This is a genomic window from uncultured Stenotrophomonas sp. (assembly GCF_963519925.1).
In the GTDB taxonomy this organism is placed as follows: Bacteria; Pseudomonadota; Gammaproteobacteria; order Xanthomonadales; family Xanthomonadaceae; genus Stenotrophomonas; species Stenotrophomonas maltophilia_AE.
Window position 1 is genome coordinate 57672 of the sequence record NZ_CAUQPH010000002.1, and the last position, 52241, is coordinate 109912.

Here is a 52241-nt window from a genome sequence, read left to right on the forward strand (position 1 = left end):
GTAGCGGTATCCACGAATTCAGGGGAGAAGACCGAGGCCAAACGTGCCTCACCGGCTGGAGATAGAGCACCGTCTCCAGGGCGTGCGGGAATGATCAGCACAGAAGCTGTCGTCAGCACGGCAGATTGACCGTACGAAACTCGGTTAGAGGTGGGAATCGGAAGAGGCATTTAGTCCACCTTTTTGAAGGCGGCACGATGCCGTTCGGCGGCTGCACCAGCAGCCACGCGTCGGCCGGGCGCGCCAAGCGCCCAGCAACAAAGTTTGATCATGGAGAGACCTGTTAAAGGTGATCGCAGAAGTACGAGCAGACGCGCTGCGCCTGTGTCGCGATCAAGCCCTGGGAGGTCTAATCAGCCTTTCGGGCGTGTGGGAAGTCACAGGCTGTTCGTAGAACGTATGCCCGTCTTCATTTAGTGCAGCGTCGGCACTGGTGAATCCGTTGGACGCGACGAAGGTGCTGCTGTGGTGGCAGTGCCCATGACCACACGCAGGGTGTGACTTGTCGGAATGGCCGTCGCCTGCCCCTGCTACGTCCTGATGGGCCTGCTCTTCAGAAGAGCAAATCGACGCATCCACGAAAGGCACGACCACCAGCACTGCAAGTAGCAGTGCCAGAGCGTAGCGCTTAGCGTGGATGACGAAGGAAGTCACGTGCGGCTCTGACCAATACGGTTGAGGTCGAGAAGATACCGTGGACGGCGCTCATCAGCAAGCCGGCACTTGTTCATCAACCGCGCGGTCGTGTATGAGTCGCATCCTGCGGCTTGCTCGGAAGAATGAACGGGTTGAGGACTAACCACATGCGATGCGGGCGGGACGACAAATTAACGCTTTGCCTTGACTTCTGTACGGACTAACTGGCTGAGCAGTGCGGGATCGAGTCGCGGGAGCGGAGTTCCGTTCACAAAAAAGGACGGAGTTCCGCCAATCTTTGCAGCCTTCGCGTCGGCGAGATCGACCGCAATCACTTTTTCCACTACGCCCGTAGCGATGTATGCGCGGGCTTTAGCCACGTCCAAGCCAGCTTTTCGCGCAAATTCCCAAGCAATCGCTGAGTCTTCCCGCCCGTGTGAAGCCCAGGCGGGCTGGGCATCCATTAGCGCTTCGAGAACGGCCGCAAACCGGTTCTGCTGGCGCGCAGCCTCAAGAATGTTTATGCCGAGGACAGATGTCTTCCCGTGGAAGGGCGTATAGCGAAGCACCAGCCGAGCATCCGCATTTTCTCTCAGGATCCTTTTGACCTCTGGATGCATGGCCCGGCAGGCCTCACAAGCTGGATCGAAGAACTCGATGATGGTGACGGGCGCATTGACCGGGCCTATGACAGGCGAATGAGGCCGTACTACCACACCGGCTTGAGGCGATTGGTCATTGGCCGGGCCCTCGGCACTCCGAGCGAATGAAGTGGGGGAAAATGCGGCGAGAGATAGTATCAACACCGCTATGATCGTGCGTGCTGCTTTCATTGAAATAGCTCCAGTGTGCCTTGTGGTGTTTGAAAGGACCGATGCGGCTCGGGTAGCTTGGTGTGACGCAGTACCAACTAACGCTGCTCGGCTCCCAAGCGCCATGCGGGCCACGCCTCAACGATCACGCTTACAGCAGATCGAAGAAAGAGCAGGGCGATGATTGATCCTGCGGCGATGTCCGGCCACCCGCTGCCGATGAGGGCCACCCCGCCCGCGGCTACGAGAACGCCCACGTTGGCAGCCACGTCATTACGTGAGCATTCGAACGTGCTCTTCATGTTGATGTTTAGGGCGCGGAATCGCCAAAGGAAAGCCAAGCAGGATAGGTTCGCCACAAGTGCAATTGATCCGAAGATGAGCATGATGCCGCTGGCCGGTGGAACCGCGGTGATCATCTTGTTCACGACCTCGACGACAATGAAAACGAAGAATCCAAGGATCAAGAAGCCCTTTACCAAGGCCGCGCCTGCCTCCCACCGACTACCACGCCCCACGGCCCAGAGACTGAGCGCGTACACGGCTGCATCGCCAAGCATGTCCACCGCATCGGCTTGGAGCGCACTTGAGTTGGCGACTATGCCGGCGCCAAACTCGACGAAAAACATCACCAAGTTGATAGCCATCACCCATAGCAGCACGCGGCGCTGAGCGCCCTGTTGTGCCATCCGCTCGAGTTCTTGGCGCTTGTTACCGCAGCAGTGGTCCATCGTGAGTCCTATAAAAGGCTTCTGGGGTTGAAATCAGCTCATCCTGCCTTTATCAACCCTGTAGCAACTAGAGGGTCAAGCTATGTCCACCGTCTTCACGATCGGCCAACTCTCACTCCGTACCGGAACCAAGGCTGAGACGATTCGCTACTACGAGAAAATTGGCCTCCTTGCGTCTCCGGCCCGTTCACAAGCCAACTACCGCCACTACACTGAAGTTGATCGGCGCAGGCTTGCCTTCGTTCGCCGTGCCAGAGAGCTTGGACTCCCCATCGCCCAGATCCGGGATCTCATTGAATTAGAGACCCATGGCGACCAGGAGTGCGGGGCTGTGGATGAGTTGGTCCGGAGTCAGATTCGCAGTATTGAGGAGAAGGTAAGAGACCTCCAGGCACTGAACAAAGAGCTAACTCGCATACTCTCCCACTGTCCAGGTGGTCTGGTTTCCGAGTGTCGAGTCCTCGGCGCTTTGCAGGCGCCAGTCGGGCCGGCTAAACATGGCGGGATTCAGCCCCCGAAACGGTGAAGGTCCCTGAGAGCGCTGACCTTTGCCGAGCACGTAGAGATCTTCCTGCTACCGGCAAGGATAGTCAAAGACGCTTCAAGAAACCCGGAACCAACACCGGGTCTGCACTCAAAACTAACCGCTAGAGGTCCGCAGTATGGAGCAGGCCTGACGCCGATAGACCAAGCGCATCGGCGAGCCTAATAACGGTAGAGAGCCTGCAGTCCTTCTTTCCCTGCTCAATATGCCCAAGTTGCGTACGGTGCATACCTAGTCGGGCTGCGAAATCTTCCTGAGAGACGCCCAGCGCCGTCCGTCTCGCCTTCACGGCGGCGCCAAGGGCCAACTGGTGCTTGGAAGTTTTCACCCCCTAAGCTTTGGTTTCGTAGTACTTTTGGTCTACAGTACTTACGGTAGCATATTTGACAATGGCCGCCCCCTCCCCACCTCCCATTCGGGGGCCTGCGCCGCTTACGGACCTTGGCAGGTAGGTATGAGCTTCTTCTTGGTAGATGCTGAATCAGAGTTCACCTTAGAACTGTCATTGAGCCAACAGTCGGAGCAGGATCTGCGGCGCCAACTCGCAAAGCTTCAGGAGGGCGGAGACGCCGGAACCCTCTCCAGACGCCTTGCCGCCGAGCTATCTAGACTGGTCCCAGAGATGCTTGACTGGGATGTCAAAAGGCCCACAAAAGCGCAGATCGCCTATGCCCGTTCAATCTGCTACCAACGAAAGATTGAACTTCCTGAGCAGGCTATGGAGTCCCGTCAGGCCATGCATCTCTTCATAGCCTCGCGCGGCCGGTGGCCTTGAATCCATTGCCGCACCTCTCTCTGCACCCGCCTTCTGGTTGGCCGAAGCGACGCGCAAGAGCGCAGAATGTCGATGGCACATTACTACTATGACAAGTCGAACTAGTCTCACCCATCCACTGGCTATTGCCGAGTTACCGGTGGGAACGAAGGATGGGGCAATTGGCGTGACATTTGCTCCCGGAAAGCATCAAGAGAGCGCAATGACTGGCGCTTGGGCTAGGGATTTAGACATGGACTTGGAGGCGATTCGTGCTTGGGGCGCAAGATTTTTGATCACGCTTATCGAGCCGTGGGAGTTCGAGGACCTCAGGATCTCCTCCCTACCTGATCATGCTGCTAAGCATGGCTTGGCTTGGCATGGACTGCCTATCACGGATGGTAGCGCGCCAGACGACCGCTTCCTGGCACGTTGGAAGGAGCTCGGACCATATCTGAGTCGCGCCCTGCTCGACGGAGGAAGAGTAGTCGTGCATTGCAAGGGAGGGTTGGGTCGTGCAGGACTAGTTGCCTCGCTGCTTCTATTGAGCACTAAGACGAACAGTGATGCTGAAAGCGCGATCCTCGCGGTACGAAGGGTTCGTCCCGGAGCTGTAGAGACACTCGAGCAAGAATGCTTCATCCACAAGTGGGCTGAAGAGCACAGAGTATAGCCGGCGCGAAATGGCTCGGACTCCGCCATTGACTCTCTGACTGATCGAAAGACGTCCTTTCGAGATTATCGGATAGGAAAGAACCGGCGGAGGACCATCGCCGATTGATGAGCCTTGCCAGACCACCCCGTAGCACTTTCGGGCGGCGAGTGTATTTGGTCCTCCTCAGATCCCGGAGCTCGATCAAGGAATTCTTGATTCCGCATGCGTACCAGCAGGGTCACGGTGCAGAACGAATCTCGACATCCGCCAAACAGCGACATCAGAATAAGGAGAAACGCCCATGAGTCTCCGAGAAAGGAAGCTTCTGGTACTAGACCTTGATGAAACGCTCGTCTTCTCAACTGAGCGCCCCTTGGATCGTCCAGCGGATCTGAGTGTCGTCGGGTATCACGTCTACAAGCGGCCCCATCTCGACACATTTCTGGACTTCGCCTTCTCAAGGTTTAGGGTCGGCGTTTGGACATCGTCTGGACGTCTCTACGCTGAGCCTCTTGTCGCACAGTTGATGCCAAAGCGTCCCCTAGAATTTGTATGGTCATCCGAGAGGTGCAGCTTAGTTAGGGATTGGGAGGAAGGCGGCTACTCAACACAGAAGCGGATAGCGAAGCTGAAGAAGCATGGGTTCACACTGGACCAGATCATCGGAATAGATGACACCGCTAGCAAGTACGCTCGGAACTATGGGAATTTAGTTCTGGCACGGGAATTCCTCGGCGACGTGTCAGATGATGAGTTGCTGCATCTGATCCATTATCTAAAAGTGCTTGAGGAGGTGCCGAATATCCGTGCAGTCGATAAACGAGGATGGCGCGATCTGCTATCGCAGCGAGGAAACGAGCATCCCGGCTTTTTGAAAGCGTAGAGTGAGAAACTATCAGTGTCAGCTAAGCGTGCTTTCATTGAGCCAAATCACCGTGTCAGTTCTTGAATGGCCACGACGGCTCGATTCCCAGTTGGTGCTATTCACTCAAACCGGATGGCGGGAGGGTGGATAAGGGCTGGCCGCCGTGAGTCCTAGCTTCGTCCTAGGGTGCGGATGGTATGGGCCACAGTAGGCGTCGTACCTGATTCTTTTCCTAGACTTTGACGCGCCAACCGAGTGTCTGCGGTCAACGAATTCGACCAGACTCTCGTCGCCCGGCCAGACAAGCGCAAAGCGGGTTGAGGGACACCAATGGGCGGTCAAACGCCACGACTGAAGAACCGGACGGTTGCAGGGTCCGGCATGGAAGGTGCTACTGGGATCATTTTTGCAGATAACGGGGTTGATAACCCTAGCAATGAACCCCTGCCCCTGTGGCTGGGCAGGCGACCGCAGCGGTCGCTGCCGCTGCAGCGCTGAAGCCATCCAGCGCTATCGCGGGCGCGTGTCCGGCCCGCTGCTGGATCGCATCGACCTGCATGTGCAGGTGCCCCGCCTGGAGCCTGCCGAACTGCGCAGCGGTGCGCCGTTGGGCGAAGACAGCCTTGCGGTCCGCGCACGCGTGGTCGCCGCACGCGAGGTGCAGTTGGCGCGCAGTGGAAAACCCAACGCGCAGCTGTTGCCCACCGAACTCGATGTGCATTGCCACCTGGATCCGGATGACCAGCAATTGCTGGAGACCGCGGTGGAGCAGCTGCAGCTTTCGGCGAGATCCATGCACCGGATCCTGCGCGTGGCCCGCACGGTTGCCGACCTCGCCGCACAGGAGCGGATTACGACAGCGCACCTGGCCGAGGCGATTGGCTACCGGCAGGTGGATCGTGGGGGTGCGGGCTGAATGATGAACGTCATCCGGCAGGCGAAATGCCATAACCCAGCCGGTTGGGTTATTCTGGGCTTGGGTCATGCCTAGCGTCGCCCGGCTCAACGGACTGAGGGTGGTCATCTACCCAAACGACCATGGTCCGGCGCACGTACACGTGATCGGAGGCGGCTCGGAAGCCATCTTCCTGCTGCGATGTCCGTCGGGCCCACCCGAGCTCAGAAGCAACGATGGCTTCAGCGGTGCCGCGCTTCGCAATCTTCGTTTGCAGCTGTCCGAAATACTTCCCTGCCTGTGCAGCCACTGGAGAAGCATCCATGACCATCTCCGACATTGACATTGAACAGGCGAATGCGCGCATGCGTCGCCTTCAGCAGAGCGGTTCGGTCGAATCCGTCACCTACCGGCGCGCGACCAAGCGCGTGGTCATCGAACTGGTCACGGGCATCCAGCTTTCCATTCCTGTCGATCGCATCGAAGGACTGGCAGACGCACCGGCAGCGGCACTTGCCGAAATGGAGATCAGCCCTAGCAGGCTGGGCATACATTGGCCGCAACTGGACGTTGATCTCTACGTACCCGGGGTACTGCAGGGCAATCTCGGCAGCAGGAAGTGGATGGCGACGCAGCTGGGCAAGGCCGGTGGCGCGTCGACGAGCGAGGCCAAGCGCGCCGCCGCACGCGAAAACGGCCGGCTGGGCGGCCGGCCTCCTGGTCCCGCACCCGCCAGGGCGAGAGGCAACAAACGATCCACGCAGGCAGCGGTCGCGCGGAGAAGTGGACGCTGACCTGGTCAAGGTCAACGTTTCGCGCAGGCATGAAACCGGGGTGGCCATTTGATCGGCCACCCCGACATGCTGCTACTGGAAGTCCAGCGACAGCTCCACGAACATCGACCGCCCGAAGGCGTTGTACACGCCCTGGTCGTAATACGGCCAGTTGCCGTTGCTGCTATCCACCGGGGGGCGCTCGTTGGTGAGGTTGTTGGCGGTCAGCAGCACGCTGGCCACCTTGTTGATCCGGTAGTTGACCGTAGCGTTCCAGGTCGTCCACGGGCCGATGTTGCGTTCCTCGCCGATGGCGTTCCAGGTCGGTGCGTTGCGGATGCCATAGACGTTGGTGCTGAACGCGCCGATGTTCCAGTTCGCCCCGAAGGTTGAGCGGTAGTGCAGCTCATTGGAGTTGGCGCAGCAGAGCATGTCGTAGACCGGGTCGCCTTCCTGCTGTTGCAGCTCGTGCTTCAGCGAGCGGTAGTAGCCGGCGTTCACCCCGAATTCGCCCGCGCGCCCGGCGCTCCATTTGTAATCCGCCGACGCCTGGATACCGGTCTGGCGCTGCTTGGCCAGGTTGATCGGATAGGAGAACACCTTGGACACGCCGTTGGGGTTCAGCGGATCGTTCGCCGGCAGGCGCTGCACCTGGGCCAGGATCTGCCGGCAGGTGGGCGAGTTGATGTCGAAGGCCACGTCGCCATTCTCCGAAGCCCCCAGCCGGCAGTTGGCCTCGGTGGTGAGGATGCTGTCGGTGCCAAGGATGTTGACCTCGTTCTCGATCTTCACCGAGTTGTAGTCCACCGAAAGGTTCAGGGCGTTGTCCAGCGCCGACCAGACGAAGCCGTACGTGAAGGTTTCGGCGGTGATGTCCTTCAGGTCGCGGTTGCCGGTGCTCGAAGAGAGCACGGACAGCGACGCCTGCGGGCACTCGTCGAAGTTCTCGGAGGTATACCCTGCCTGCCGGCACAGGAAGGTGTCCACATTGGTGGTATAGCCGCTGCTCTCGCGCGAATACAGGTAGAACATGTCGGGTGAGCGGAACGCGGTCGCATAGCTGCCACGCAGCAGGAGCGAGTCGATCGGGCGGTACTCCAGCCCCAGCTTCCAGGTCGCCTTGCCGTTGCCGCCACCGCCCTGCAGGGAATACTTGTCATAGCGACCGGACAGGTTGGCACTGAAGGTGTCGAAGATCGGCACCTGCAGTTCCGCGCCTATGGCGTACAGATCGCGCTGTCCCTCGGCCGAGGTGCCTGCGGTCTGCCCGCGGAACAGCGTGGCGGCATTGGGATCGGCCGACTGGTTGAAGAACTTCTCGCGGGTGCCCTGCAGGATCATCGCAACGCCGACGTCGCCGGCAGGCAGGCCGAACAGCGAGGTATTGGTGACCAGCGCGGTGATGCCGGTGCGCGAGGCGTTGGATTCGGCGCGGTTGGTGCCGCTGAACTGGTCGTACTGACCGCGTGTCAGCGGCTCGTAAAGCGCGTCCAGGTTGGGCGCGTAGGCGTCATAGCCGTTCACCCTGCCCAGCAGCGGACCGAGGTAGTAGTCGTCGATGCCGCCCACGGCCAGGAAGTCGGTGGACTTGCGGGTGACGTCGGTGCTCGAACGGTTCACGTACACGTCGTAGTCGAATCCGGTATCGCCCAGACCACCGCGCGCGCCGGCGGTAATGTTCAGCGAGCGGGTGTAGACGCGCTGGTCCTTCGCGTCCATGCCTACCTCCTCAGGCGCATAAATGCGCTGCCATTGCTCGTAGTTGCCGGTCGTCTGGTTGTAGAAGGTCTTGTTCCAGAACGGGCTGCCGCCGGAGTAGGTCGGGCGGCCGAAGCTGAAAAGAATGTCCGAGTACAGCTCGGTGGTTTCGCTGAGGTGGTAGCGCAGGAAGGTGGTGGCGTTGACGTCCTCGCTCCGGTTGTAGAGCGTGGCCGTGCCAACGTTGTCGGGGCTGCCACAGTAGTAGCCGGTGCCCGCCGCGGTGCGGTGCGCGTAGGTGGTGCTGCCACCGAACAGGTAGGACAGCGGCGCGCACGTGGCCTGGCCGGGGTCGATGTAGCCATTGGGCGACATCTGCATGCGCAGGAAGGTGCGCGAGGGATCCTGTGGCCCAGTCGGGCTGTCGTTGACGCTGTCGATGTAGCTTCGGTCCGAGGCGTAGATCGGCTTCTGCTTGGTGTACTCCAGCCCGTAGCTGAGGTCCAGGTTGCCGAAACTGTGGCCGTTGCTGAAGATGAAACGTTGGCTTGAGCCGCCGCCGTCGCTGTAGCCGCCGGCGCGGTAACGGAAGTGCGCGCCCTCCACCTTGTCTTTCAACACGATGTTGATGACGCCGGCCACGGCCGAGGAGCCGTACACCGACGACTGACCACCGGTGAGCACGTCGATGCGCTCCACCATCCCCAGCGGAATATTGGCGATGTCCACGATGCTGGTGTTGCCGTTGTAGGCCAGCGGATAGCTGTTGAGCGGGCGTCCATTGAGCAGGGTCAACGTATAGCTGGGATCCAGCCCGAACAGGCTGACGGTTTTCGCGCCCGGGGTGTAGAAGCCGGTGCCCTGCGAGTCCTGGACGGACCCATTGGCCGCCGGCAGCGAACGCAGTGCATCGAAGACAGTAGTGAACCCCTGCGCTTCAATCTGCTCCGCCGTGATCGTGGTCACCGGCGAGGGTCCTTCGATCTGCGCGCGGGGGATCAGCGAGCCGGTGACGTTCACTGCATCGAGCTGCCGCGTGGCCGGTGCAGCGCCTTCTTCTTCGGGTGGAGCGGCCTGGGCCTGTGCGGCCAGGGGATGGATCAGTACGGACGACACCAGCAACGACAGCAACGTGCGCTTCATCTTGCAGTTCTCCAGTACAAGGTCTCCCGGTGCCAGGCAGGCGCAGGAAGGTTGGGTGTGTAGGCGGGTTCCGTGGGGGGTGGGGACCCCGCTTTTCTAGATCGATCTAAATTCGTTGTCAATAATTTGAAATGAAACTGTTTTTGCCGGCTTAGATCGAACGAAATGGCACTTGCGGCTGGCTCGGCACGTGTTGCAGGATCAGTGCGCCTGTCGGCCCGCTCGCCCGCTGCCGCCGATGTGCGCCATCCCGTTACGTTCCGGAGTGCCCTGCATGCGTCTGCGTTGCCTGATCGCCCCCGTCGTTGTCCTCCTCGCCGTGCCCGCAGCGCACGCTGCCGACATCCAGCAGACCCGCGAAGGCGTCACCCTGACCTACCAGGACCCGAGCGCTTCAACGGTTGCCGACGTGCGCGACCGCATCATCGCCACCTTCTTTTCCACCTATCCGCGCGAGCGCGCGGACTTCCATCCCGGCGCGCCTGCCCGCGTGCGCATCGTCATGGACCCGGCTTACGACGGGGTTGCCTATGTCGGGGAAAAGGAGAAATCCGCCACGATCACCATCAATCCACGCTGGCTGCAGAAGCATCCCAACGACACCGACCTGGTCACCCACGAAGCCATGCATATCGTGCAGGGCTATCCGGGTTACGCCAGCGAACAGGCGCCGTCGTGGCTGGTCGAGGGCATCGCCGACTACGCGCGCGACGTTTACGGGGTAGACAACGCCTCGGGCGGCTGGGCGCTGCCCACCCAGGTCAAGCCGGAACACAACGTGGACACCGGCTACCGCGTGACCGGTGCGTTCCTGAAGTGGAGCGAGGCCGCGCATCCGGGGCTGGTCAAGGCGCTCGATGGCGCCCTTCGACAGGGCCGCTATACGCCCTCGCTGTGGAAGCAGCACACCGGCACTGAGCTGCCCGCCCTGTGGGACGCGTACGTCGCCGCCCAAGCCGCGGCCGCGCGGAAGGCGTAGCCGCCGGCTTTCAGTCGCGGATCACGAAGCCTTCGTTGAGACCCGGCGCTCGTCTGCAGCCGCGCCGGATCCACCTGCAGGCGCCCGAGAGCCACCGCCTGGCACGCGCGCGCCGGTAGGGCGCACCCGGTACGGCCTGCCGACGCCTCATGCCGCGTAGGTCCGCGCGTGGAAGGCCTGCGTGCCCGGGGCGGCGGCATTCCATTCCCGGTCCCACGCCAGGAACATCAGCACCGGCCATAGATGGGTGTGGTATTTGCGGTTGCCGTCGAGGAAGGACTTCCACAGCCCGGCGACCACGGCCTCATCGAGGATGCCGCGGTTGCGGATGGCGACCGGGTCGAGCAGATCGTCGGCCCAGTCGCGCAGCGGCCCCTGCAACCAGCGCGCCACCGGTGCGCCGAATCCCTTCTTCGGGCGCCGCACATGATGTTCGGGCAGGTAGCGCTCGAGCGCGCGCTTCAACACGGCCTTGGTTTCGCCGGGCCGCAGTTTGTGTTCGAACGGCATGTCCCAGGCCAGTGACAGCACGTCCGCGTCCAGGAACGGGCTACGCGCCTGCACGCCGAACGCACCGAAGGCGCGGTCGCACTTGGTCATGAGCCCTTCGCTCAGCTCATGGGTCTGGTCGAGGAACAGCAGCAGCTCCGCCGGGTGTCGGCACGCCGGATGCAGGCTCGATTCCAGGAAGTGCCGGGGCGCCTCGCTGGCGGCCTTCAGTGCACGCGATGGATCGCGCCAGCGCGAAACGCGCATCAGGTAGGTTTCCGCCAGCGACCCGGATGCCGCTTCCGAAACCAGCGCCGCGACCCCGCCCAGGCGTGCCCGCTCGGGATTGCGCGCCGCATGCGCGCCCAGCGCGCGGCGCACCGCAGCCGGAACGCGTCGGACCAGCCGATGGTTGCGCATCGCCTTTACATACGAACCGTGGCCGAAGAACAGTTCATCGCCGCCGTCACCGGTGAGCAGGGTGCGGCAGGATGTGCCGGCGGCCTCGGCGGCCAGCAGGGTGGGAATGGCCGAGGAGTCGGCATAGGGTTCGCAGAAGACCCGCGGCGCGGTTTCCACCAGCCGTAGCGCGCTGGCGTCGTTCATGACCAGTCGCGTATTGCGCGTACGCAGATGGCCGGCGACCTCCGCCGCCCACGCGGATTCATCGTGGCCGGGCTCGTCGAAGCCTACCGTGATCGTCTCCACGGCGGCGGCACTCTGCTGCTGCAGCAGAGCGGTGACCAGGCTGGAATCGACCCCGCCCGACAGCAGGCAGGCCGTACCCGGGCCGCGCGCGCGGCCGATCGCGGCCTGCAGTCGGTCCAGCACCGCGTCCACCGACGCCGCCAGCGACGGCGCTGCGGAGGTGCATCTGCGCGTCTCCACGAGTGTCTTCAGGCTCCAGTGCGCCGTGAAGGGCCCGGCCGCTGCGGCGCTGCGGTGCCAGTCCCGCACCTCCGCTGCATGGAACACCCGCAGCGTGCCGGCGGGCAGTTTGTAGATGCCACGGTAGGCGGTGCGCGGGGCGGGAATATAGCCGTAGCGAAGCAGTTGCGACACCGCCTGCGGATCGACCTCGCCGCCGCCCATACACTCGTGGCTGAGGGTCTTCAGTTCAGAAGCGAAGACCAGGCCGAACGCGGTGCAGGTGTAATAGAGGTCGCACTGCCCCATGCGGTCGCGCGAAAGAGTGAGGGTCTTTTCATGTCCATCCCAGATGGCGACGCTTACCGCGTCCGCAACGTCACGCAGCACGTCGAGCGCGCCGCTATCGGCGAGCCTGCGCGCAATCACCTGCGCGGGCGCGTGGCGCCCACTGGAAGCGGCGGCACCGCCGGTGACCACCACATAGCGCTCATCCGGGCTGACGGCGATGCAGGACTGGACCTCGCATGCCGACACCGCGGCCAGCGCCAGGCCAGCGCCCGGACGAACCAGCGGTTGCCGCTGCCGGCCACGGTGCGCAAGCGAGGCCGTCAGGCGCCTTGCCGTGGCACCCAGCTCGCCGTCGCCCACCTCCCGATGGACAATCCAGTTTCCTGCAATTGCAGACACGTACGCTTCCACCCGCTCGACGCCATGACAACCGCGTTGGGGATACCGTGCGGCACTGCCTGGAAGGCGGCCGTGGCTGGCTTCCAGTACGTCAGGGTGCGCCGCTGCGCGGGGAGCGGCCATGCAAGTATTTTCAAACGTCCGCTGCCTGCGGGCAGCCGTTCAGCTGCCCAGCACGAACCGCTCGATGGCCAGGGCCACGCCGTCCTCGGCATTGGTGGTGGTCTGGTAGCGCGCGGTGGCCTTGACCACGTCGACCGCGTTACCCATCGCCACGCTGGTGCCGGCGAACTGCAGCATGGTCAGGTCGTTTTCCTGGTCGCCGATGGCCATGACCTGGCTGCGCTCGATCCCCAGGTGCGCGGCCAGCGTCTGCAGGCTGGGGCCCTTGCCGGCCCGGTGGTCGAACACCTCCAGGAAGAATGCCGCACTCTTGAGCACCGCGAAACGGTCGGTCAGGGCGTAGGGCAGGCGGGTGATGGCGGCATCGAGGACGCTGGGTTCGTCCACCATCATCAACTTGATGAACGACATCGACGGGTCCATGTCGGCCACGCTGCGGTACGACAGCGGCACGTGGGACAGGTGCGAATCGAAGACGGTGTAGTGGCTGATGTCCTGGTTCGGCGTATACAGCCGCTTTCCATCCAGTGCCTGGAAGTGCACCCCCAGCTCACGCGCAATGCGTTCGCAGAACACGAAGTCGTCGAAGCTGAGCGGGTATTCCACCACCACCTCGCCGCTGCCCACGCGCGTGACCAGACCGCCGTTGCAGGCGATGCAGTAGTCCTCGTCACCGTCGATGCCCAGCTCGGCCAGGAACGGCGCCAGGCCCGAGACCGGCCGGCCGCTGGTCAGTACGATCCGCACTCCCTGCGCGCGCGCACGGGCGATGGCCTGCTTCACCCGCGGGCTCAGGCGGTGGGCGGGGTCCAGCAAGGTGCCGTCCATGTCGATGGCGACCAGCCGGATATCGGCGGCTCCGCTGTCTGTCTCTGTCACGCTCACCCTTCGCACTGCAACCGCACTGGCATTCCCAGCAATGCCGCACAGTTTAATCCAGGCCGCCGCATGCACATAAGGAAGCCAGCCGGGTTGCCCCGGCTGGCTTCGGTTCCACACGTCATGCGTCCGGTCGGTCCGGGGCTCAGCGCCCCATCGCCACCTTCTGCTGTTCTTCCTGCACCTGGCGCTGCTGCTGGGTATCGTTGCCGCCGAGCAGCTGCGCGTTGGTCTGCTCCAGCGGCGGCGCCTGGGCCAGGTCCACGGCGGCGCGGTTACCCGGCGTGGTGCCCATCACGAAGGCCTTGCCGTCCTGCACCGCCACGCTCTGCAGCTTTTCCGGGCCGTCGATGCCCGCCTGTTTGGCCTGCAGGGTCACATTGGCCGCCACTTCATTGGAGATCGCGGCCGGCAACTGGCTGCGGATGGCGTTGTGCAGCGCCGTGTCCGGATGCGCCTTGTCGCCCAGCTGCGGGCCGGTCGGCGTGCGGGTTTCCACCGCGTGCGCCTGCTCGATCCTGCCCAGCGTCTGCCGGCCTACCAGCCCGTCTTCCTCAAGCCCCTGCTGCTTCTGGAACGCCAGCACCGCCTCGCGGGTGTTGTCGCCGAACTTGCCGTCCTCGGCAAGGCGGTTGCCGCTGGCATCGCGCACGCCGAGGCGGTTCAGCGACTGCTGCAGTTCGGCGACCTCATCGCTGCGGTCGCCCTTGCGCAGGGTGCCGGCCGGAGCGTGGTCATGGTCATGCGCGTGGCCTGCCCTGCCTGCTTCCTGCTGGATGCCCCTGTTCCAGTAACTTTCCGGGTTGATGAGGTTTCCGGACGGGTCCTTCATCTGGTAATGCACGTGCTGCGCATACTGGTTCGCGCCCTGCGGACCGCGGCCGCCCATGGTGCCGATCGGGTCGCCCGGCTCCACGTGCTGGCCAACCTTCACCCGGGTGTCCTGCATGTGCAGGATCTGGTGCGAGTTGCCGTCGGCGTCCTGGATCATCACGGTGCCGTAGCGGCCGCCCACCGATGTCACGGTGCCAGCGATCGGCGCGTGGATGGTGGGGTGCTGCAGGTTGCGGCCGCTCTGGCCGCCCACGTAGTTGAAGTCGCTGCCACCGTGCGCTTTCTCGCCACGGTGTTCACCGAAGTGACCGGTGATATGCGGCTTCACCCCGTTCTGCGGCGGCAGCATCACCTGCATGGTGTGCTCGTAGGAACGGGCCGGGGTGGCACCAGGCGCAGCAGCCACCGGCGTGGCGGCCTGCTGCTGTGCGGGCGCCTGGTCCAGCGTCTGGCCGAGGCGCTGGTTGACGAACTGTTCGTACTCATCCAGGTGCGGCGCAACCTTGCGCTGCGACAGACCCAGGCCGCCGTAGTCGCGGGTCGGGCCGTCGTGGTGGTATTTGTAGATGTAGTCTTCGCCCTGGCCACGGTCGCGCGCCAGGTTGCGGTTGTCGACGAAGTGCGCCACCAGCGCGTCGGACTGTGCGTCGACGTCGAATCGGTTGGCGTTGTTCAGTCCGTAGTGCTTGCCGGTCTTGTCGATGAACTGGCCCAGGCCCGACGCGGACGTGGTGCCGGCAGCGGCATCCGGATTGAACCCGGATTCGACGCGGGCGATGGCAAGTACATACGCGGTTTCGCGTGGGGTCAGGCCGGCGTCACGCGAGGATTCAATCAACGAATCGATGACGCGCGACTGTACTTCGGGCGATGCATCGCCCCAGCGCCGGGATTGGCCATGCAGGGGACGGCTCTCGTCGATCGGCTCGCGGTAATGGCTCCACGACTCGATCTGGTTGCTTCGGTACGCCGCACCCGGCGGCTGCACCATGCTGGTGTAGATGTCATTGGGCATGTCTGTGCTATCCATTCTATGAAAAAGGGACTTTCCTTAAGGGGTGTTGCTCCAGGTGAATCACGTACCCACCAACAGTGGGCACCTGCCACATGCTTCTCAGTTTTCGATGTCGTCCACCTCCGGATGCTGGATGCCGAGCTTGGCGATCAGCTGCGAATACTCGTCGTTGTTGGGCGACTGCGCATCCGCTTCGCCGCGCACCGGCGGGTTGCTGTGGGTGAGCTGCTTGCCGTTGGCGTCGTACAGGTAGAACCATTCGCAGAACGCGCAGCCGTACGGCAGCTCGCCGTACTGCACCACGAAGTACGAAGCGCCCTGTGCGTCTTCCACGCACGCCAGGCCAACAGCGGTGTAGCCGCTCATTTCCGCCGGGGCATCGAGGGTGCGGCGCTGGCCGTCCTTTTCGATTTCCAGGCGGGTAAGGGTGGCTTCGCCGTCCTTGGCCGGCAACGCGGTCAGGTGCAGCCGTGCACCTGGGCATTCCTTGTGCATTCCTTTCTCTTCCTGCTGTGTGGGTGAAGGGGTCTGGGCCGCGGCGGCCGCAGGCATGGCCCCCGCCTCCGGGGCGGCAGTGGAAACCGCCTGCCCGCTGGGTGCACTGCACGCGGCCAACAACAGCGCGAACACGGGTGCGACGTAGCGGCGGGCCATCAGATCGACTCGTCCGTCATGCGGACCAGCTGCCAGCACGGACGCTGGGCGAAGTAGTACGCCTGCTGGTCGCTGGTGTCCTTGGTCCGGATAAGCACTTTCATGCTGCCATCGTCCTGACGGGTCACCTGCATCTCACGGCCCACGTCTTTCAGGCCGGAGGGGTTGGGCATCACCGGCCAGGTCACCTCGCTCAGCGGGACCTTCTCGCTGACCAGGGTGGGCTCATCGCCGCGGGTGTCGTAGCGCTCACGGACCAGCGGGTCGGCGACGGACGTTTCCTGCAGGGCGATCTCGCGGCCGAACCGCGGCAGGAAGGCCTCGAAGTCTGCCTGCGGACAGGCTGCGGCGGCATCGGCTGCCGTGACGGCCGCAGCCGCTGCAGGGGCGCCGGTTGCGGCGGCAGGCGAGGTTGCGGCAGGGGCGGCGGCATCGGCCGGCGCGATCGCGGCGGTCTCGGGCTTGCATGCGGCCAGTAGAATGCCCAGCGACAGGGCGAGCAGCGTCATGGAACGATGATGGGACAACGGATCCTCCTGATTCGTGTCAGGGCGCGAACTGGACTGCGCCGGGGCGCGTAGCATAACGGCGCGCCAACCCCATGGCGTTCACATACCCATTACATACTGCGCGCGCCCCGCCATACGTGACGTAATTCACACTTTTTCCAGTGAAATCCATCACAACTGTGTGGATGTCGTTCATTCTCCCGCTTAGCGATGTCAGCCTTTTGACACGCATTTCTGATCGGAGGTCACCGGCGCGATGCGCATCAACGTTCTCCAGCTTCCCGTTTCGGATGTCGTCGCCGTCGCCGCGTGGTTTGCCGATGTCATGCAGTTGCCCGTTGAAGGCGATGCCGTGCAGATCGGCTGGACCACGCTGAAACTTCGTGCCGCAGGTGATGACCCGGTTGGCGGCGTGCACATGGCCTTCAACGTGCCGGCCAACCGCTTCGAGGCCGCAACCGCTTGGCTTCTGGCGCGCTCGCCGCTGCAGCGCAATCCCGCAGGCCAGGCGCATTTCACCTTCGGGGATCGCTGGGAATCGGAGTCGATCTATTACGACGGTCCGGACGGCCTGATCCTGGAACTCATCGGGCGGCGGCGGCTGCCGGCGTCCGCGCGTAGCGGTGCGTTCCACGGCAGCGAACTGACCTGCGTGAGCGAAGTAGGCCTGCCCACCGTCGATGTCGGCGTGCTGACCGCACGTGCCGAGGCCGCGCTCGGCGTGCAGCCCCTCACGCCCCCGACCCCGCACTTCGCCGCACTGGGTGACGATGAGGGGTTGTTGATCGTCGTGGATGCAACACGCCACTGGTTCCCGGAACAGAAGGTGCTGCCCAACGCGCGAGGCATTGACGTAACGCTGGGCGGTGTCGCGGCGGGCGCGCTCAAGGATCCCGACCAGGGCTGGAGCGTGTCGGCGGTCGCTGGCTGAACAGGCAATGCCGCCCTGTTCATCGGTGCGGTCAGTACATTTGCTGGGCCGCGACGGGTAGAAGGACCGTTGCGCAGCCTGCGGGCTCGCGGGACAGTAGGACAGCCCCTTCCAGGTTGCCCGCCGTGGAACTGCTGACCTCCGCCCCTGTCCCCGACCCCACCCGGGCGGATCCTGCCCTGGCGCCGCTGCTGGAGATCGACGCCCGCCTGGCCAGGCTTGGCGGCAGGATCCGCGTGCTCTCCGCCCTGGCCTGGCCGATCGATACCGAGAAGCGCTTCCTCGACCGCTGGCGGGCCGGTAAACCGGAGCTCCCTGCCCCGCCCACCCAGCCGCAGGACCACGCCGACACGATTGCCGCGCTGGACGACATCCTGCAGCAGCTGGACCGCGGCCACCCGGTGGGCGACTGGCTGTACCGCACCGCGTGGAGCTACCGTGTCGCCGCGCGAATGCTGGCCAGCATCGGTACGCCACGCTTTACCGAATGCTCAACGCTCCTCTACGGCCACCCCAGCACCCACTACCGCTCACAGACCAGCACCACGGCACAGTCGGCCGCACAGATGCTGTCCATCACCGACCAGCTGCTGGGTTCGCAGTACGTTCCCCGCATCGCCTACGACATTCCTGCACCCGACTTCTCGGTGATGCTGCGCGCGCGCATCGAACCTTTCTTCACCGACGACCCGGTGAGCGTGGTGCTGGACACTGAACTGGCCTCCAAGGCCGCCGCCGGCAGCAAGGTGATCCGCCTGCGCGCCGACGCGCTGTTCTCGCAGCTGGACCTGGACCAGCTGGTGGAACACGAAGCCTTCATCCATGCCGGCACCCTGCTCAACGGCAAGCACCAGCCCTGGCTGCGCTGCCTGGGCAGCGGCGCGCCGCGTACCACGCGGACCCAGGAAGGGCTGGCCACGTTCGCGGAAATCATCACCGGCGCGATGGACATCAACCGCCTGCGCCGTCTTGCGCTGCGCGTGGTGCGGCTGCAGGAGGCACTGGAGGGTGCGGACTTCATCGACATTTTCAAGGCGTTCCTGGCCGCCGGCCAGAGCGAAGAAGACAGCTATCGCAGCGCGGCCCGCATCTTCCGCGGCGGCGACGTGCGCGGGCGGATCTGCTTCACCAAGGACGGCGCGTACCTGGAAGGGCTGTTGCTGGTGACCGCCTTCATCAAGCGCGCCCTGCACGAGAACCGCGCCGAAACCCTGCGCCTGGTGTTCTGCGGGCGCGTGGACCTGGGCGACCTGGTCACGCTCGCGCCCTACCGTGCCTCCGGCCTGATCGCACCGCCGCGCTATGTACCGCCGTGGGCCCAACACCCGGAGCGGGTGCTGGCAACCTTGGCGTTCACGACCGCCACGCAGGCGATGCGGGTTGATACCTTCGACCTTGACCGGTTCTCGGCGGCGGAAGATGAGTTGATGCGCTCGGCGGAGAGTGCATGAAGAAGGCCCCGCCGAGGCGGGGCCTTTATTGTCCGTCGCTACAGCCAGCCGTCACTCTTCTTCGTCCTTCCAGCCCTGCTGCTGGTTCTGGTTGCGTTGCTGCTGTTCCTGCTGCTGTTGCTGCTGCTGGTCGCGGCCACGCCCCTCCTGCTGACCACGCTGGTCCTGTTGGGAACTCTGATTGCGCTGCTGGGCCATCTCGGATCTCCGGAAGCCGCGGGCGGGATGCCGCGGTCGAGGCCATCCTGTGCAGGGCCGGGTTAAATCCATGTGGCGATTTGCATACGAATCCGTCAAGACTTCACTGCAGTGACACGACAGCCTTGTTTTTCAGGGTTTTCGCGCGCGCTTCCATGCTTATTCCTGGATGGAATCGGCTCATGTCCACCTCCGAAGATGGCGCAGTCATCAGCATGAACATGGGTCGATGCGCGGCAACTGTGACCGCCATTCTGCGCAGTCTCAAAAACGTGATTGGTTCGCTCTACTCCTATAGAGAGACGACGGCGCCAGCCCTATGGCATTACGTTAATTACGTTGCAGTTTTCCGGCCTGGATCTGCATCATTCCGAATGCTGTAGAGGCGTACGTTGACGACCCATCGGGCGCCGCGCATGTTCGGCGCCATGAACATTTCACACGCCACCGCACGGCTGGGCGACATCGCCAGCATCCGCCAGGGCCACCCGTTCCGTGGTGCCATCGTTGCATGCGCGGACGGCCCGGTACGGGTCATCCAGTTGAAGAACGTGACCGCAGCCGGCGTGCAGGATGCGGACGATCTGCTGCGCACACGCTTGAGTCATCGCAAGACACCGGACTGGGTCAAGGACGGCGACGTGCTGCTTGCCGCGCGCGGCAGCCATCCCGCAGCAGCGCTGTTGTGCTCGCCTCCCGAAGGCACGGTGTGCAGCCCGCACCTGTACGTGATCCGGCTGAAGGATCCCGCCACCGTGATGCCTGCATTCCTGGCGTGGCAGTTGAACCAGCCGGGTGCGCAGGACTACCTGCGGGGGCAGTCAGCCGGCTCACGGCAGCAGAGTGTGCGGAAGGCCTCGGTGCTGGACCTGCCAATACAGGTTCCGCCCCTTGTTCATCAGCATCGAATCGTGACGATCGCTCGCACGGCAATGATCGAGCGAAGCCGCTGTGAGCTCCTCATGAGTGCTCGGCACGAGGAGGTTTCCCGTCACACGGAACGCCTTCTCTACAAGGATTCGGTGTGAGGAAGTCTTGGCTCACGGGAACATCGGCACCGAGGCATGACTATCGTCGCTTGGCAGGGGCAGGCGCGCGCCTTTTTTTCAGCCGAGCTTCCAGCTCCGTGACGACCTCCGGGAGAGATGTCCCGCAGATCACGGCGAGATCACGCAATTCGACTAGATCCAGCCGGCGGCTACCGCGCTCGACATCGCTGAGCTTTGGCTGGGTGATGCCAAGCTTTTCCGAAACTTCGGTCTGGGTAAGGCCGGCATTCAGACGTAGCTCACGTACCAGTTCAACAAGCACCGTGTACTCGGGCCGATAGATGGTCTTTGGCATGGCCGCACATATAGAAAGGGCGACCTTGAAAGCTATATCCGATCTTCCTATATCGGAAAATGGTATAGACTGGCGCGATCCGAGCGAGGAGTAGGCCTGTGTCTGGATCTTTGAAGTCGAATGGAGCGCCGTATAAGCGCAGGAGAAGGGGCTAATGCGCTTACCGCTCTCCGACACCCCAGCGACCCTTGCCGCCCTGATCCACGCCCGCGATGCGCTCGGCGACGTCATGCGTCCGGATGCGGATACGCACCTGACCCTGTCGCTGTTGCTGCTGAAGCTGGCCAGCGATGCGCACCAGGCCCGAACGCCCTCCTCGGCGCAGCGGCCATTCGACCGGATGCACTCGCTTCCGTTCTGCGTTCCCGCCCAGGCCCGGTTCGAAACACTGTTCCGACAGCGCCATGCGCCGGGCAACGCGCTGCGGGTGATGACCGCCTTGCGGGTGTTCACCCTGGCCAATCCACGCAAGCTGGGTGGCATCTTCCCGGCGCTGCACCTGGGCGATGCCCTGCCGGCCGACGAGATTGAACGCGACCATGTGCTGCTGCACCTGCTTGAACGCCTGGCCCTGCCTGCGCTGGACTTTCGCGCGGTGTCCCCACGTGGGAATGCCTGTATCAGCGATGCCGTGGAAGGATTGCTGGAGCGCCCTGTGGCGGGCCGTGGCTGCGCCGAACCGGCACCGGTTCCAACCGCATTGGCGTGGCTGATGGCGGCGCTCACCACGCCCACCGCCCAGGAGGCCGTATACGACCCCGCCTGCCGGCACGGCGCGCTGCTGTTGGCTGCGTCGCGCTGGATGCGGGGCACGGACGACGCAACGATCGCAGATGCGGACCTGCGTCATCCGCTGTACGGCCAGGAAGCGGACCCACGATTGTGCGCGCTCGCGCGCCTGCGCCTGCTCCTGCACGGCAGCGACAGCCCGCACCTGCGCGCGCGCGATGCGCTGGAAGATCCACTGCTTGAAGACGGCCGACTGCAACGCTTCCATGTGGCATTGGCCTGCCCACCGCTGCATCTGAAATGGAGCCCCACCCACGCCAGCGCTGACCCGCACGTGCGCTTCCTGCACGGTGTGGCGCCCCGGCAATGGGCCCATGCCGCGCTGATCCAGCACATGCTGGCCACGCTGGACCCGCACTGCGGACGCATGGCCATCGTGGTGCCGCACGGTGTGTTGTTCCGCGACGGCGAGGAGGCGCGCATCCGCCAAGCCTGGCTCGATGCGAACCTGGTGGAGGCGGTGATCGGGCTGCCGGACCGTCTGTTCGCCGGCGCGGCCGTGGCCACCGCCTTGCTGCTGCTGCGAAGGGGGCGCACCGGGCAGGACGTGCTGTTCATCGACGCGCGTACCCTTGCTGCACCGGGCCAGCGCGGTCCCCGCCTGGGCATGCAGGCAGCGAGAACGCTGCACACGCTGTGCGCGGAACGCGCCAGTGCGCCTGGCATGGCACATCTGGCAGGTCCGGACGAGATCACGACGAACCACGGCAACCTGAGTATTGCGCGTTACGTGCGTCCGGCGCCGGCACGTCCCGCCACCGACCTGGCAACGTTGCGGTCGCGGCGCGCCGTGCTGGAAGCGTCGTTCGCGGCCGTCCAGCGGGAACTCAACGCTGAGCTGGAAGCACTGGAACGCGACTTCGCGGATCTTGCCTGAAACGACGCGTGATCGCGTATCGATTGGCTCTCACTATCCTAATTTGAAGAAGGATTGAGAACGCGTTCTGTCGCGTGCGCTTCCAACGCATGATTCGGAATGATGCACACAGTGCGCGATGGCACGGATCGAACACACTGGCGTCATGAACATCATCTGCCCAAGTTACCGGTCTGCACGGCCACGCATCCTCCCGTTGCCCGAAGGGCGTTCCGCATGAGCGCGGTGGCCGGCAGGTACGGCGTACGCCACTCCGTACTGGGTTGGTTGCGTCGCCTCGGCTGGAACCATCTGGAGCCATGGGAGCTGGACCCGCTGCGCGGACTGCCGGAGAGCACGTTGCTGGAGAATCGGTTGCTGCCGTGGCTGCGGCGATTCCGCTTCGACTGGAACGGCGAACCGCTTCCGCTGTCGCCACACTGCTTCAACGACATCATTGCGGCGGTCGATACCTGCTGCCACAACATGGACTGGGAAGCCTCCAGCGGCACCGTGCATCGACTGCTCATGGACGGCGTGCCCGTCCAGCAGCGGCTGCCCGACGGCGGCAGTACCACGGTGCATGTGCCGTTGATCGACTGGGCGCATGTGCACCGCAATCACTGGGACGTGGCCGATGCGTGCCCGTACCCGGACGCGCTCGAGCCGGACATCCGTGAGCTGGTCGGCTACGTCAATGGCATTCCGTTGGTGGTACTGGCCTGCGTGGAGCGCGATCGGGAAAAGCGCTGGGGCGGCGTCGCGGCGGGCATCGCGCACCTGGGGCGCGGCAACGCGCCCATCCTGGCCCATCAGCCAGCCCTGCATGCGCAGGTGCTGCTGTGCCTGGACCGGCGGGGCGGCTGCTACGCCAGCGTCGGTACCCCGGCGCATGGCTGGGTGCGCTGGCGCGAGCACGGCTGGAACCGCGAAGCCCAGGCCGAGCTGCGCGACCGGCCTGTCCCCTTTTCCGCGGTTGCACTGGACCCGCCGTGGGCGGCGCATGCCGAGCTGCTGCACGGGGTGCTGGGTCCGGCACGCTTCCTGCAGCTGCTGCGGGGTTTCCTGCACACCGGCGCGCATGGACGGCGCTACGTGGCACGACCGGCACAGTTCTTCGCGGTGCAGCACGCGTTGCAGGCGTTGCGCATGCGCGACGCCGCCGGCAGGCGCTGCGGCGGCCAGCTATGTCTGGCCGCCGGGAGCGGCCTGCAGCGCACGCGGCACTGGCTGCTGAACGCGCTGCGGGCCGACCCGGCCTTCGACGGTCTGCGCGTGCTGCTGCCGGTCACCCGGCCCTCGCCCGTCACGCAGGAGTGCAGGCGCAGGCCCGGGCCACGCGCCGTCGACCAGCTCACGGAATTCTTCGCCGGCTATGCGGGTTCGACACAGGAGGTACCGCTGCGGGTGCTGCGGGGATGGGGTCGCAAGGCCGCGATACCCGCCCCGCACGAACCGGCAGCGGGCGACATCCTGCTGCTGGTGGACGCCGACTTCTGGGAAAGCCCGCCAGCGCTGCTGCGCCGCCTGCGCCGCTGCCTGCCGCAATCGACCTGGATCACCCTTTGCGCGCAACCGGTGCTGTTGCCGGCAACCAGCCTGGACGCGGGCGCGCTGCTTTACCAGTATCCCCCCGAGCATGCCGTGGCCGACGGCGTGGTGGTACCCGCGTGGCGCGATGGTGCCCCGATCTTCCCGGAACCGGTGCGCGGCACCGCGACACGCAGCGAAGGGGCGGGCAGCGACCCGCGACACGCCCGAGTCGCCACCGCCATCAGCCAGCACTTCCACGGCCTGATCCGGCTTGCCGAACGCGGGCTGCGCGGCACCCTGCTGGTGGATACCCCGCAGGAGGCGCAGGACTACCAGCGCGCGCTCGGCGGCGGCCTGCACACCCAGGTGTCGGGTTACGACAACCACGGCCTGCCGACGGACCAGGCCTGCGCGCGCATTCCACCGCAGGTCGAACTGGTGATCGCGCATGGCCCGCTTCCCGCCGTGCAGGACGCGCAGCTGGGCCTCTTGTATGTCGACCGGCCGTTGTCGGCACCGGAACGCCTGCGCGCGGTGGGGCTGGTAAATGCACCGCATCCGGACAAGCGCGCGGCGCTGGTGGTGGATTTCCACGCCAGTGGCATGACCGAAGCGCCGGGGCAGGAGTGGCTGCCCGGGTCCGTGCAGGTGCAGCGCGACGCGCTGCCGACCGATCATCAACGGCTGCAGGGACTGTTGCCGGGTGACGCAGAGAGCGACTTCCATGCCTGCCGCGAGCACCTTGCACCGTATTGGACACTGGGTGCGCATGGCGAGGACATCGACCTGCACCGGCGCCGGCGCGACCTGCTGCACCGTCGGGTCACCGCGTTTGGACAGCGATTGCAGATCGCGATCGCCTCGGAAGCCGCGCTCACCGGTGACCAAGCGGCCGTGTGCGCCCGTTACCGCGGCATCCTGCACCGCTATTCGGTACTGCGCGATGCGGTAAGCCAGACGGCGCTGGAAGAAGACTGCTTCAATCCGGAAGACCTGCGGGTGCGGCATTGGGCGCGCGAGCGTGCGCCTGCGGTGCACGAAGAAGCGCTGGACTACCCGCTTCTGCTGGCGGCCGAGCCGGAACGCTCCGCGACCGAACAGCAGTGCCACCAGGTGTACACGCGGCTGCGGCACTACCTTGACGCTACCGGCGACGCGCCACACCTGGTCGAGCAGAGCCGCCACGCACTGAGCCAGATCCTGCTGATGCCTGCCGGCACGCTGCGCCTGCAGGCACTGCAGGCCTTCGAAGCGACGCTCCAGGTTTCGTTGCAGGGCGGCAGCGGTGGCCATCCACCGTCGCGCGGCCTGGCGTTGCTGGACAGCCTGTTCGGCGCAACGTCCCACCCCACGCAGCACATCTCCATGGGTGCGCTGATCGACGTGGTGGTGGCCGAGGCGCATGCAGGCCCGCGCCTCCAGTTCCACCACCACCTGCGCGAGCGGCTGGAACCGCTGCTGCGCCGCGACCTGGAGGAGCCGCAGGTACAGGCCGTGCTGCACGCGGTCCTGTCGCGCGCACACGACTGGCCACCGGGGTGAACCCGGGACCGCCTGCGCTTACGGCATCACCGGCGGCACATAGGTCAGGGTCATGCCCAGCAGCCACAGCAGGCCAAGTACCAGCGGGATATGCACCAGCAGCTGGATGAAGGTGAACCCGACAATGTCGCGCGCCTTCAGGCCCAGTACGCCCAGCAGCGGCAGCATCCAGAACGGGTTGATCAGGTTGGGCAGCGCCTCGGCGGCGTTGTAGACCTGCACGGCCCAGCCGAGGTGTGCCTTGAGTTCATTGGCGGCCTGCATCACGTACGGCGCTTCGATGATCCACTTGCCGCCGCCGGACGGCACGAAGAAGCCCAGCACCGCCGAGTAGACGCCCATCACCAGCGCAAAGGTGTCGGTGGTGGCGATGTGCACGAATACCGTGGACAGGCGATGGGCCAGGGTTTCGCCACCCTCGCCCACCGCGTGGGTGAGGATCATGGCGATGCCGCCATACAGCGGGAACTGGATCAGCACGCCCGTGGTGCTGGGCACGGCCTTCGCCACCGCGTTGAGGAAACTACGCGGGCGCCAGTGCAGCTGCAGGCCCAGCGAGATGAACAGGAAGTTGTAGGTATTGAGGTTGGCGATGGCGGTCACCACCGGCTTGCTGGCGAATTCGCTGAACAACCAGCCGAACGCCAGCAGCGAGAGCAGCACGGTGAGCAGCGGGCTGTATTCCAGCCATTCGCCGGCACGCGTGCGCGGCGGCAACGGTTCCGGCTCGGCCTGGGCGGCGCCGGCGAAATCGCGGGCGGTGCGCGCGGTGGCCGGGCCCGGGGCGGTCAGCCAGGCGATCAGCAGCGAGACCAGGATGAGCGCGGCGGTCAGCGCGATGGACTGCCACAGGAAAATGGTTTCGGTGAAGGGCAGCACGCCGGTGATGTCCACCAAGCCGGGCGGCATGCTGGCCGGGTTGGCCTGCAGCTGCGCGGCCGAGGAGCTCAGCCCCATCGCCCACACTGCGCCCAGGCCGAGGTACGCCGAGGCACCGGCAGCGCGGTAATCCATGTGCAGCCCCTCGCGCCGGGCCAGTGCCCGTACCAGCAGGCCGCCGAATACCAGCGAAAAGCCCCAGCTGAGCAGCGAGGCCAGCATGCTCACCAGGCCTACGTACACCACCGCGCCGCGGCCGGTGCGTGGGACCCGGGCAAGCAGTTCGATGAAGCGCGCGACCACCGGCGCCGTAGCCACCGCGTAGCCGCCGATGACCACGAAGGCCATCTGCATGGTGAACGGGATCAGGCTCCAGAAGCCGTCGCCAAAGGCCCGGGCGGTGGCCTGCGGGGTGGCGCCGAAGCCCATCGCCGCCAGCGCAACGATCACCACGCCGAGCACCGCGAACACGTAGGCATCGGGGAACCACTTCTCGGCCCAGGCGGCCGAGCGCAGCGCCGCGCGCGCCATCCAGCCGTCCTGTGCCGGCGCTGATGTGTTGGTGGCCATGCCTTACCCTCCCAGGTTCAGTGACCTGATTTTCGCGGCGGAGGTGGCCATTGTCAGTAACCCATTGGTCGGGTCACGAGCAACGGTCGTGACCTACCGGCACGAGACGTCCAGCGCGGACGCTGGCACCTGTCTCGATGCGGTAGCGCCCGACCGTTGGTCGGGCGGCCCGTCGGCTCAGCCCAGCGCCAACGCCGCAGCAATGCCCGCAAACAGCGCAGCGCCCACCCAGTTGTTGTGCAGGAACGCCTTGAAGCACGGGTCACGCTCGCGCTTGCGGGCGATCCAGAACTCATACGCGATCAGCCCGGCCGCCACGGCCACGCCCAGCCAGTAATAGAGGCCCAGCTCGCCGCGCACCCCGACCAGGGCCATTGTGGCCAGGAACAGGGCGTACAGGATCCCCTGGATGACCAGGTCCAGGTCACCGAACAGGATGGCCGTGGAATGCGAGCCCATCTTCAGGTCGTCGTCGCGGTCGACCATGGCGTACCAGGTGTCATACGCGGTCGACCACAGGATGTTGGCGCCATACAGCAGCCAGCCGATCACCGGCACTTCGCCCTGGATGGCGGCGAACGCCATCGGAATGCCCCAGCCGAACGCCATGCCCAGATACACCTGCGGCAGATGGGTGTAGCGTTTCAGGTAGGGATAGCTGGCCGCCAGGAAGATGCCGATGAAGCTCATGCCGATGGTCAGTGCGTTCAGGGTCAGCACCAGCGCGAACGCGACCAGCATCAGGCCGGCGAACAGCAGCAGTGCCTCGCGCCCGGACACGCGCCCGCTGGCGAGCGGGCGGTCCTTGGTGCGCTTGACGTGCGGGTCCAGCCAGCGGTCGGCGTAATCGTTGATCACGCAGCCGGCCGAACGCGTCAGCCAGACCCCGGCGGTGAACACGAACAGGATCCACAGCGGTGGCAGCCCACCGGCGGCCAGCCACAGCGCCCACCAGGTGGGCCACAGCAGCAGCAGGGTGCCGATCGGGCGATCGGCGCGCATCAGTTTCCAGTACTGCCCCCACCGCGACGGCGGGGCGCTGGCGGGGGTGTCGAATCGTTCGTAAGCCATGCGCAAAGGATACCGCCAAGGCCCCTGCCCCGCGCTGGAAGCGCTGTTTCGTCAAAGGGGGCAGACCTGCGCCGCGTTTACGGATAGAATGCCCGTCCCGCACCGCCTCATGGCGCTGCGATGCCCGCCCCGGCCCGCCGGTGGCGCGGCGGTCCTACAACGCGCCCGTAGCTCAGCCGGATAGAGTAGTGGCTTCCGAAGCCATTGGTCGGGGGTTCGAATCCCTCCGGGCGCGCCATCTTCCCGTGTTCGCCATGGATGCCGCAGCCACGCAGGGCGTGGCTCTACCGCGCGTGCAGTCCCATGACGTAGAGCCACGCCCTGCGTGGCTGCGCAGTGCCGGGTAACGTGCAGCGCCATCACGTAGAGCCACGCCCTGCGTGGCTGCGCGGTGCCGGGTAACCTGCAGCCGGGCAGAGCCCGGCTCTACGGGGCGTCAGTACGTGCCGTCGAACGCGAAGATCGGTTTGCGCTGCTTCCACAGGCCGGCCGTGAAGTCCGGGAACTCCAGGGTCTGGAAGCTGTTGGCGATGGACTGCTCCGACAGCGGGGTGATCGCGCTCCAGGTGATCGCGTCGTAAATGTCGATCGGCATCGGAGCCCTGGCCTTCAGCGATTCGACGAAGGCATGGATCACGAACCAGTCCATGCCGCCATGCCCGGCGCTGGCGGCGGTGTCGGCGTGCTGCTTCCACAGCGGGTGTTCGTACTGGTCCTGGTAGGCCTGGAATGGTTCCCACTTGTGCGGCGGGCTGCGGCCTTCGATGTGGATCGACTGGTTCACGTCCATCCACAACCCCTTGGTGCCCTGCACGCGGAAGCCCATCGAGTACGGGCGCGGCAGCGAGGTGTCGTGCTGTAGCAGGATGGTTTCGCCGTTTTCGCAGGCCAGGGTGGTGGTGACGATGTCGCCGAGCTTGAAGTTCACCTTGGTGCTCGGGTGGGTGGTGCCGCCGCTCTTGGCCACGGTGTATTCGTGCAGCCCACGCGCCTTGCTGGCGAACGCGTTGATGTGGGTGAAGCGGTTGCCGCGGTTGATGCCGGTGTACATGGCGCACGGACCGATGCCGTGGCTGGGGTACAGCTCGCCGTTGCGATCCACCGAATGCTGGGTGCGCCAGCGTGCTTCGGACCAGGCCTGGGGGCCGAACTCCACGCCACTGTCATACGGTTGCGAGGGATCGCCGGAGTTGAACTTCACCCCGCGCAGGTCGTGCTGGTAGCCGGCCTGCAGGTGCACCAGTTCGCCGAACACGCCCTTGCGCACCATCTGCAGCGCGGCCATCACGTCGCGGCGGTAGCAGACATTTTCCAGCAGCATGTACGGCGTGCCGGTGGACAGTTGGGTCTTGAGCACGTCCCAGTGGTCCTGCAGGGTGATGCCGGCGACCACTTCACAGCCCACCGCGATCTTGGCCTGCATGGCGGCGATCGCCATCGGCGCGTGGTACTCCCACGGCGTGGCGATGATCACGCCATCGAGGCCGCGCTGCTCGAGCAGCCGCTTCCACGCGTTGCGGTCGCCGTCCTGGCCATAGGCGGTGGGTGCCTTTTTGCCGGCCTTGGCCACCATGTCCATGCCGCGCTTGAGCATGATCGGCTCGATGTCGCACAACGCGACCACCTCGACGTCGTCGCGGCGCACCAGCTCCTTGAGCAGCACCTGGCCGCGCATGCCGGTGCCGATCAGGCCCAGGCGCAGCGTGCGCCCGCGTGCCCAGGCCGGGTTGTCCGGCAGCAGACTGGTGGCGGCCAGGGCCGCACCGGCGGCAATGAATTCCCTACGCTTCATGGAACGTTACTCCCTTTGGAAGCGCGCCGACCGGAGCCGGCGCGATGGAACAATCAGAACTTGTAGCCGACCTGCAGACTGTAGCTGCGGCCGAAGATGCTGGCATAGTCACTGGAGTCACCCAGGAAACTGTTCGGGTCGTAGAACGGCAGGCGGTTGAACAGGTTCTTGACGGTAAAGCCCAGGCTCCAGTGGTCGTCGGGGCGCCAGCCCACGCTCAGGTTGGCGGTCCACCACGAGGGCACGCCATCGCACTGCGCCGGGTTGACCGGCAGGTAGCCGGCGGTACAGGTTCCCGGGTTGTTGTCTTCCGCGTCGATCCGGTCCCACGCCCACTTAGTGGTGCCGACGTAGTTGATGAAGAAGCTGGTGGTGACCTGCTTGTAGTTCCAGTCCGCATTGAAGGTGGCCCGCAGGCGCGGGTTGCCGTAGTAGCCGATGGTGTTGCCGTAGTACCAGCGCAGCTCATCGTCGGTATAGGTTTCCTTGCGCCGCGCGATGGTTGCCGCTACGCCCACGTTCAAGGCGCCCCACGCACCCATCGGGAAGCGGCCCCGTGCATCGATGTCGAAGCCGTCCACCAGCGTGCGGCCCTGGTTCTTGTACTGGCCCACCACGCTGGACACATTGCCAACGCTGTAGCCGGGCAGCGTGGTCGGACAGCTCACGCCACTGGCCGGGTCGGCGCACATGGCGGCGAGCGCAGCCTGGTTGGCGCGGTCCGCGTCGGTGATTGGCGAGCGCGTCATCGACTGGATGTCCTCTTCCTTGCTGTAGTCCGGTGCGGCGATCTCGTTGCGGCGGTAGATGAACCAGTAGTCGGCCGAGATGGACATCCAGCTGGCCGGCTCGTAGACGAAGCCCAGGGTGGATATCTTTGCCTTCTCTGGCTTCAGGTCCGGGTTGGGCTGGGTCATGCGCGCCACGGTGCGGCTGCAATCGCTGTTGAGCAGGGAGTTGCCCAGGTCCACGTCGCCGGCACGGCTGGACTGGCGCAGCAGGTTGGCGATGGCGTTGGTCTCGTCGCAGCGGACCTCATCGCGGTAGCCGCCCAGCTGGGCGAACACGCCACCCGTGCCGGCCTCGGCAAGGCTGGGTGCGCGGAAGCCTTCGGAGTACGTTCCGCGCAGCAGCAGCTGCGGCAGCACCTGGTACTTCAGGCCGATCTTCGGGGCCAGATTGGCGCTGAAGTTGGGGTACTTGTCCACGCGCAGCGCGGCGTCCAGTTCCAGTTTGTCAGTCAGCGGTGCCACCGCTTCGGCGAACAGCGCGTAGGTGTTGCGCTTTCCATCGAACCACGAGCCACCCTGCTGGGTGATCAGGCCGTTGGCGGCGTCCGGGTTGCCCGGGGTGTAGAAGGTTTCGCGGGTGGCGTTGAAACCGAACGCCGCACGCACGTCACCGGCGGGCATGCTGAACAGCGGACCTTCGACCTTGCCATCCAACGTGTGCAGGCGGGTCCAGGACTGGATATCGAAGGTCGGGAAGGCTTCGCGGATGAGCGCCGCGTTCGCTTCGCTAAGCTCACCGAACTTGTACGCCGGATGGTCGGAGATGATCACCCGCCCGGTGCCCGGGTCGATGGTGTACGGCCCGAAGGCGCGCTCGAAGCCCTCCAGGTTCACGTTGGTCGTCTGGTAGGTCACCGAATGGGTGCCGGCGGTGGCAAAGGCGGTCTCCCAGTTCCAGTCCTCGCCCAGGCTGCCGCGCATACCGGCCACCACGCGGTAACTCTGGTCGGTGTTGCGCTGGCCGAAGTGGTTGGCGCCCACGTCCTGCAACAGGTACTGCAGGCCCACCACGCCGCCCATCAGCGCTTTCAGCTCCGGGCTGGCCAGGTTGTACTCGTTGTTGGGACCCAGGTAGGGGTACAGGAACTGATTGACGTTGGTGCCGGTATTGCGCGAGAACCAGCTGGTGGGGTTGCCGGTGGTGGTGCCATAAGCACGGGGCGTGCCGCCGTTGGCGGTCAGGTCGATGTCGGTGTAAGTGGCTTCGGCGAAGGCCTCGGTGCTGTCGCCGATCAGGAAGTGCGCATTGACATAGGCCGTATTGCGTTCGGTCTTGGCGCCCGCGTCGATCTCGTTGTTCATCCAGGTCTGCCAGATGCAGCGCGGCCCGGCAGCCTCGGTGGTGAGGATGTTCTCGCACCCCGGTGCGGCTTCCTGCACGCGCGCGCCGGTGACCGGATCGAATGCGAAGTAACTGCCCGGGTTGAACACGCCCGGCTTACTGCCGGTGCCCAGGCGCAGGTTGGGAATGTAGTTCGGGTTGTTGACGTAGTACTGGCTGGGGCGCTTGTCGTAGAAGTCACTGAGCGGAATCGCGTCGCGGCGGTACAGGTTGACCGAGGCGTAGACGTTGTAGCGGTCTTCGTCCAGGTCACCGAAGCCGGCGGTGATGCTGCCCTGCTGCTCCCCATAGGAGTCGATGCGCGAAGAGCGGTCGGCGGTGATGTTGACCTCCGCGCCCTGGTAGTTCTGCTTGGTGATCACGTTGATCACACCGGCCACCGCGTCGGTGCCGTACACCGCCGAAGCGCCGTCGGTCAGCACTTCCATGCGCTCGATCGCAGCGGCGGGAATGGCGTCGATGTTGACGAACTGGGTCTGGAAGCCGGCCGGCGCACCGTAGTACGACAGCCGCCGCCCATTTAGCAGCACCAGCGTGCCCTGCGCGCCGAGTCCGCGCAGGTTGGCCTGCGAGGCGCCGTCGGAGCCGGTGAACAGCGAACGCGAATCCTGCTGGCCTGGCCGCGCGGCCGGCAGGTTGTCGAGCACCTGCAGCAGCGTGCGCGCCCCCATGTTCTCGATTTCCTGCTTTGTGATCACCTGCACCGGCGAGGACGTCTCCACGTCGCTGCGACGGATGTTGGAGCCGGTGACCTGCACGCGCGCCAGTTCGGTGGCGTTGGTGTCGACCTTGGCCGGGTCGGTGCTGTCGTTGTCCTGGGCGAGTGCCGGACCGCTTATGGCCAGGGCAAGGCCCAGCGCGACGCATAAGGGGTGGGCGGGGATGCGGCGATGGCGATGGCGTTCGGTCAACATCTTGGGCTCCTTGTGCAATCCGCAGCGTGGGGCTGCCTGAGGGTGGGTTTTGATGGGCAACAGTCACCCGCACCGCCGCCGGCAGGCCGCAGTCGGGTCACGATGGGGACGTCGAAAAACGATGAAGCGCTGGGTTACGGCGACACGACGCTGGCGGTATCGCCCTCCTGTCCGATCAATGCGGCGTTGGCCCAGTTGCCACACACCTGCGCCGGCTGCGCGCCCTGCGCGCCCAGGGTGCGCAGACTGAGCGAGCGCAGGCCACGGATATCCAGTTCGGGTTTGACCACGCCAGGCGCCTGCACCCGCCCGCTGTCGTACAGCAGGCGGCCGTCGCCCCAGACCTGGAACTGCATGCCGCCGGCGCTGCGGCAGGCATCGTCGATCCCCAGGTCGGCGCGCAGCAGGCGCCACTGGCCGTGCAGCTGCAGGTCGAGACGACTGTTCGGGCCCACGCCGAGGCCACGGCGGAACAGCAGGCCGTTCATGCGCATCGGTTGGCCACCCTGGAAGGCAAGGTCGGCGCGCACCTGTGCGCTCGCGGCGGCTGGCAGGTCAAGTTCGGAGAGGTAGCGCTGCTGCGCCGGGCGCTCGGCCACCGGGTGTTCCAGGATCTGGAACGTGGAGAGGGTGATCGGCCCCACATCGCGTGGCTGCAGTGCGTCCACGGCACGGGCGACGCTGCCCTGCGCGGCGGTGACCATCGGGTCGCTGCCGGCGGCGCCGTCACCTTCCGGGGTCTGCACGCTGAGCACGCGGAAGCGCAGCAGGCGGCCGGCGTGTGCGGGGAAGTCGATCTGCTGCTTGTCCTGCTTGAGCGCCAGACGCCCCCGCTTGATCGGCTCGCCCCACTCGCCGTTGCTGTCGGCCAGGTAGATCTCGTAGTCGCGGACCTGGCCGCTCTTCCAATGCTGGTCGTTGCGTGGTGCCAGCACGATGCCGTCGACCAGGCGGCGTTCGCCGAAGCCGATCACCCATTCGTGCGCGCCGGTGCGCACCGCCTGGTTGCGCACGGTGCGGAACCAGGTGGCCGGATCGTCATCGAAGGCCTTCTCCAGTTCGTAGCCGCGCTCTTCGGCCGGGCGGTTGACCACCAGCAGGCTGTCGGCGGGCAGCGCGCGGCCCAGTACCGGGGCGGCGGGGTAGGCGTCGTCGGCGGGCGCCGGTGCCTGCGGAATGTCCAGCCGGAAGGCCAGCGGCTGGCGGATGTCCACGGGGGCGGTGCGCACATGCACGGTGCCGCGGCGCTCGCCGGCGTCGAAGTACCAGCCTTCGGTTGCGCCCTTCCATGCAGCCGAATCTGCCAGCATCGGCAGGGTCCGGTTGTCCAGGGTCACCGCGGTCGGGCGCTGGCGGCTCAGCACGCGCAGTGCATATCGGCGTTGCGCCAGCTGGCCCCGGTATTGCCCGCGTACGCCGTCGATGCCCACCTGGACCGGGCCACTGCCCTGCGCGGGCGCCTGCATGCGCACCTGCTGCTGGCTGGACTCGCCCTGCTCGTAACGGCGCGTGTTGCCGTCGTCCTCGTACAGCGTGTACTGCGAACTGCCCTGCGGGTACAGGTCGAAGGTGACTTCGTCGAGCGGCTTCTCACCGTCGTACAGCATCGCCGGGTACATCGGCACGATCGCGCCGGCACGCACGAACAGCGGAATCGTCGCCAGTTCCACCGGACGATCGAGCGTACGACCCTCCGCGCCCACCTGCAGCGCGCGGCCATCCCAGTAGTCGATCCAGCGGCCCTGCGGCAGGTGGACGTCGCGGCGCCAGCCACGGCTGGCCGCCTGGCTGCGGTATACCGGCGCCACCAGCAGGTCGCGGCCCAGCAGGAACTGGTACTTCCAGGTCTCGTCCCAGGCGTGGGGGTCCTGCGGGTAGTCCCACATCAGCGCGCGCAGGATCGGTGCGCCGGTCGTGGCGGCCTCGTGCGCCAACCCGTACATGTACGGGGTCAGGCGCATCTTCAGCTTGAGGTAGTCGCGGTTGATGCTGCGGTACGGCTCGTCGAACCACCACGGGTGCTTGCGCGCACTGCCCGACCAACCGGACATGCCCATCAGCACCGGGGTGAAGCTCTTCCACTGCAGGTCACGGGTGAAGGTTTCGGCGCTGCCGCCGAAGATCGCATCAACGTCACCACTGGCGTAGGCCATGCCGGAAAGACCGGAGCCGACCAGGGTGGGAATGTGCCAGCGGATGTAATCCCAGCTGCTGCTCTGGTCGCCCGTCCAGGCCACCGCGTACCGCTGGATCCCGGCCCAGCCCATCACCGTCCACAGGAACGGGCGCGAATCGGAGTTGTGCAGGATGCCGTTGAACGCCGACTGGTTGGCGTCCATCGCGAACTGGTAGCCCTTGCCGGTCCACGCCACGTCCAGCTTCTGCACGCGGCTGCCGGCGGTGCCGACTTCCCAGGCAATCTTGTCCACGCCGTTTTCGGTCCACAGCCCGGTCCTGAAACCGTAGCCGGCCAGACCCTTCACCGTTTCCGGCAGCGCCTTGTAGCCGCAGCCGTAACCGTCGTTGGGCAGGATCCAGCCGCCGGGCATGTCGTGTTCGCGGTACTGTTTTGCCACGCTGTCGACCACGTCCGGGGTGGTGCCGGTGGGACCGTCGCTCCAGCCTTCGGGCACGCTGCCCGGCTTTTTGATGTTGTCCCCGTCGTTGTAGCAGTCCGCGTCGCCGTACGAGAAGGCCCAGCGCGGCAGCAGCGCGGCGCGCCCGGTGAGCGCCGTATAGCGGTCCAGCAACGCGGGCAGGCCCGCGCCGACGAAGTAGTACGCGTCGAAGCGGTCTTCGCGGTGCAGCAGCGTGGCCTGGTCGGGCTGGCGCAGGTCGTAGCTGCCATCGCTCCAGGTGTTGCGCAGCATGCCCCAGCCACGCGAGCTGAGCAGCATGGGCGCCGGGTTGGGGCGGTCGCCTTCTTCCCAGCCACCGGAATAGGACACTTCCAGCTCGCGGCCCTTGAAGGCGAAACGGCCGTTCTGCTGGCCGCCACCGACGAACTGTTCGTCGGCGGTGCTGCTGAGTACCTGCACGCTCTGCGCGGTATCCAGGTCCAGTGGCTGCAGTTCGTGCCACAACGGCACGTCCTTGCCAGCCTCGCGCCGGTCCAGGGCCAGGCGCAGCGGTTGCCGGTGGATGCGCAGCACCAGCGCGTCGGTGCGGATGCGCACTTCGCCGGCGTCTTCTTCCAGGGTGAACGGCACCGCGACAGCGGGCTGTTCCAACACGATGGGCGCAGCCTTGTCGCCGGCTGGCAGCAGTCTGCCGTTGCGTCCGGCCTGCACCCGCAGCAGATCGTTGCGCAGCAGGTCCACGCGCAGGGTGGCACCCGTGCTGCTGGTCAGCGTCCACGCGGTGCCATCGGCAGTGGGCAGTGCCTGCAATGCCTGCAGGTCGCCGACCGGCGCAGCGACGGCAGGCGAACACGCCAGCGCGATGGCGATCAAAACGATGGTCACTGTGGTGCGACGACAACGGGTTGCCACTTTGCCCCCAAAGCCCGCAGTCGGCGGGTGTCCGAAACCAGTGCGGCCGACTATGGGGCAGCGATTCGAAACTTGTCAATGAATTGCAAAGAAAAAAGCTTAGGAATTTCATAGAAACGAAAGATTGTGCGCGGCACCACTTTCTATATGGTGACTGAATGCGGAGAATTTTCCTTTTAGGAGCTGGGAGATAGCGGGACACGGTTCGGTCCATTCGCGTCGCGTGTGACTGAAAGTGTGACGCCACAAACTTATTTTTATCTTTCGATAATTGACATTTCGAAAGAAAACACAGAAGGTGAGCTGGCCCAACAGGAAATGCTTATGGAAACGTGCTTGCTCCCTGATCTGCCTCAATGGCAGCGCCTCGGTGGTGCCCATACCGCCGAAGAGATCGCCCAGCAACCGCGCCTGTGGGCTGCGCTGGCTGACCTGCTGGCGGGCGCGCAGGACAGCATTGATGCGTTCCTGGGCACTGCACTGGAGCAACCCGACCAGAAGGTGATCTTCACCGGTGCCGGCAGCTCGGGGTTCATTGCCGAAATGGTCGCTGACCAGATCAATGCACAGTGGCCGGCCGAGGTACGCGCGGTCCACACCACCAGCCTGCTGACCCACCCTGAGCTGTACCTGCAGCGCGACCGTCCGACCCTGCTGGTGTCGTTCGGGCGCAGCGGCTCCAGCCCGGAGAGCGTGGCAGCAGTGGAACTGGTCCGCGCGCAGGTCGACGACGCACGCTTCCTGGACATCACCTGCAATGCCGAGGGCGCGTTGGCCCAGCGTGGCCAAGGCCGCAGCGACACCCTGTCGCTGCTGATGCCGCCGGCCAGCTGCGACCGCGCCTTCGCCATGACCAGCAGCCTGAGCTGCATGCTGCTGGCCGCGCTGGGCGTGTTCGAAAAGGCCTCCTGGGCGTCGCGGATCGACCGCCTGCGCAGCCTTGCCGACAGCGGCACGCGCGCACTGCAGGCGTGGGACGCGCCGGTCGCCGCGCTGGCGCAGGCCGACATCACCCGCGTCATCTACCTGGGCAGCGGACCACTGGAAGCCACTGCGCGCGAAGCCGCCCTGAAAGTGCTGGAGCTCACCGCCGGCCGGGTGCTCGCCCTGGCCAACACCCCGCTGGGTTTCCGCCACGGGCCCAAGTCCACGCTCAACGGCACCACCCTGGTGGTGGTGCTGCGCAGCGCGCAGGCGCTGTCGCGCCGTTACGAACAGGACCTGCTGGACGAGCTGCGCCGCGACGGCATCGCCGCCCGGATCCTGTCGGTGGGTCCAGCTGGCGCAGACCGTGCCGAAGGCGACTTCGTGCTCGACATCCCCGACCTGCCCGATGCATGGCTGTCGCCGCTGTGGCTGCTGGTGGCGCAGTGCTTCGCGCTGCAGCGCTCGGCCGCGCTTGGCCTGACCCCGGACAATCCCTTCCCCGACGGCACGGTCAACCGCGTGGTACAGGGTGTGACCATCCACGACCATGGCTGAGCCGGGTACGCCCATGCAGAGCTGGTACGGCATCGACATCGGCGGCACCAAGATCGAACTGGTGGCCTGCGACGCGAGCCTGGCGGTGCATCATCGCCAGCGCGTCGCCACGCCGAGCCACGATTACGCGGCCTTCGTCGACGCCATCGGCCAGCTGGTGGACGACGCCGATGCGGCGCTGGGCACGCGCGCCCGTGCAGTGGGCATCGGCCTGCCCGGCGTGCGCGACCGCGACAGCGGCCGCCAGCTCAGCGCCAATGTGCCCGCGCTCAGCGGCCGCACGGTGGGGCAGGACCTGGAAGCCAGGCTGCAACGCCCGCTCGCGCTCGGCAACGACCTGCAGTGCTTCGCGCTTTCCGAGGCGCACGACGGCGCGGCCGCCGGCTACCCCAGCATGTTCGGGGTGATCCTGGGCACCGGTGCCGGCGGTGGCTACTGCCTGCACGGCAAGCTGGTGGCCGGCAACAACGGCATCGCCGGCGAGTGGGGCCATTGGAGCCTGCCGGCCACGCTTCAGCTGCGCCACGACCTGCCGCTGCTGGACTGCGGCTGCGGCCTGCGCGGTTGCCTGGAGCGCTACGTGTCCGGCAGTGGCCTGGCCATGATCCATGAACGCCACGGCGGCCAGGCCCGCGACGGCAGCGCCGTGGTGGAACAGGCACACGCCGGCGACCCCGCCGCGCTGCGGGCGCTGGCCATCCACCGCGACCTGCTCGGCTACAGCTTCGCCAGCCTGATCCTGGCCCTGGACCCGCACGTGATCGTGCTGGGCGGCGGACTGTCCAAGCTTGAGCAGCTGTACCGCGACCTGCCCGCTGCAATTGCGCCTTACCTGTTCCGTGGCGTGCGCGTACCGCCGATCCTGCCGCCGGCGTTCGGCGATGCCGGCGGCGCGCGTGGCGCGGCGCTGCTGGCCCGCCAGCTGCACTGCGCACCCTGACCACGCCTTCCGTTCCGCTGCACCTGGAGTGTTGCCATGTCTGCCGTTCAATCCCTGATCGCCGCCCATCGCCAAGGCCAGCCCGTAGGCCTGTACAGCGTGTGCTGCAGCAATGAGCAGGTGCTGCTGGCGGCGATGCAGGTCGCGCGCGCATACGACACCGTGCTGCTGGTGGAGGCCACCTCCAACCAGGTCGACCAGTTCGGCGGCTACACCGGCATGACCCCGCCGCAGTACCGCGATTACGTGCTGCAGCTGGCACGCAGCCAGGATTTCCCGGTCGAGCGGCTGATCCTGGGCGGCGACCACCTGGGTCCCAATGCCTGGCAGAAGGGCCCGGCCGCGGTCGCCATGGCCAACGCGCGCACCCTGATCGCCGCGTACGTGGCCGCCGGATTCCACAAGATCCACCTGGACTGCAGCATGTCCTGCGCCGACGACCCCACGCCGCTGCCGGATGCGATCGTGGCCGAGCGCTCGGCCGAACTGGCGCGTGTCGCCGAGCGTACTGCCGCCGAACAGGGCCTGCCGGCACCGGTGTACGTGATCGGTACCGAAGTGCCGGTACCCGGTGGCGAAGCGTCGCTGGACGGTGGCCTGGCGGTGACCACGCCGGACGCTGCGGCGCTGACCCTGGCGATCCACCGTGAAGCGTTCTCCGCCCCGGACCTGCAGCCGGCCTGGTCACGAGTGATCGCCATGGTGGTCCAGCCCGGCGTGGATTTCGACCACAGCAGCGTGCACTACTACGACCCGGCCGCCGCGCGTGCGCTGTCCGCGTTCGTGGACACACAGCCGCGCATCGTGTTCGAAGCGCATTCCACCGATTACCAGACCGAAGCCGGACTGCACGCGCTGGTGCGCGACCACTTCGCCATCCTCAAGGTCGGCCCGGCCGCCACCCTTGCCTTCCGTGAAGCGGTGTTCGCCCTTGCGATGATCGAGCGCGAACTGCTGCCGCCGCAGCAGTGCTCGCAGCTGATCGAGGTGCTGGAGCGCTGCATGCTGGAAAAGCCCGGGAGCTGGACCAGCTACTACCAGGGCACGCCGCACCAGCAGCGCCTGCTGCGTGCGTATTCGCTGAGCGACCGCAGCCGCTACTACTGGGGCGAGCCGCCGGTGCAGGCGGCTCTGGCCACGCTGGTGGACAACCTCACCCGCCAGCCGCCGCCGCTGATGCTGCTCAGCCAGTACCTGCCCGAACAGCTGCGTGCGGTGCAGGCGGGCGAGCTGACGGCAGAACCGTTGGCACTGGTCCGGCACAAGGTGGGCCTGCGCCTGGCCGAATACGCCCGCGCTTGCGCTCGCAACCGGTTCGACACACACAACGAAAGTTTTTCTGCCGCGGAGGTTTCGGAACGGTAAGCTTCGGCTTTACTTCCGAACGGAATCGCCTCCATGCGAAACACACGGCAACGTCGCCAGCAGATCCTGCAGTTGCTGGTCGACCACGGCAACGTGCAGGTCAGCGAACTGGTGGAGCGCTTCGGCGTGTCGGCAGTGACCATCCGTGCCGACCTCACCCACATCGAGGCGCAGGGCCTGGCCACGCGCACCCACGGCGGCGCCACGCTGGTGCGCACGCCGCCGCTGGAACAGGACATCCACCAGAAGGACACCCTGAACCTGCCGCTGAAGGACAGCATCGGCGCGCACGCCGCGCGGCTGGTGCGGGCCGGCGACAACATCATCATCGATTCCGGTTCCACCACCATGACCCTGGCCCGCCACCTGCGCGAGCACCGCGACGTGACGGTGATGACCAACGGGCTGAACATCGCCTGGGAACTGGCCAATGCGCCGGGCGTGGAGCTGCTGCTCACCGGTGGCCTGCTGCGCAAGCAGTCGCTGTCGCTGCAGGGCAGCCAGGCCGAAGCCAGCCTCAACACCTACAGCTTCGACACCCTGTTCCTGGGCGTGGACGGGCTGGACCTGCAGTTCGGGCTCACCACCCACCACGAAGCCGAAGCCAGCCTCAACCACCGCATGGTGGAGCGCGCACGCCGCGTGGTGGTGCTGACCGACGCGTCCAAGTTCGGCCACGTCAGCCTGCACCGCATCGCCCGGCTCGACCAGGTCCACACCATCATCACCGATGCCAGCATCGACCCCGAGTACCTGGAGGGGCTGCAGAAGCGCGGCATCGAAGTGATCATTGCCGAGTCCCCACCTTGACCACCACTGCCACCCTGCATGGCCGCGTACTGACCCCGTCCGGGTGGGTGCGTGGCGACATCCACTTCCACCAGCGCATCGCCTCGATCCGCCCGGACCACGCCGATCCGCGCGACGACAGCGACGTACCGTGGATCCTTCCGGGCTTCATCGACCTGCATGTGCATGGCGGGGCCGGGGTGGACATCATGCAGGGCGGCGACACTGCCGTGACCGTGGCGCGCACGCACGCGCGGCACGGCACCACCGCGCTGCTCGGCACCACCATGACCGCCGAGGCGGACGACATCGTGCGTGCGCTGCAGGGCCTGTCTACTGCGATCGCCCAGCGCACTCCGGGCACCGCGCGGGTCCTGGGCGTACACCTGGAAGGCCCGTTCATCAGCGCCGAGCGGCTGGGCGCGCAGCCGCCGCTGGTGGTTGAAGCCACGCTGCAGGACGTGCAGCGCCTGCACGCCATCGCGCCGATCAAGGTGCTCACCCTGGCGCCGGAGATCGGCCAGCACCTGGCCCTGATTCCGGCCCTGCGCGCCCTGGGCATCCGCGTGCAGCTCGGCCACAGTGCCGGCAGCTACGACGACGGTGTGGCCGCACTGCAGGCCGGTGCGGCCGGCGTCACCCACCTGTTCAACGGCATGACCGGCGTGGACCATTACCACCCGGGCATCGCCACCGCGGCGCTGGCGCATGCCGAGTACGCCGAACTGATTCCCGACCTGCAGCACGTGCACCCCGGCGCGATCCGCACCGCACTGCGCGCGATCCCGCGCCTGTACTGCGTGACCGACGCCACCGCCGCCACGGGCATGCCCGATGGCGAGTACGCACTGGGTATCCAGCGGGTGCACAAATGCCTGGGCTGCGTGCGCCTGGAGAGCGGGTCGCTGGCGGGAAGCGCACTGACCATGGACCAGGCGCTTCGCAACCTGGTTGCGCTGGGACTGGCGCTGGATGACGCATCAGACCGTGTTTCACGCTTCCCTGCCGACTATCTGGGTCTTGAAGACCGTGGCCGCCTGCAGCCGGGCGCCTGGGCCGACCTGGTGGTGCTCGACCGCGACCTGCGTGTGCAGCAGGTGGTGGTGGAAGGCGAAAACATCGCGCTCGACTGAGTGATTCCGCGCCGCGTGCGGCGCGTTCCCCTGTAGACAGGACCGCACCATGAACGACGTTTCCGCCGCCATGCCCGTGCCCGCCGCCGCCAACGCACCGCGCTGGCCGGTGCGCTATCTGTTGTTCATCGGTGGCATGGGGGGCCTGCTCTACGGCATCGACATCGGCATCATCGCCGGTGCCCTGCCCTACCTGGAGGCCACGGCCACCGCCAGCTGGCACCTCACCACCCAGCAGCTGGGCTTCGTGGTGGCGGCGGTGCTGCTGGGTAGTGTGTTGTCTTCCTTGTTTGCTGGCGCCATTGCCGACCTGATCGGCCGGCGCGGCGCGATGGTGCTGGCCGGGGTGCTGTTCACGGCCAGCATTCCAGTGATGGCCCTGTCCGAAGGCTATGGCCCGCTGTTGATGGGCCGGCTGCTGCAGGGCATCAGCGGCGGCCTGATCGGCGTGGTGGTGCCGCTGTACCTGGCCGAAGTACTCAGCCCGGAGCGGCGCGGGCGTGGCGCGGCGATGTTCCAGCTGCTGCTCACCATCGGCCTGGTCCTGGCCGCGGTGATCGGGTTGTACCAGGCGCACAGCGTGGACGCGGCCGCGGCCGCCGTGGCCCACCTGCCCGGCGAGGAACAGCAACGCCTGCTGTTCGCAGTGAAGGATCACGCGTGGCGCACGATTTTCTGGAGCTGCCTGCTGCCTGGCCTGGTGTTCACCGGCGGCGCGCTGCTGATCAGCGAATCGCCACGCTGGCTGGTGCGGCGCGGGCGCATCGCCCAGGCACGCAGGGCGCTGCAGCGCACCGTCGCAGCGGCCGAAGTGGAACCCACGCTGGCGCGCATGCAGGCGCCTGACGCGCCCGCCGCCGATGGCAGCCCGGCCCGGCGCGACCCCCTGCTCAGCCGCCGCTACGTCTGGCCGTTCGTACTGGCGTGCCTGGTGCTGGCCTTCACCCAGGCCACCGGGATCAATTCAGTGCTGGCGTATGCGGTCAACATCCTGCACCAGGCCGGCCTGCCCGGTGCGGTAGCCAACTGGGCCGATGTTTCGATCAAGCTGCTCAATGCGCTGATGACGGTGGTCGCGCTGGTGCTGGTCGATCGCAAAGGGCGCAAGTTCCTGCTGATGCTCGGCACCGGGGGCATCACCATCGCACTGCTCGGGGCGGCGCTGCTGTTCGTGCGCAGCGAGCACGGCCGCAGCGACGTCCACCCCGTGCTGCAACAGCAGCTGATAGGTGACACCTTGTCGCTGCCGATGGATGCCGCGCAGTGGCGCCGCCTGGATGCCAGTGCCGGCGACCAGCCGCTGCAGCTCACCGTGTCCTACGCCTACGGCGGCTTCAGCAACGTGCGTTCGCTGCGCAGCGACAACCCGATCGACACCACGCTGCAGATCCGCCGCGAAGACGCGGTGTCCGCCGACAGCGTCATCGGCGCGTTCTTCCGCCGCCTGCACCTCAATCCGTTCCCGGATCCGGCCGATGCCGCGCATGCGCCGCTGGTGATCGAGCGTGCCGCGATCGGGCCGGTGCCCTCCCCCACCCACGGCTGGATGGTGGCGGGCTGCATCCTGCTGTTCGTGGCCTTCTTCGCGGTGGGCCCCGGGGTGTGCGTGTGGCTGGCGCTGTCCGAGCTGATGCCCACCCGCATCCGTTCCAACGGCATGAGCATCGCGCTGCTGATCAACCAGTTCGTATCCACCGTGATCGCCGCGATCTTCCTGCCCACGGTGGGCCACCATGGCTACGCCAGCATGTTCTTCTTCTGGGCCGGCTGCACGTTGCTGTACTTCCTGGTCGCGGCGTTCTGGCTGCCGGAAACCAAGGGCAGGACGCTGGAGGAGATCGAAGCGCGGTTCCAGCGCCACCGATGACGTGGCGCCGGATGCGGCGTCAGCGCAACTTGCGCAGCCGGAATGCCACCACGATCTGCAGGATGCCGTAGAGCAGGCTGCCGATCCCGATCCACAGCGTGGTCACCGCCACCCCGCCCAGCGGGTTGGCGAACATCATCACGCCCAGCACGATGACCAGCACCCCGCTGACGATGAGCAGCCACTCGCCTTCGATCTGCCTGCGCACGCGGATCGCGAACACGATGCGGTAGACGCCGGCCATGATCAGCCAGATCGACAGGATCAGCACCAGCACCTTGGCGGTGACCAGCGGGTTGATCACCGCCAGCGCGCCGAAGGCGATCGAGGCCAGCGCATAGACCAGCGCCCAGCCACGCGGCGCACCGCTGTTGCCACCGAACACCGCGAACAGGCTGATCAGGCCTTCGACCAGCGCCATTACGCCGATGGCCCACGCCAGCCCGGCGGCGGCCGACAACGGCCGCAGCACCGCGATCAGGCCGAACCCGATGGCCACCAGGCCGTACAACAGAAGTACCCACCAGCTACGCCCCACCAGCGACAACAGCGAGGTACCACGTAGATCCGAGGCCTGGCTCATGACGCTGCTCCTGCGAGGAAGGTCAAGCGCGATGCTAGGCGCGGAGCCCCTTCTGGACAAGGCCCGCCTACCGACGCCGAACCGGTGAGGCACGCACCGAATTCACGTAAGTGAACGAACCGGCGCACCCATCAAGCCGTTGCCGACACCATTCCTTGCGGCTCGGATACCCCTTCACTAAACTGCACCCAACACACCCGCCACGCCTCTGACGCGAGATTCGCGCCACGCTCAAATTGGCGGGTTTTTTTTGCCCGCTTTCTGGTATCCAGGATGACCCGGTACTGCAAACAACCCCTTTCCATTCCTGGCCAACTGGCTCAGCTCCAGGCACGGGGTCTGGCGGTGGGTAACGCAGGAGAAGCGGAGCACTACCTGCAACGCGTGGGCTACTACAGGCTGATGGGGTATCTATATCCGCAACGCGTGGCCGGCAGCGACTACTTCGAGAGCGGAGCGACCTTCGAGGACGCAGTAAGCCTCTACGAATTCGACCGCCTGCTGAGGGACCTGGTCATGGAAGCCGTTGGCCACGTTGAAGTCGCCACGCGGACGCTGCTCACCTATCACTTCTCGCACGCCCATGGCGCGTTTGGTCACCTGGATCCATGCAACATGGCGTTCTCTGAGTCTCAGCATCGCGATTGGCTTGACGCGGTCTGCAAGGAGGTGGAGCGCTCCAGGGAAACATTCATACGTCACTACAGGGACAAGTACACCAGCCCTGCATTCCCGAATGTTCCGATCTGGATGGCTACCGAAGTAATGTCGATGGGTTCCCTTTCGCGGTTCTACAAAGCACTTCGGGGTCCTGAAAAGAAGGCAGTATCCCGCGAGGTCGGGTTGGCTCCGCCGATTTTCGAGAACTGGCTTCACGTTACCAGCGTTGTACGCAATGTGGTGGCACACCACGGCCGCCTCTGGAACAAGGAGCTGGGTGTCACCGCCGTCCGTCCCCGGATTGCGGGGTGGTCCGAGCGTGAGGCGCCATTTCCCGCAAACAGGTCGTTCTACCTTCTCCTCATGCTTCGTAGACTGCTCTCGATCAGCACGGCGGATGTGGGCAATTGGCGTGATCGGGTTGACTGCCATCTATACGAAGGCATGATCAGCTCATCGCGCGTCATTGGCCTCGGGGCAAACGAAGGATGGCGCTCGCACAGCCTGTGGCGCGCCGCCCCCCTTGCACGCCAGGCAGGTGTTGCCGAGCGACGCGACCCCATCGTGGCGAGCCTGGCGCCAGGAGACATCGCGTAGGACACCTGACGCAGCCTGTTCCCGCTGCACGCAATCCGGATGACGATTCACGGCGCCCGCGCACACACCCACAGCGTGGCCTGCTGCAGTCCCGACCGGCGCAGCGCTCGCACCGCTGCGTCCAGCGTGGCGCCGGTCGTCATCACATCGTCCACCAGGGTCAACCGCGGTGGCGGGGTGGCCCGCACCGCGAAGGCACCCCGCAGGTTCTGGCGGCGCGCCTCGGCGTCCAGCGTGGACTGCGCCACGGTGGCCCGGCTGCGGCACAGACCCGTCCACAACGGCACCCCGAGTTCCTTCGCCAGCGGCCGGGCCAGTTCCCGGGCCTGGTCGTAACCGCGCTCGCGCAGCCGTCGGCCGTGCAGCGGCATGGGCAGCAGTGGCGCCGGTGCCATTTCGGGTACTGCCTGCAGCATCAGCTGCGACAACAGGCGCCCGGCGGCCAGGTCGTGGTGGAACTTGAAGCGCAGTACCAGCTGGTCGATCGGAGGTGCGTACACGAACGTGGCCGCCGCACCTACCTGCCACGGTGGCGCACGCAGGCATGCGCCGCAGGCGGCCGCAGGCTCATCGACGGGCAGCGGCAGCGCGCACAGCGGGCAGGCGTGGTCGTTCCACGGCAGGTCGGCGTGGCAGGCGGCGCACAGGTCCAAGCCCTCCTGGCCTGGATCGTCGCAGACCAGGCAGCGCAGCGGCAGGCACTGCCGCCCAAGCCAGCGCAACCCTTCGTAAACTTTTTCCAAAGCCATGTGGTTGACAGCCTCCTTCAACCTCACCAGACTGCCGCCCCTTGGTTACGTAATCTGTCAGGACACTCCCATGGCTACTGTCATCCGCCACGACTGGCACGCCGAGGAACTGCTGGCGCTGTTCGAGTTGCCGCTTCCCGAACTGCTGTACCGGGCGGCGGCCGTGCACCGGCAACACTTCGACCCGGGCGAGGTGCAGGTGTCGACGCTGCTATCGGTCAAGACCGGTGGCTGTCCGGAAGACTGCGCGTACTGCCCGCAGGCGCAGCGCTACGACACGGGTGTGAGCGCACAGAAACTGATGGGCACCGACGAAGTGGTCGCCAAGGCCCGCCAAGCCAAGGCGGCCGGCGCTTCCCGGTTCTGCATGGGCGCGGCGTGGCGGGCGCCCAAGGACCGCGACATCCCCAAGGTGGCGGCGATGATCCGCGAGGTGAAGGCACTGGGGCTGGAAACCTGCGCCACCCTGGGCATGCTCGACGGCGCGCAGGCCGTGGCCCTGCGCGAGGCCGGGCTCGATTACTACAACCACAACCTGGACACCGCGCCGGACTACTACGACGCCATCATCCACACCCGCCAGTACCAGGACCGCCTGGATACGCTGGAACACGTACGCCGGGCCGGGCTGAAAACCTGCTGCGGCGGCATCGTCGGCATGGGCGAGACCCGCGCCCACCGCGCCGGGCTGCTGCTGGCGCTGGCCAACCTGCCGGCGCACCCCGATTCGGTGCCGATCAACCGGCTGGTCCAGGTGCCGGGCACGCCCCTGCACGGCAGTGCCGAGCTGGACCCGTTCGAGTTCGTGCGCATGGTCGCGGTGACCCGCATCTGCATGCCCCGGGCGATGGTGCGGCTGTCGGCCGGCCGTGAGGCGATGAGCGATGAGCTGCAGGCGCTGTGCTTCCTGGCCGGGGCCAACTCGATCTTTTACGGCGAGAAGCTGCTGACTACCGGCAATCCGGACACCCGGCGCGACCTGGCTCTGTTCAGCCGCCTGGGCCTGCGCCCCATGGCGGTGCAGGTCGACGCCGCCGGGCATGACCATCCGGGCACCGTGCATGCCGACATCACCTGCGACGACCAACGGTCGTCGCCTACCGGCGGACTAGCGGCCTGAGCGCTGCGCCAGGCGGTGCAGCGCAGCGCCCGGCAACCGGGTACGCTAGCTCCCCTGCCCGCCCATGAGACATGACGACCATGGCCCGTCCTGACCTGCACGACCGCATCCAGTCCCAGCGCAAGCTTCGCGACGCGCAGGGACGGATCCGCGTGCGCCGCACCGTGAACCGCCGGGATGGCGTGCGTCTGGAACTCAATGGCCAGTGGCTCACTGGCTTCTGCAGCAACGATTACCTGGGCCTGGCCCAGCAGTTCGGCGTGGTCAGTGCGCTGCAGGACGCGGCCGCGCGCGAAGGCGCCGGGGCCACGGCCTCGCACCTGATCTGCGGCCACCATGCGCTGCATGAAGCGCTGGAACAGGAAGTGGCCGACTGGCTCGGCTACCCGCGGGCACTGCTGTTCGGCAGCGGCTTTGCCGCCAACCTGGCGGTACAGCAGGCGCTGCTCAGCGAAGAAGACGATGTGTGCGTGCAGGACCGGCTCAACCACGCCAGCCTGCTCGACGCCACGCGCCTGGCCGGCTGCCGGCTGCGCCGCTATCCGCACCTGGACACCGAAGGCGCGCTGCGCCAGCTCAAGCATGCGCCGGAAGGCGCGGCGATGCTGGTCACCGACGGCGTCTTCAGCATGGACGGCGACATCGCCCCGTTGCGCTCGCTGTCGCTGGTGGCGCGCATGCAGGAAGCGCTGTTGTATGTCGACGATGCGCATGGCGTGGGCGTGATCGGCGAGCATGGCCGCGGCTGCGTGGCCGAGGCCGGGCTGGGCGTGGCCGATGTGCCGCTGCAGCTGGTCACCTTGGGCAAGGCCCTGGGCGGCAGTGGTGCGGTGGTGGTCGGTGATGACGCGCTGATCCAGCACCTGGCTGAAACCGCACGTCCCTACATCTACACCACGGCCCTGCCGCCGGCCCAGGCCGCCGCCGCGCTGGCCGCGGTGAAGCTGGCCCGCCGCGACGACTGGCGCCGCGAAAAGCTGGCCGAACTGGTCGGCGTGTTCCGTGCCGGCGCACGCCAGCACGGGCTGGAACTGATGCCTTCGGACACGCCGATCCAGCCGCTGCTGTGCGGCGCCGAATCGACCGTGATGGCGCTGTCGGCCGCGTTGGAAGCGGCCGGTTTCCTGGTCAGCGCGATCCGCCCGCCGACCGTGCCGGAAGGCAAGGCACGCCTGCGCGTGACCCTCTCCGCATTGCACACGGTGCCGGAAGTGCGCGCGCTGACCGATGCGATCGCCCACGCGCGCGACCAGGTGCTGCGCCAGCAGACGCTGGATGCGCTGAGCGCGTGATGCGCGGGCGGTGGCGGTGAGCCTGCATATCGAAGTGGTCGGCCGTGGACCGGCGCTGGTCCTGATCCACGGCTGGGCCCTGCATGGCGGCGTGTTCGCGCCGTTGGTGGAGCGCCTGGCCGGCCACTTCGAGCTGCACCTGGTGGACCTGCCCGGGCATGGCCACAGCCGCGACGACACCACGCCGCTGCGCCTGCCGTTCGTGGTCAATGCGATTGCCGCGGCCACCCCGCCGGCGGTCTGGTGCGGATGGTCGCTGGGCGGCCTGTTTGCGCTGCATGCGGCCGCCACGCTGCCCAAGGTGCGCGGACTGGCGATGATCGCGGCCACCCCGCGCTTCGTGCGCGGCGAGGACTGGCCGCACGCGGTGGAGCCGTCGGTGTTCGCGCAGTTCGGCCAAGACCTGGCGCAGGATTACCGCGGCACGCTGGAGCGCTTCCTGGCCCTGGATGCGATGGGCTCGGAGCACGCGCGGCAGGAACTGCGCAGCCTGCGCGCGACCCTGGTGGAACGCGGCGAACCGGCAGCGCGCGCGCTGCAGGAAGGCCTTGGCCTGCTGGAACGCACCGACCTGCGCGGTGCCCTGCCGCAGCTGCCCATCCCCAGCCTGTGGCTGGCCGGGCAGCGCGACCGGCTGGTGTCGGCGCGCGGCATGCAGGCCGCTGCCGCGCTGGCCCCCCGTTCTAGTGTGCATGTGGTCGCGCACGGCGGACACGCGCCATTCCTGGGCCACACCGACGAGGTGGCCGCGCAGCTGCAACACTTTGTTGCCGCGCTGCCTTGACCCGCCACGCACGCCCATCGTCGATCATGTACGCCTGTATCTCTCGGAACTGACCCATGGACCTTGGAATCGCCGGCCGTTGGGCCCTCGTCTGCGCCGCCAGCAAAGGGCTGGGGCTGGGCTGCGCACGGGCGCTGGCGCGCGAGGGCGTGAACGTGGTCATCGCCGCCCGTGGCGAGGCCGCGCTGGTGCAGGCCGGGCTGGAACTGCAGGCGCTGCCGGGCGCCGGCAAGGTCGTCACCGTGGTTGCCGATGTCACCACCGACGCCGGCCGCGTCGCCGCGCTGGCCGCCTGCCCGCAGGTGGACATCCTGGTCACCAACGCCGGCGGCCCGCCAGCCGGCGATTTCCGCCAGTTCGAACGCGAGGACTGGATCGCCGCGCTGGACGCCAACATGCTGGCGCCCATCGCGCTCATCCGCGCGACGGTGGATGGCATGATCGAGCGTGGCTTCGGCCGCGTGGTCAACATCACCTCGTCGTCGGTGAAGGCGCCCATCGACATCCTGGGCCTGTCCAATGGCGCGCGCTCGGGCCTGACCGGTTTCGTCGCCGGGCTGGCGCGCCGCACCGTGGCCAGCAATGTCACCATCAACAACCTGCTGCCCGGCCAGTTCGACACCGACCGGCTGCGTGGCAACTTCGCCTACATGGCCCAGCAGCAGGGCGTGGATGCCGGGCAGATCGCCGAGCGCAAGCGCACGCATATTCCCGCCGGCCGGTTCGGCACGGCCGATGAGTTCGGCGCGGCCTGCGCGTTCCTGTGCAGCGCCCAGGCCGGCTATATCACCGGACAGAACCTGCTGATCGATGGCGGGGCGTATCCGGGTACCTTTTGAGATTTCCGCACGACCAACGGTCGTGCGCTACCGTTTGTTGGACGTAGTGAGCCCTGCATGACCACCGATTTCGATCCCCAGCATGTCCGCCGCGCGTTCTCGCGTGCCGCCAGCAGTTACGACGCCGCCGCCGCCCTGCAGCGCGAGGTGGAAAAGCGCCTGCTCGAATCGCTGGACTACCTCGAGGCGCGGCAGCCCGAAGTGGTGCTGGATGTGGGCAGCGGCACCGGGCACGCCAGCGCCGCGATGAGGAAGCGGTGGCCGAAGGCGCAGGTGATCGCGCTGGACATGGCCGAGCCGATGCTGCGTGAGTCGAAGAAGCAGGCCGGCTGGTGGAAGCCGTTCACGCGTGTGTGCGGCGACGCACGCGCACTGCCGCTGCTCGACCAGAGCGTGGACGTGATCTACAGCAACCTGTGCCTGCAGTGGGTGGACGACCTGCCTGCCGTGTTCGCCGGATTCCGCCGCGCGCTGAAGCCGGGCGGGCTGCTGGTGTGCTCCACGTTCGGGCCGGAGACGCTGATCGAACTGCGCGATGCCTTCGCCAGTGCCGACGACACCCCGCACGTGAGCCGCTTCCCGCCCATCGCCCAGTTCGGCGACGCGCTGATGATGTCCGGTTTCCGCGACCCGGTGCTGGACCGCGACCTGTTCACCCTGACCTACCGCGACATGGACGCATTGATGCGCGAGCTGCGCGCGATCGGCGCCACCAATGCGCGCCAGGACCGCCGCCACACCTTGACCGGACGCGGGCGTTTCGCCGCAGCGCGCGCGGCTTACGAACCGCTGCGCCGCGAGGACGGCACCCTGCCCAGCAGCTGGGAAGTGATCTACGCGCACGCCTGGGCACCGGAGGCCGGCGCGCCGATCCGCGAGCACGGCCACGACGTGGCGACGGTGCCGGTGTCGGCGATCCCGATTCGGCGCAGGACGACCTGATGGGGTGAACCCTTGGCCGGGTTTCCATCGGACACGCGTGGCGTGTCGCTACGGATGCCACCAGGCGTGTAGTGACACGCCATGCGTGTCCGGCGCGGTCAGGAACCGTTCGCGGAAGGGAACATGTCCCGGTGGAAGAAATAGATTTCCTGGGCCAGGAACTTCCAGCTGGTGTGGAAGCTGCGGAAGCGCGTGCTCGGCGTTGACGATGCCAGCGCATCGATGCCCAGTTCGCGCGCCAGGCGCAGCGCGCGCGCCATGTGCAGCGGATCGCTGACGATGATCACCCGGTGCAGCTTGCGCTGGTCCATCAGCCGCCGCGCCTCCACCAAATTCTGGCGGGTGGTGCGCGAAGCGGTTTCGATCAGGATCGCGCTCTCCGGCACGCCCTGCTTGACGGCATAGCGACGGGCCACCTGCGATTCGGAGAAACGCGCCCCGCTGCCACCGTAGCCGCCGGTGAAGATCAGCAGCGGCGCATAGCCCTGGTGGTACAGGTCCAACCCATGCCGGATGCGCTCTTCGAACACCGGCGACGGCTTGGCGTCGTAGGCGGCCGCGCCTAGCACGATGATCGCGTCGGCCTGGGCTGCCTGGTCGCGCTCGCCCACCCAGACGATCCACGCCGTCACGCACAGCAGCCATCCGGCCAGCAGCAGGCACAGCCGCCACAGCCACCCTGCCAGCCCGACCCGGTGGCGCGCGCTCATGCCACCGCCCACGGCAGCGCGTCCAGGTGCACGTTCCCACCCGAGAGCACCACCCCGACCCGCTGCCCGGCAAACCGCGCCGGCTGCGCGAGGATCGCGGCCAGCGCAATCGCCGAAGAGGGTTCCACCAGCTGCTTGAGCACCTGCCAGAGCAGGCGCATCGCCACCACGGTGGCGGCGTCGTCGACCACGATCACCTCGGCCGCGCCGTGCAGCAGGGCGAAATTGGGCGCGCCCAGGGTGCCGCGCAGGCCATCGCAGATCGTGTCCGGGATGAAGTCCAGGCGCAGCGCGCCCGCCGCCAGCGAGCGCGCGGCATCGGCGGCACCGGCCGGTTCGGCCAGCACCAG

The 52241-nt window shown here is 66.3% G+C and carries 42 protein-coding genes, 1 tRNA gene and 1 pseudogene; 25 read left to right on the top strand and 19 right to left on the bottom strand.

Annotated features, from left to right (window positions below):
- Positions 1–827 precede the first annotated feature (827 nt).
- Together RWO33_RS01045 and RWO33_RS01050 are read right to left on the bottom strand one after the other, a co-directional pair.
- On the bottom strand, positions 828–1469 hold the full coding sequence (locus RWO33_RS01045; RefSeq protein WP_157825118.1) for a thioredoxin domain-containing protein: 642 nt from the start codon (positions 1467–1469) through the stop codon (positions 828–830).
- 77 nt (positions 1470–1546) lie between these two features.
- Complete coding sequence (locus RWO33_RS01050; RefSeq protein WP_101099238.1) at positions 1547–2179, bottom strand: cation transporter; 633 nt, start codon at positions 2177–2179, stop codon at positions 1547–1549.
- Between the two features lie 82 nt (positions 2180–2261).
- On the opposite strand from RWO33_RS01050, the gene RWO33_RS01055 reads away from it, so the two are divergent.
- The 6 genes and pseudogenes from RWO33_RS01055 to RWO33_RS01080 all read left to right on the top strand — a co-directional run bounded on the left by RWO33_RS01055 (position 2262) and on the right by RWO33_RS01080 (position 6686).
- Entirely contained in the window at positions 2262–2705 is a 444-nt protein-coding gene (locus tag RWO33_RS01055; protein ID WP_101099237.1) for a helix-turn-helix domain-containing protein, read from the top strand.
- Between the two features lie 472 nt (positions 2706–3177).
- A complete protein-coding gene (locus RWO33_RS01060; protein ID WP_101099235.1) occupies positions 3178–3498 on the top strand; it encodes a hypothetical protein in 321 nt (106 codons plus the stop codon).
- Positions 3499–3730: 232 nt separating this feature from the next.
- Positions 3731–4150 carry a cyclin-dependent kinase inhibitor 3 family protein gene (locus tag RWO33_RS01065; protein ID WP_232767658.1) on the top strand — a complete coding sequence of 140 codons (420 nt, stop codon included), beginning with the start codon at positions 3731–3733 and terminating at the stop codon, positions 4148–4150.
- A gap of 283 nt (positions 4151–4433) precedes the next feature.
- A complete protein-coding gene (locus RWO33_RS01070; RefSeq protein ID WP_101099233.1) occupies positions 4434–5015 on the top strand; it encodes an HAD family hydrolase in 582 nt (193 codons plus the stop codon).
- A gap of 415 nt (positions 5016–5430) precedes the next feature.
- A pseudogene (locus RWO33_RS01075) lies at positions 5431–5913 on the top strand (ATP-binding protein); the annotation flags it as partial.
- Positions 5914–6215: 302 nt separating this feature from the next.
- Positions 6216–6686 carry a DUF2442 domain-containing protein gene (locus RWO33_RS01080; RefSeq protein WP_314101128.1) on the top strand — a complete coding sequence of 157 codons (471 nt, stop codon included), beginning with the start codon at positions 6216–6218 and terminating at the stop codon, positions 6684–6686.
- 72 nt (positions 6687–6758) lie between these two features.
- Here RWO33_RS01080 and RWO33_RS01085 read toward each other — a convergent pair whose 3' ends face one another.
- Entirely contained in the window at positions 6759–9506 is a 2748-nt protein-coding gene (locus RWO33_RS01085) for a TonB-dependent receptor (protein WP_314101131.1), read from the bottom strand.
- Positions 9507–9780: 274 nt separating this feature from the next.
- On the opposite strand from RWO33_RS01085, the gene RWO33_RS01090 reads away from it, so the two are divergent.
- Positions 9781–10485, top strand: a complete 705-nt coding sequence (locus RWO33_RS01090) for a basic secretory protein-like protein (RefSeq protein WP_314101133.1) — start codon at positions 9781–9783, stop codon at positions 10483–10485.
- 147 nt (positions 10486–10632) lie between these two features.
- Here RWO33_RS01090 and RWO33_RS01095 read toward each other — a convergent pair whose 3' ends face one another.
- From RWO33_RS01095 to RWO33_RS01115, 5 genes are all read right to left on the bottom strand, one after another.
- A complete protein-coding gene (locus tag RWO33_RS01095; RefSeq protein WP_314101135.1) occupies positions 10633–12531 on the bottom strand; it encodes an asparagine synthase C-terminal domain-containing protein in 1899 nt (632 codons plus the stop codon).
- 162 nt (positions 12532–12693) lie between these two features.
- Complete coding sequence (gene yidA / locus RWO33_RS01100) at positions 12694–13533, bottom strand: sugar-phosphatase (protein ID WP_314101138.1); 840 nt, start codon at positions 13531–13533, stop codon at positions 12694–12696.
- A 145-nt stretch (positions 13534–13678) separates the two neighbouring features.
- Positions 13679–15382, bottom strand: a complete 1704-nt coding sequence (locus RWO33_RS01105; RefSeq protein ID WP_314101140.1) for a peptidoglycan-binding protein — start codon at positions 15380–15382, stop codon at positions 13679–13681.
- Between the two features lie 99 nt (positions 15383–15481).
- Positions 15482–16036: a hypothetical protein gene (locus tag RWO33_RS01110; protein ID WP_314101143.1), complete on the bottom strand. Its 555-nt coding sequence runs from the start codon at positions 16034–16036 to the stop codon at positions 15482–15484.
- Entirely contained in the window at positions 16036–16545 is a 510-nt protein-coding gene (locus RWO33_RS01115) for a hypothetical protein (protein ID WP_314101146.1), read from the bottom strand. The genes RWO33_RS01110 and RWO33_RS01115 overlap by 1 nt, the downstream gene beginning before the upstream one ends.
- A gap of 256 nt (positions 16546–16801) precedes the next feature.
- On the opposite strand from RWO33_RS01115, the gene RWO33_RS01120 reads away from it, so the two are divergent.
- Positions 16802–17476 carry a VOC family protein gene (locus RWO33_RS01120; protein ID WP_314101148.1) on the top strand — a complete coding sequence of 225 codons (675 nt, stop codon included), beginning with the start codon at positions 16802–16804 and terminating at the stop codon, positions 17474–17476.
- Positions 17477–17601: 125 nt separating this feature from the next.
- The gene (locus RWO33_RS01125; RefSeq protein ID WP_314101150.1) at positions 17602–18927 is read left to right on the top strand and encodes a flavohemoglobin expression-modulating QEGLA motif protein; all 1326 of its coding nucleotides are present in this window, start codon (positions 17602–17604) and stop codon (positions 18925–18927) included.
- 51 nt (positions 18928–18978) lie between these two features.
- On the opposite strand, the gene RWO33_RS01130 is transcribed toward RWO33_RS01125, so the two are convergent.
- On the bottom strand, positions 18979–19125 hold the full coding sequence (locus tag RWO33_RS01130; protein WP_186308866.1) for a hypothetical protein: 147 nt from the start codon (positions 19123–19125) through the stop codon (positions 18979–18981).
- A 428-nt stretch (positions 19126–19553) separates the two neighbouring features.
- Between RWO33_RS01130 and RWO33_RS01135 the strand changes: the two genes are divergently transcribed.
- Positions 19554–20153, top strand: coding sequence for a restriction endonuclease subunit S (locus RWO33_RS01135; RefSeq protein ID WP_314101155.1), 600 nt, complete (start codon positions 19554–19556; stop codon positions 20151–20153).
- 40 nt (positions 20154–20193) lie between these two features.
- Here RWO33_RS01135 and RWO33_RS01140 read toward each other — a convergent pair whose 3' ends face one another.
- Positions 20194–20469 carry a helix-turn-helix transcriptional regulator gene (locus tag RWO33_RS01140; protein ID WP_145478842.1) on the bottom strand — a complete coding sequence of 92 codons (276 nt, stop codon included), beginning with the start codon at positions 20467–20469 and terminating at the stop codon, positions 20194–20196.
- Between the two features lie 154 nt (positions 20470–20623).
- Here RWO33_RS01140 and RWO33_RS01145 point away from each other — a divergent pair, with 154 nt between their 5' ends.
- Both RWO33_RS01145 and RWO33_RS01150 read left to right on the top strand, forming a co-directional pair.
- Positions 20624–22135, top strand: coding sequence for an N-6 DNA methylase (locus RWO33_RS01145; protein WP_314101158.1), 1512 nt, complete (start codon positions 20624–20626; stop codon positions 22133–22135).
- A 216-nt stretch (positions 22136–22351) separates the two neighbouring features.
- A complete protein-coding gene (locus tag RWO33_RS01150) occupies positions 22352–25189 on the top strand; it encodes a type I restriction endonuclease (RefSeq protein ID WP_314101161.1) in 2838 nt (945 codons plus the stop codon).
- Positions 25190–25207: 18 nt separating this feature from the next.
- On the opposite strand, the gene RWO33_RS01155 is transcribed toward RWO33_RS01150, so the two are convergent.
- Both RWO33_RS01155 and ubiA read right to left on the bottom strand, forming a co-directional pair.
- A complete protein-coding gene (locus tag RWO33_RS01155; protein ID WP_314101216.1) occupies positions 25208–26599 on the bottom strand; it encodes a TIGR00366 family protein in 1392 nt (463 codons plus the stop codon).
- Between the two features lie 216 nt (positions 26600–26815).
- Positions 26816–27709, bottom strand: coding sequence for a 4-hydroxybenzoate octaprenyltransferase (gene ubiA, locus RWO33_RS01160; RefSeq protein WP_145478837.1), 894 nt, complete (start codon positions 27707–27709; stop codon positions 26816–26818).
- 161 nt (positions 27710–27870) lie between these two features.
- Between ubiA and RWO33_RS01165 the strand changes: the two genes are divergently transcribed.
- Positions 27871–27947: transfer RNA gene (locus RWO33_RS01165), tRNA-Arg, on the top strand.
- A gap of 198 nt (positions 27948–28145) precedes the next feature.
- Here RWO33_RS01165 and RWO33_RS01170 read toward each other — a convergent pair.
- The 3 genes from RWO33_RS01170 to RWO33_RS01180 all read right to left on the bottom strand — a co-directional run bounded on the left by RWO33_RS01170 (position 28146) and on the right by RWO33_RS01180 (position 36039).
- Positions 28146–29501: a Gfo/Idh/MocA family oxidoreductase gene (locus tag RWO33_RS01170; RefSeq protein ID WP_314101165.1), complete on the bottom strand. Its 1356-nt coding sequence runs from the start codon at positions 29499–29501 to the stop codon at positions 28146–28148.
- Between the two features lie 53 nt (positions 29502–29554).
- Positions 29555–32548, bottom strand: a complete 2994-nt coding sequence (locus RWO33_RS01175) for a TonB-dependent receptor (RefSeq protein WP_314101167.1) — start codon at positions 32546–32548, stop codon at positions 29555–29557.
- A gap of 134 nt (positions 32549–32682) precedes the next feature.
- Positions 32683–36039: a TIM-barrel domain-containing protein gene (locus RWO33_RS01180; RefSeq protein WP_314101170.1), complete on the bottom strand. Its 3357-nt coding sequence runs from the start codon at positions 36037–36039 to the stop codon at positions 32683–32685.
- A gap of 324 nt (positions 36040–36363) precedes the next feature.
- On the opposite strand from RWO33_RS01180, the gene RWO33_RS01185 reads away from it, so the two are divergent.
- The 6 genes from RWO33_RS01185 to RWO33_RS01210 are packed head-to-tail and all read left to right on the top strand — an operon-like array spanning position 36364 to position 43615.
- Positions 36364–37521, top strand: coding sequence for an SIS domain-containing protein (locus RWO33_RS01185; RefSeq protein WP_314101174.1), 1158 nt, complete (start codon positions 36364–36366; stop codon positions 37519–37521).
- 13 nt (positions 37522–37534) lie between these two features.
- Positions 37535–38461, top strand: a complete 927-nt coding sequence (locus RWO33_RS01190; protein WP_314101178.1) for an ROK family protein — start codon at positions 37535–37537, stop codon at positions 38459–38461.
- A 36-nt stretch (positions 38462–38497) separates the two neighbouring features.
- A complete protein-coding gene (locus tag RWO33_RS01195) occupies positions 38498–39826 on the top strand; it encodes a D-tagatose-bisphosphate aldolase, class II, non-catalytic subunit (protein ID WP_314101181.1) in 1329 nt (442 codons plus the stop codon).
- Between the two features lie 33 nt (positions 39827–39859).
- Positions 39860–40636, top strand: coding sequence for a DeoR family transcriptional regulator (locus tag RWO33_RS01200; RefSeq protein WP_314101183.1), 777 nt, complete (start codon positions 39860–39862; stop codon positions 40634–40636).
- Positions 40633–41748, top strand: coding sequence for an N-acetylglucosamine-6-phosphate deacetylase (gene nagA, locus RWO33_RS01205; RefSeq protein WP_314101185.1), 1116 nt, complete (start codon positions 40633–40635; stop codon positions 41746–41748). The genes RWO33_RS01200 and nagA overlap by 4 nt, the downstream gene beginning before the upstream one ends.
- A 49-nt stretch (positions 41749–41797) precedes the next feature.
- Entirely contained in the window at positions 41798–43615 is a 1818-nt protein-coding gene (locus RWO33_RS01210) for an MFS transporter (protein ID WP_314101188.1), read from the top strand.
- Between the two features lie 19 nt (positions 43616–43634).
- On the opposite strand, the gene RWO33_RS01215 is transcribed toward RWO33_RS01210, so the two are convergent.
- Positions 43635–44198 carry a DUF308 domain-containing protein gene (locus RWO33_RS01215; RefSeq protein WP_314101190.1) on the bottom strand — a complete coding sequence of 188 codons (564 nt, stop codon included), beginning with the start codon at positions 44196–44198 and terminating at the stop codon, positions 43635–43637.
- A gap of 273 nt (positions 44199–44471) precedes the next feature.
- Here RWO33_RS01215 and RWO33_RS01220 point away from each other — a divergent pair, with 273 nt between their 5' ends.
- Positions 44472–45455 (top strand): Abi family protein, encoded by a 984-nt coding sequence (locus RWO33_RS01220; protein WP_314101191.1) that lies wholly within the window; start codon positions 44472–44474, stop codon positions 45453–45455.
- A 47-nt stretch (positions 45456–45502) separates the two neighbouring features.
- On the opposite strand, the gene RWO33_RS01225 is transcribed toward RWO33_RS01220, so the two are convergent.
- A complete protein-coding gene (locus RWO33_RS01225; RefSeq protein WP_314101194.1) occupies positions 45503–46204 on the bottom strand; it encodes a ComF family protein in 702 nt (233 codons plus the stop codon).
- A 70-nt stretch (positions 46205–46274) separates the two neighbouring features.
- On the opposite strand from RWO33_RS01225, the gene bioB reads away from it, so the two are divergent.
- From bioB to bioC, 5 genes are all read left to right on the top strand, one after another.
- Complete coding sequence (bioB, locus tag RWO33_RS01230) at positions 46275–47324, top strand: biotin synthase BioB (RefSeq protein WP_314101196.1); 1050 nt, start codon at positions 46275–46277, stop codon at positions 47322–47324.
- Between the two features lie 80 nt (positions 47325–47404).
- The gene (gene bioF, locus RWO33_RS01235) at positions 47405–48616 is read left to right on the top strand and encodes an 8-amino-7-oxononanoate synthase (RefSeq protein ID WP_314101198.1); all 1212 of its coding nucleotides are present in this window, start codon (positions 47405–47407) and stop codon (positions 48614–48616) included.
- Positions 48617–48638: 22 nt separating this feature from the next.
- Complete coding sequence (bioH, locus tag RWO33_RS01240; RefSeq protein ID WP_314101219.1) at positions 48639–49400, top strand: pimeloyl-ACP methyl ester esterase BioH; 762 nt, start codon at positions 48639–48641, stop codon at positions 49398–49400.
- Positions 49401–49456: 56 nt separating this feature from the next.
- Positions 49457–50239, top strand: a complete 783-nt coding sequence (locus tag RWO33_RS01245) for an SDR family oxidoreductase (RefSeq protein WP_314101201.1) — start codon at positions 49457–49459, stop codon at positions 50237–50239.
- Between the two features lie 57 nt (positions 50240–50296).
- On the top strand, positions 50297–51181 hold the full coding sequence (gene bioC / locus RWO33_RS01250; protein ID WP_314101204.1) for a malonyl-ACP O-methyltransferase BioC: 885 nt from the start codon (positions 50297–50299) through the stop codon (positions 51179–51181).
- Between the two features lie 98 nt (positions 51182–51279).
- Here the strand turns inward: bioC and RWO33_RS01255 are convergent, their stop codons facing one another.
- Entirely contained in the window at positions 51280–51903 is a 624-nt protein-coding gene (locus RWO33_RS01255; protein WP_314101206.1) for a YdcF family protein, read from the bottom strand.
- A partial coding sequence (locus RWO33_RS01260) for a pyridoxal-phosphate dependent enzyme (RefSeq protein ID WP_314101208.1) occupies positions 51888–52241 on the bottom strand: 354 nt, incomplete at its 5' end. The genes RWO33_RS01260 and RWO33_RS01255, both read right to left, overlap by 16 nt.

Coding starts and splice junctions, on each gene's coding strand:
- RWO33_RS01045 (WP_157825118.1), bottom strand. CDS start 1,469: ATGAAAGCAGCACGCACGATCATAGCGGTGTTGATACTATCTCTCGCC.
- RWO33_RS01050 (WP_101099238.1), bottom strand. CDS start 2,179: ATGGACCACTGCTGCGGTAACAAGCGCCAAGAACTCGAGCGGATGGCA.
- RWO33_RS01055 (WP_101099237.1), top strand. CDS start 2,262: ATGTCCACCGTCTTCACGATCGGCCAACTCTCACTCCGTACCGGAACC.
- RWO33_RS01060 (WP_101099235.1), top strand. CDS start 3,178: ATGAGCTTCTTCTTGGTAGATGCTGAATCAGAGTTCACCTTAGAACTG.
- RWO33_RS01065 (WP_232767658.1), top strand. CDS start 3,731: ATGGACTTGGAGGCGATTCGTGCTTGGGGCGCAAGATTTTTGATCACG.
- RWO33_RS01070 (WP_101099233.1), top strand. CDS start 4,434: ATGAGTCTCCGAGAAAGGAAGCTTCTGGTACTAGACCTTGATGAAACG.
- RWO33_RS01080 (WP_314101128.1), top strand. CDS start 6,216: ATGACCATCTCCGACATTGACATTGAACAGGCGAATGCGCGCATGCGT.
- RWO33_RS01085 (WP_314101131.1), bottom strand. CDS start 9,506: ATGAAGCGCACGTTGCTGTCGTTGCTGGTGTCGTCCGTACTGATCCAT.
- RWO33_RS01090 (WP_314101133.1), top strand. CDS start 9,781: ATGCGTCTGCGTTGCCTGATCGCCCCCGTCGTTGTCCTCCTCGCCGTG.
- RWO33_RS01105 (WP_314101140.1), bottom strand. CDS start 15,382: ATGCCCAATGACATCTACACCAGCATGGTGCAGCCGCCGGGTGCGGCG.
- RWO33_RS01110 (WP_314101143.1), bottom strand. CDS start 16,036: ATGGCCCGCCGCTACGTCGCACCCGTGTTCGCGCTGTTGTTGGCCGCG.
- RWO33_RS01115 (WP_314101146.1), bottom strand. CDS start 16,545: ATGACGCTGCTCGCCCTGTCGCTGGGCATTCTACTGGCCGCATGCAAG.
- RWO33_RS01120 (WP_314101148.1), top strand. CDS start 16,802: ATGCGCATCAACGTTCTCCAGCTTCCCGTTTCGGATGTCGTCGCCGTC.
- RWO33_RS01130 (WP_186308866.1), bottom strand. CDS start 19,125: ATGGCCCAGCAGCGCAATCAGAGTTCCCAACAGGACCAGCGTGGTCAG.
- RWO33_RS01135 (WP_314101155.1), top strand. CDS start 19,554: ATGAACATTTCACACGCCACCGCACGGCTGGGCGACATCGCCAGCATC.
- RWO33_RS01140 (WP_145478842.1), bottom strand. CDS start 20,469: ATGCCAAAGACCATCTATCGGCCCGAGTACACGGTGCTTGTTGAACTG.
- RWO33_RS01145 (WP_314101158.1), top strand. CDS start 20,624: ATGCGCTTACCGCTCTCCGACACCCCAGCGACCCTTGCCGCCCTGATC.
- RWO33_RS01150 (WP_314101161.1), top strand. CDS start 22,352: ATGAGCGCGGTGGCCGGCAGGTACGGCGTACGCCACTCCGTACTGGGT.
- RWO33_RS01155 (WP_314101216.1), bottom strand. CDS start 26,599: ATGGCGCGCGCGGCGCTGCGCTCGGCCGCCTGGGCCGAGAAGTGGTTC.
- ubiA (WP_145478837.1), bottom strand. CDS start 27,709: ATGGCTTACGAACGATTCGACACCCCCGCCAGCGCCCCGCCGTCGCGG.
- RWO33_RS01170 (WP_314101165.1), bottom strand. CDS start 29,501: ATGAAGCGTAGGGAATTCATTGCCGCCGGTGCGGCCCTGGCCGCCACC.
- RWO33_RS01175 (WP_314101167.1), bottom strand. CDS start 32,548: ATGTTGACCGAACGCCATCGCCATCGCCGCATCCCCGCCCACCCCTTA.
- RWO33_RS01185 (WP_314101174.1), top strand. CDS start 36,364: ATGGAAACGTGCTTGCTCCCTGATCTGCCTCAATGGCAGCGCCTCGGT.
- RWO33_RS01190 (WP_314101178.1), top strand. CDS start 37,535: ATGCAGAGCTGGTACGGCATCGACATCGGCGGCACCAAGATCGAACTG.
- RWO33_RS01195 (WP_314101181.1), top strand. CDS start 38,498: ATGTCTGCCGTTCAATCCCTGATCGCCGCCCATCGCCAAGGCCAGCCC.
- RWO33_RS01200 (WP_314101183.1), top strand. CDS start 39,860: ATGCGAAACACACGGCAACGTCGCCAGCAGATCCTGCAGTTGCTGGTC.
- RWO33_RS01210 (WP_314101188.1), top strand. CDS start 41,798: ATGAACGACGTTTCCGCCGCCATGCCCGTGCCCGCCGCCGCCAACGCA.
- RWO33_RS01215 (WP_314101190.1), bottom strand. CDS start 44,198: ATGAGCCAGGCCTCGGATCTACGTGGTACCTCGCTGTTGTCGCTGGTG.
- RWO33_RS01220 (WP_314101191.1), top strand. CDS start 44,472: ATGACCCGGTACTGCAAACAACCCCTTTCCATTCCTGGCCAACTGGCT.
- RWO33_RS01225 (WP_314101194.1), bottom strand. CDS start 46,204: ATGGCTTTGGAAAAAGTTTACGAAGGGTTGCGCTGGCTTGGGCGGCAG.
- bioB (WP_314101196.1), top strand. CDS start 46,275: ATGGCTACTGTCATCCGCCACGACTGGCACGCCGAGGAACTGCTGGCG.
- bioF (WP_314101198.1), top strand. CDS start 47,405: ATGGCCCGTCCTGACCTGCACGACCGCATCCAGTCCCAGCGCAAGCTT.
- RWO33_RS01245 (WP_314101201.1), top strand. CDS start 49,457: ATGGACCTTGGAATCGCCGGCCGTTGGGCCCTCGTCTGCGCCGCCAGC.
- bioC (WP_314101204.1), top strand. CDS start 50,297: ATGACCACCGATTTCGATCCCCAGCATGTCCGCCGCGCGTTCTCGCGT.